Source organism: Nocardia sp. NPDC051570, assembly GCF_044454005.1.
Taxonomy (GTDB): Bacteria; Actinomycetota; Actinomycetes; order Mycobacteriales; family Mycobacteriaceae; genus Nocardia.
The window spans coordinates 1-54,875 of sequence record NZ_JBITDI010000020.1; the positions used below are offsets into that span (position 1 = coordinate 1).

Consider the following 54,875-nt stretch of genomic DNA (forward strand, 5'->3'; position numbering starts at 1 on the left):
CACCCAGCTCCTCACCGGCACAACTCTTCACTTCGGCTTGGAGGTGGATTGGGATTGGAGCCTCAAGGAATCTGATCGATCGTGAGGCGGGTGATGCCGGCATAGCGGTCGCCACGCGCAGTGACAAGGGGCCACTGGCGGATGCGTGCGGACCAGGCAGCTTGCCCCTCGTCGACGCCGAGGTCGGTACCCGCTGTAAGTAGGCCGACCTGCTGGGCGATCACGTCATCAAGATCGTCGACATGGAAGACCTCCATGGAACTGACGCGATCGAGCACCTTGCGGGCGGGCTCGGGCACGCTCCGCCATCCAGCGGCGAGCACGGCGGAGGGCACAACGATGGTCCCCTGATCGGCGATAGCAGCGCGAACTGCGGCCCTGGTGTAGATGCCCGCACCAGTTACGAAGTTGACGAGCGCGGTGGTATCGAAAACGTAGCCAGTGATCACGCGGCGTGACCAGCGCTACCCGCGCTACGCATCGACTCAATCAGCGCCTGCTCCTCAAGCCCCGCGGGCCCGAACAGCTCATCCATCATGCGAGCATCACGGTAGTACGCCAGCGCCTTCCGCGCCGCAGTCGCAAGGAAACCACTCACCGACTCAGCGTCACCGTCGTCGGAGAGCGCCTTGATCTCGGCATGAAGGTCATCGGGGATAGAGATATTGATCCGCACCACCACAGAATACACACTCCAGCAGATTCCAGTGTGTATCGCCGGTAAAGCCGCCGCACCTCCCTGGCCGGACTCGCCCGGCGTTGCTCCACCCGCGACCACCAGCGCGTCCACCCTCGCAATTCTTACCGACACCTCCTCGCAGCCGAGGAGTTTCCGACAACAGACACCTTCGCTCCGAATATCGGCATGCGGCATCGGTGGTCGCGGGGCCGACACGGTCGGAAATCGGCAGCCGGGTCCGATTACGAGAGCAGGCAGACCGTGCAGTCGGTTCCAGCGGCTACGCTGACTGCCGTGGAAGTAGGTTCATTGGTTCGGATAACCACGGCGGGCGTCCCCGTGTTCAGGATCGTCGAGATCGACGGCAACACAGCAATGATCGAGACCGTCGAGCTGCCCGACGGTGCGCCCGGCAAGTATCGGTGGCCGACCGAGATCACCCACCTGGTGCCGACTGCCGACGACGCCGCTGACTAGCGGAATCGTTGTCGCTCGGATCCCGAATTACCAGGACAGTTCCGCCCGCACTCTAGAATCCCATCTCGCGTGACCGATGGCCATGAGTGCTCGACACCGTCTACCGGGCGGCCAGATCGGTCGGTCGGCCCGCGCGCAGCCATATGTCGACGATAGCCCGGACATGAGACTTCGACACTACCTCTATCCGCATGACTATTACAAGATTATTTGTCACGCGCGTAAGTGCCTTCGATCCATCACTCTAGCCTGACAATTTTTCTTGTATACGTCACGACTATCGAGCTAGCTGTGTTGTCTCATGAGGTTGGTTCCACGGGCGTGAGGTCGAGGACGAGTTGCTCGGGTTCGGTGACGGGGGCCTGATGGCACGGCTGGGGGTGATCATCAGCTCTGTCGACGCCCCGGCGGGCGATTTCACGGTCAGGCCGGAACTCGACCTCAACCACGACGGCAAGCTCGACGTGAACCTCGAATTCCGTCCTGCGACAGAGGACTACCTCGATCGTGCCCTACAGCCCGGCGGATTCTACGAGATCTACGGGCCGGGGCGCGCCCTTCCCACCGTGCTCGACCAGGCCCCGAAACTGTCCAAACCCGTTCTGGTACTGCAGGGTTCCAACGATGCCAACGTCCCGGCCGCCGGGGCGGTCGCACTGGATACTGCCTTGTTCGTCATCGGAAACCGCGACCACACTCTGCACCAGTTCCCCGGCCTCGGGCATTCTCTGGGCCGTACCGCGACCGTGCTGACCGATGACTTCCAACTCATCGACCAGACGGCCCTCGACACCCTCGGCGAGTGGCTCGACGCTCACGTGCAATCCGGATAACCGCAGGCAATCCCGCACGCCCGACTGGTCCTCCCGGATCAGCGAGAGGACCTCAGGTTCCTACAGGTCGATCTCCACCCGCAACCGGTCCAACACCATCGCGACCGGCCGCTTCTCGCCGAACCGCTTCAGCTCGACGATCACCTCATCCGTGCACACCGGAACCATTCAGCCTACGGCCGGGAGTACCGTTGGCGCGCACGGCTTCTCGAAGCCAGGCCCGTCCCGAGGACCAAACGTCCCGAGAGTCCGTCCCCCGTCGCCAATGTCGCCGCTTGACCGTAGAGTCGGCGGCGGCGCGACACGGAACGGGCTCGGCAAGGCGCGCACGGCTCGGCACGGCACGGCACCGACTCACGAGGTCAGCCTGGATCATATGCCACCGTCACATGCGGGAGTTGCATGAGAATGTCCCGGACGGATCCGGGACATCTCGTCAGCAGATTGCAGTGCTTCGGTTCAGCACTGGTGGCTGTAGGTGGCGACTATGGACACGGTGGAAACGACGCTGATGGAGACGCTGGGAATGACCGTGCTCGGCGTGGGCGGCGAGGTGGCCGGGGCATCGCCGACAGCACTGGTGCCGTATTCGTCGGTGCTGGCATAAGCAGGTAGCCGGCAATCAGGTTAGCTTCCATGGTTTCGATCCTTATCTCATGATATTTCAGTTCATCAGTTCGAGAACGTTCCAGGCATATCGCCAACTACTTGGCCGAACTCATTGGCAGTTGCATGAGCGATAGCCCTGATGTGGACGCTGTGTTTGTCGCAGCGGTGCTCTTCACACCATCATTGACCTAGCAACCTGCGATGCAGGTGCCTGATAAGCACGAGAAGGGGCTGGCGGCACGGTCCGCGGCGGTAGCGACCGCCGCAGCGCCATCGGTAGCAGCGGTGCTGTATCGCGTGCAGAAAGCCCCCGTTTCCTCCGACGCCGCCCGACGCGAACCCGCCACCAGCCGCCATGGAGATGCGTTGACTCGCTTTCGAGCTGATCAGCATGGCCGTAGCGGCGTCGGGTGGGTTGTGATTAGCAGTGGCTTCCTATGGTTTGAGAGACGATCGATACCGACACGATGGTCGTTGTCGGATAGGTTCCTGGGGCGTCGCCAGTGGTCTCGGCACCGAATTCGGCGGCAGTTGTGTAGGCGAGGTAGCCGGAGATGAGGTTCGATTCCATGATTTCTACTTTCCTATGGCCGGGTTCAGCAGCGAACCCGGGATTCCTTTCGGAGCGCGGCTCGCTGCGAGCCGACGTGTTCGCGTGCCGAAGCAACTTGCGCGAAGGCATGATCGATCAAGGAGCGTTTTCCTTTCCGCAACGAGTGCGGGCCATGAATCAGGAAGCCAACGGATTGTCGACACTGCTTGCTACGCCACCGAGCCGACGGCTCCTGTATCCAGCGTCTGCTGTAATACAAGTCTCTGATACAGCCGATTGGTTTCCATCAGGTCGGCGTGGGTTCCGATGGCATGTATGCGGCCGGCGTCCATCACGATGATGGTGTCGGCTTCGATGACGGTCGACAGGCGATGCGCGATCATGATCACCGCCCGCTCCTGGGCGACGTGGGAGACCGCGTGCCGGAATCTGGTCTCTGTGTCGGAGTCCAGGTGCGCGGTGGCTTCGTCGAGGAGCAGGATCTTCGGTTTCTGCAGCAGTGTCCTGGCGATCGCGAGACGTTGCTGTTCTCCACCCGACAGTCCGGCGCCTCGGTCACCCAGCGGTGTGGCCAGCCCGTGGGGCATGTCGGCGACGACGTCGGTGAGGCCGACCAGCGCCAGGGTTTGTCCGATCTCGGTGTCGGTTGCGGTGGGTGCGGCGTAGGTGAGATTGTCGTGGATCGTGCCGCGCAGCAACGGGATATCCTGCTCGACGTATCCGACGAGCTTCCTGACTTCGTGCAGCGGCAGGTCGTTGATGTTCTGCCCGAATAGGCGGATGGCGCCGTGGGCAGGCTGGTAGAACCGCTCGAGGAGTTGCAGCAGCGTCGTTTTGCCTGCGCCCGACGGGCCGATCACGGCGACCAGCCCGGTGAGAGGCGTGATGAAGCAGACATTCTGGAGAACAGGGGCACGGTCGTAGCCGAAGGTCACGTTGTCGAACTCCACGGCGGCAGTATCGGTGCTGGCTGGCACGCTGCGCGATCTGCGGGGTCCTTGGTCTTCTTCGGGGAGTGCCGCTAATTCGGTGACCCGTTTGATGGCGGCTCGTCCTTGTTGGAGTTGACCTATCGCGAGGAACAGGGTGACAAGTGGTGTGATGAGGTAGAACAGGTACATCAGGAACGCGGTGAGGTCGGCTGCGGGCATGTGATCGGTTGCTACCCAGGCCATTCCGAGTGCGACGACCAGGGCGATGGAGATCTGTGTCCCAAGGTTCATGGTGGGGACCAGCAGCGCCATCAGCGCGCTCGTGCGTACGCCGGAGTCGCGGGCTGCGCGAGCCTGCTTGCTGATGGCCTCCTCCTCCGCCGACTCCGCGCGCGAGGCCTTGACTGTGGTCAGAGCGCCGAACACCCGGTGCAGATTGGCCGCGAACTGGCCGGTGTCGTCGCGGTTGCGGATCGCGGTCACCCGTATGTTCCGAGCGAGCAGCACACAGACCAGGCTCGATACTCCCAGCGAAATCACGGTGAGAGCGAACAGTTTCAGGTCGATCCACGCCATGAGCGCGAGGGCGCCGGTCACCGACAGGCCTGCGGTAAGTATCTGCGCCAACGACTCCGACAACGCCATTCTGGCAATTGAACTGTCGGTGACCATCCGTGCCTGCAGATCGCCGAGATCCCAGCGGCGGAACGCCGCCAGATCCGCCCGCAGCAGTCGCCCGATCAGGTAGCGGCGTATGTCGAAGACGATGTTCTCCCCCACCCGTCCGAGCAGATACGCATGCACAGCCATCAAGATGGCATCGACACTGAACAGCACTCCCACTGCGGCGATCGGAGCACCGACCGACGCGTGTGAGGCAGCCGCCGCAATCAATTCCCGGATCACCAAGGGCTGAATCAATGCCACCGCAGCACCGATCATCCCTACGGCGATGGCGACGACCAGCAGGCTTCGCTGTCGCCACGCCATACCCCACATATTCATAGGCGCGCCCCCGCTGAGCTCAGCATCCATAGCGGCAGTAGATCATTCACCGATGCGGTGGGCCATCGACAGCTGAGGGAAAGTTGAGCTCGTGTCGGCCCCTGCCGGGACGAATTCACCTGTTCGCCAAAGTTTTTCGCGAAACTTACCCGAGCCGCACGGCGGGAGGGGTTCACTCGCAATGACGTCGCCGGGCTGATCGTGCCGGATAATCGGCGCACGATCAGCCGGGCGTCGGTTGGCGCTCTCAGCCGCGCCGGGGTTGGAGAAGAGCCATCCGCCACGACATTCGGGTGCCGACATGCAGAACCGACCTCTGGTAGACGCGTGCGGCCACCATCGCGATAGCCAGGCAGAACACCAGCATGATCGCGATCGTCCCGAGGATCTGCAGAACGTCGACGCCGCCCGCGGCGATGCGGATCGGCATGAGGATCGCGGAGAACGGCGGGATCCAGCTCGCGACCGCCGCTGTCGCCGAGTCCGGCTGCGCGACCACGAATTGTGCGAGGACCAGCATGGCCACGGCGAGCAGGGTCAGCGGCATGGTGGCGGCGGTTACTTCTTCCTGCCGCGATACCAGGGAGCCGGCCGCGGCGTAGGCGACGGCGAAGAACAGATACCCGAGCACGAACCAACCGAGCCCGGAGACCAGGACTGCGATGGCTGTCCCGGGGAGTGTCAGGACCCCAAAGCCGATACCGGATCCGACGGCGACGACGCCGAGGAGCGCGGTCTGCAGCAGCCCCAGCGCACCGATGCCGAGGATTTTTCCCCAGAGCAGGTGCGCCGGCTTGATGGTTGCCAACAGGATCTCCACGATCCGGCTGGCCTTTTCCTCCACGACGCCTTGCGCCACCAGTACACCGAACAGCAGCAGTGCGCCGTACAGGACGAGCATGGTGGCATAGGCCATGCCGATGCGTTCACCGCGGTGGGGGTCGGGCGGGTCCAGGGCAATGGGGTGGACGCTGGTTGCGGCGACCTGCGTGGCCACTTCCGTCGGGTTAACGCTGTGCTGTTGCAGCGCGTGGTTCGTGGCTTGGGTGCGCACGGCGGTGTCGACCACCTGGGCGAGATCGTTGTCGAGGCCGGAGCGGGAGATCGCGGTGTAGGAGCGGCCGTCCGGAACCAGGGCGACGGCGAGGGTGCCGGCACGGACCTGGGTGCGGGCGGTCTCGATGTCGGGCAGCGGCGTGGGATGGATCGGGGTGTGGGACGCGGCGCCGGTTTCGGTCAACGGCTGTGCCAGATCTTGGGCGCTGGCAACTAGGCCGACGGCGGCGGGTGCTGGGTGGTTGACCTTGCCGGTCACGAACGACAGCACCGCTACCGCGATCACGATGACGGTGAGCACGATGGCGTTGGTAATGACGAAGGCTCGTTTGGTCATCCTGGTGCCGAATTCGCGTTGGGCGACGAGCAGGATCGTTCGGACGGCATGGTAGGTGCCGATGGTGTGGCTCATGCTGCTACCACCTCTCGGAACAGGTCGGCCAGCGGAGGGCGGCGGGTGGTGAATGAATGGACCGGCCCGGTTGTCAGTGCGGCGGCCAGGATGGCTTGGTCGTCGGCGTCGCCGGTCAGTTCGAGCAGGGTGTGCCCATGGTCGTGAGTAACCACCCGGACGCCGGGGATGCCGTCGGCCCATCCTGAGGGAGCCAGGGGTGCGGTCACTTCCACGTGGCGGCCGCTGTGGCTGCTGAGTTCGTCGAGAGTACCGAACGCGTGGATCCGTCCGGCGGCGATGATGGCGATGCGGTCGCACAGTTTCTCGACCAGTTCCAGCTGATGACTGGAGAACAGCACCGATACTCCGGCGGCCGCTTTTTCTTTCAGCACCTCGCTCATCACCTCGACGGCGATCGGGTCCAGCCCGGAGAATGGTTCGTCCAGGACCAGCACGTCGGGGTCGTGGAGGAGGGCGGCGGCCAGTTGGACTCGCTGCCGGTTTCCGAGGCTCAGGGCGTCGACGGTGTCGTCTGCGCGGGTTGCCAGGTCGAGGCGGTGCAGCCACTCGTGCGCAGCCGCGCGTGCTGTGTCGGCCGAAAGTCCGTGAAGGCGGCCGAGGTAGATCAGCTGGGCGGCGACCGGCATTTTGGGATACAGGCCGCGTTCCTCGGGCATGTATCCGATCCTGCGGCGAGTGTCGAAATCGACGGGGTGGGCGCCGATGGTCACCCGACCGGAGTCGGGGGCGGTCACGCCGAGGATGATGCGCATGGTCGTGGACTTGCCGGCGCCGTTGCCGCCGACGAAGCCGACGAGTTCGCCGGCGCGGACTTCAAGGCTGATGTCGTCGAGTGCGGTCACGCCGTTATAACGTTTGCTGACGTGGTCGACCTTCAGGGTCGCCGGCGCCGGCATCAGAGTGCTCCGATCGTGACCGCGACCGTGGCCACGATCGTCACTGCAGCGGCGGTCTGTTCGTCCTCGATGGAGCCATTTGCCGTGCAGTCGTTTTCGGACTGCTCAAGGTGGTCGGCGATGATCGGCGTCTGATCGTCGTGGCCGGTGTGGTGCTGGAACATGTCGTCCCCTCCCTCGTCGATGCGCAGATCATCTCCGACGCTGCGCGTCTTGAACCAACGGAACTACTTGCCATGATGGAAAGAAGTTGCCATGATGGTATGCATGGATCCGAGAGAGGCGCAAGAGCAGTTGGAAAACGCCAGAGCCGCCTACCGTGATGCGGTCCTGCCGCGGCTGCCGACGCATATCGTGGTGACCTGCAGCGTGTTGACCGGAGCCGCGGTGGCGTTGAGCGGGCAGTACTCCCCCAACGGCGTGATCCGATCGCTGTTTCTGGTCGGGGCCGTGGCCCTGGCCGCGGCGTCGGCGGGACTGTTCTTCTGGTCTCGTCGGCGACGCGGGCTGACCGGGTTGCGTGGTTCGGCTCGCGATTCGCTCGGCGCTCATTTGATCTCTGCGGCGGCGATGTTCGTGGCCGCGGTGAGCGCGACAGCCGAAATGCGTTGGTTCTACGTCGGTCTGGGGATCGCGCTGGGGATCGCGGTGGCAGTCATGCTGCGCAGATGGCGATGACGGCGAAATTGGATCCGGCGCTGCAATCGTCTCTCCGCATCCAGCTGGTCAGCTACCTGTCCGGATGTGAGCGAGCCGAATTCCAGGTCGTGCAGGACTACTGCGGGCTGACACCGTCGAATCTATCCAAGCAGGCCACGGTTCTATCGGAGTTGGGATACGTCCAGATCCACAAGGGGTACGTGGGCAAGAGGCCGCGGACGTGGTTGGCGTTGACCACGGACGGGCGCACTGCCCTACAGTCCCACCTGGCGGCGTTGCAGCAGATCGCCGCGGCCGCGGCAACGGCGGCAGCGCGGCCGGATGAGCGATGACGTGGATCCGGGAGGAATGCACGTCTCGCCGTCCGGCCGCGCTTAGGTTGTCAGCACCCGGTGTGCAGGGTGTATGACGTGGTCGCTCAGGTGGTGATCATGACTCGTTGGTCGTGGCATATGCTAGGTAACCAGCGATGAGATCAGCTTCCACGATGTGGCGACCTGTTTTCCGAGCGTGAATCAGCAGCCGAAGTGGGCGGTGGCAGCAACGCTGGCACTAACGGACGCACCGGAGGTGGCCACAGTGATGGTGACGGACACCGACGGGGTGGATGCCATGACCTCACCCGAGGCGCCCGCACCGTACTCGTCGGCGGTGGCGTAGGCCAGATAGCCAGCGATCAAATTGGATTCCATGATTGAACCTCTCTTCGTTTATCGGATCAGCATCCGACGCCGTTGGTGATGCTGTAACTGAGCGAGGCCGATGCCGTGGCGACGGTCACCGTCGTCGGCGAGGTAGCGGGCGCCTCAGTCGTGGCATGGGCCCCGAACTCGACAGCAGTCGTGTAGGCGAGGTAGCCAGCAATGAGATTTTCCTCCATGATTTATTCACCTCCTTTCTCGATGTAGATTGGGAAGAACAACTATGGGCGACTGACGCTGATTATCGAAGTGATGACAGACTGCAGTGGATTGCCTTCAGCCTGCGCACCGTATTCGTCAGCAGTCGCGTACGCCAAATAACCGGCAACGAGATCGGACGCCATAATTTCCGACACCTTTCGTGAACGGACGGGTCAGCAAGAATAGTGGAAGGTGGCGGATGCGCTGTTTATCGACACAAGACCGACGATGGATGCTTGGTGTTGAAGCGAATCATCGTCGATTCGAAGGCAAGTACATCACGAGATGGCCAGGCGGGCGATCGGAGAAGCGACGAAAGTTGGACGGAGATCGCAGGTGACGTGGACTTTCAGGCGATGAAGATCAACCTTTAGGAATTTTTTTATCGGAGGTGTGGCCGCCGTCGTATTGCTCGCGATGCCAGATGCGCGTCGGCCAGGCGACTTCAGCGTCCTCACTTGCCGGTCCAGTTCGCGCAAGCGACGTTGGGTGTCCGGGTCCTTTCTGACCCGGGGCGAACCCGTTCACTCCGGCTTGAGTTTCGGCACCTGGGGTGTCGACGAGATCGTCCAGCAGTTCGGTCGGCATGCGCGCGTAACCCGGTGTAGTGGTCCGGGACGTAGGTCAGGATCACGGCGGATGCCGAGCCAGGCCTCGATTGGGATGCGGATCGACAGGCGCTGGTGTCACCGCCGAGACCGTTGCCGCCGGACAAACGTGCAGCTGTCGCCCTGCAGGAGCATCTGACCACCTGCTGGAGATCGCGAGCCACGCCGCAGCCGCGGCAGCAGACCAGTCGCGATGAGCGGACGGCACACCCGAGGCCGGGCCAACCCGCCTCGTCAACCGGGTGGGGCTGACCTCGGGTGTCCGGATCAGCAGCCGGTGTGCAGCGTGTACGATCCGGTAGCGCAGGTCGTGGTCATGACATTGGTGATGGTCGAGGCCGGAGCGTCACCCGCGGCGCTGGTGCCGAACTCGTCAGCGGTGGTGTACGCCAGGTAGCCAGCGATCAGATTGGATTCCATCACAGTTCCTTTTGGTCTGTCGAAATGATTCTCGCGAATCGTCGGTTCGCGCAGCCAGTACACCACGGGAGACGTTCGCCCGTGATGCCGCTGCCGGGGAAAGTTGCTCCCGCATCCCGGCTGAGCTGGCCGGACTCTCGGCCAGTAGCAACGTTTCGTGGAATATTTTATCGGTGGAGCGTTCGGCGGCGAAATTCTCTCAGTGCGAGGTGGGCATCCGCCAGGGCCAATTTGAGGGATCTGATCTGTCCGTGCAGTTCACGAAGGCGACGTTCGGCCTCGGCATCCTTTCGTGCGGGCGAGAAACTGCGGACGCCTGCTTCGATGAATTGCTTGCGCCAATTCACGACCGCTTGTGTCGAGACCTCGACGTCCCGGGCGGCGTCGGCCAGGGTCCGGCTTCCCCCGATTACTTGCAGTACGAGTTTTCCTTTTTCTTCTGCGGTCAGTGCTGGTTTTCTCGGCATGGGTGTGGTTACGGTCGTGTAGGGTCCGTGGGTACCGTTCTGTCCGGGTCGTCCAACAGTTCTGTGATTATGGCGGCGTAGGTGTCCAGGGCGGTGTGCCAGCCGACGTAGGCGGCGAAGTCGTGGGCGTGGGTGGCCACCCGGACGACGGCGCCGGTGGCTACAGCGGATCGGTCGACTGCCGGTCCGTAGCCGTCGAGCAGAGCGGTGACGGCCGCGTCCACTCCGGCGACGTGGACAGCGTTGCCCGCGTTCTGCGCGTAGTAGCGGAACTCGACCAGTTCACCGAGCAGGCAGGCCAGGTCGACCTCGGCCGCCCCCAGCGCTACCTCAAGGCCGGACAATACCGCGATGCGGGGAAACGCTGTCGGGTCATCGGCCAGCACGAGACTGCCCGTGGAGGGCCATCCGTGCAGCACCACCGGGGTCCTCTGCTGGTGCAGCATGCGGTCGGTCATGTCGAGGAGGGTCTGCCAACGCCGTGGCCCGAGGTGTCGACGCAGTTTGAAGTGCCATGCGGCACCCGCGCGGGGTGCCTGGCCGCTGCGCAGCCAGTCCAGGAACCGGCGTGGCCAGCGGGGCTCCGGGTAGACACCTGCCAGGCTGGGTTCGACGGGCAGCCGGTGCAGTCGTGCCAGGCCTCGTCCGGCCGCGAGCAGGTCGGTGTGCAGCAGTTGCGGTTCGCGGGTTCCGGCCAGCATGTGTGCGGCGAGGGTGCGCGCGCCGGGCACCGACCACGCCGCGTGATCGGCGGTGCTGTGTGTCGGTGTGTGGAAGGCGAAGTCGGTGTCCGAGACGCTGGCGGCGCGGCGTCGGAAGTCCGGATGTGGTGGTGGGTAGCGGTCGGTGCGGTTGAGTCCCGGGCGGCGGGTCCATCGCACTGTTCCGTCGGGTGTGCGGGCGATTTCGGTGAGTTGGTAGCCGCTGCTGAAGGTCTCGATGACCTGGGCGGCCTCGGCGTTCTCGGTGTCGTTGGCGTGGCTGACGGTCACGGTGTGTTGTCCCCCCATTGACGTAGTTGTTCCAGTGCGTGCAGGGCGTCGGTGAGCTGTGCCGGGGTGCCGATTCCGGTCTCGCCGGTGGAGATCGAGGTACCGTAGGTCGGCGGTAGCACGGTGATGTTGTCGCGGGCACTGAGTTCCAGGACGTGGCGCCGGTAGGCCGGATTCAGGTGTCCGTGCGGGGGCAGCGACGGGCAGACCACGATCGGCGCCATCGTGCACTGCAATGCCAGCAGTGCCGGTGTGTCGGCCAGACCGAGGGCGAGACGGCCCATGAAGTGCATGGTGGCCGGGTGCACGAGGATGGTGTCGGGCCATTGGGCCAGCTCGACGTGCAGTGCGGAGCTGGGCTGGTCGGGCCATTCGTCGAGAAGTCCGGGCGTTCCACCGGCGGCGACCGCGGCGATGGTGGGTGTGACGAACCGGGTCGCCGCGCGGGTCAGGATGTGACGGACTTGCAGGTCGGGGTAGCCGGCGCGCAGCCATGTCAGCCAGCTCGGCAAGAACATCGCCTGCACGCCCCCAGTCACCACGTACAACAGGCGCCGTCCCCGGAAATCCGGCGCGGCGGCAGCCGGCTCGAGCTGTGGCCCGGTCACGGGCACACCACCCGTACTGCCGCTGTATCGGGTGAATCGATGCAGCGACACCACCGATCACCTGCTGGTTCGGGTGGAGGTGACGGGTAGAAGAGGCCGGGGGTGCCGATGCCGGTCGGTCGGCGGTGCGTGGTCATGGTTTGTCCTGTTCGGCGGCCGACATGATCGCGGACAGGTCGGCGAGCGCGGCACCGGTGCCGTGGGTCAGTTGCACGCCGAACACGTTGACGATGACGTCGGTGACGCCCGCCTGGTGGTAGCGGTGAATTTCGGCGGCGACATCGTCGGCCGAGCCGGTGACGAACACGCCGGCGTCCAGCAGGGCCTGCGCTCCGGCGCGGGGGTCGGAGCGGTGCACGTCGAGTCCGGCCTGGCGCAGCATGTCGGTGTAGTGCGGGGCCGACAGATGCCGACCGGCGGAATGGAACGCCATCTCGGCCAGGTCGCGGCCGGGTGCGGCGAGCGCGCAGTGCACGACGGCGGCCACGCGGGGCACCGGTCGTCCAGCGTCGTCGGCGGCGGCGGTCATCGCCGGCAGCAGGGTGTCGCGGATGTAGGTGGCCGGGGTCAGCCAAGTGATGGCCCAGTCGGCGTGGCGTCCGGCGAGCTCGGCCATGCCGGTCCGCAGAACACCCAACCCGATCTCGACCGGCGGCCGGTCCAGCGGCGGCAGTTCCATTCCGGCGCAGGCCCATTCGCCGTCGGTGATGTCGAGGACCTCCTCGGTGAGCAGTGCGCGCATGATCGTCAGGTACTGCTCCATCGCCGCGAGTGCCGACGGGTAGGGCGCACCGCGGGTGACGCGTTGGAAGATCTTCGCCCCGGGCCCGTATCCGCTGATGTAGGTGGTGCCCGACAGCGCGGCGACCGAGCGGGCGTGCACGACCGCGTGCGCGGGGTGCAGCAGCGGCGTCAGCGTGACCGAGGATCCGAACTGCAGTCCGAGACCGGAGGCGGCTAGCGCGGCGAAGATCTGATGGGTTTCGATGTTCAGCGATTGTCCGCACCACAGTCGTTGTGACCGGGTGCGTGCCGCCAGTCGCGCATACGGCAGTGTCGAGCCGAGATCGATCGGCTGCAGCGGCATCAGTGTGCTGATGGTGGCCTCGGACGAGGACGACGGGTTGCCCCCCATGACGTGCCTTTCTCGTGCGGGTGGTGACGTTGGGTGTGGCTGGGGCCGGCTACCGGCCCCAGCGGTGTTCGGTGTCGTCTGCGCCGCAGACGACCCCTCCGACCAGCTGCGGTGTGAACGATTCGGCGGCCACCCGGACCTGGGCCGGCGACAGTTGCGCGGCGAGCTGAGGAAGGTCCGACACCGCGGTCAACGGCTGCGCGCTGATCAGATACGACAGCAGGCAACTCGCCCGTGAGGACTGTGCGCCCAGGACCAGGGTGTGCATGCCGGCGATGTATCCAGCCGCGGCCCGCAGTTCGCGGTCGGTGGGGCCGGTGCGGGCCATGTCGGTGAGGATGGCCGCGATCAGCTGCAGCGCCTGGCCGGCATGGGCGGGGTTCACATCGGCGTCGAGGGTGAGCACGGTGTGGCCCAGGTGGGTGTCGAGTCTGGTGGCGATCTGGTAGGCGAGCCCGTGGTCTTCGCGCACCTGGCGGGTCAGCCGGGAGGCGAAGTTGCCGCCGAGGACGAGGCTGGCCACCGTCGCCGCGGCGAAGGCTTCGAGGTCGTCCCCGGACGTGGCGTCGGCGGCCAGGCGGATGTGGGTTTGCTGCCAGTGCGGATAGGCGATGGTGCGCAGGCCCGGTGAGCCGGACGGTGCCGGCCGCTGTTGTGGATCGGTGGCCGGGCCGCGCGCCCACTGCCCCAGGTCGGCGCGGACCGCGTCGAGGACCGCGTCTTCGTCGACGTCGCCGACCACGAGCAGATGAGCGCGCTCGGGGGTCACCTGGCGGTGGTGGATCGCGGTGACGGCGGTGGTGGTGACGGCGTCCAGGGTGGCCGGTGCCGGTGCCGCTTGCAGGACGATCGGCAGGTGACCGTAGCGGGCGATCCAGCGATCCTGCTGCGACCGGGCTGCGGGTGTGGCTTCGATCAGGGTCGCCTGGTGTCGGCAGCGGGCCCGGGCGCGGTCGATTCCCGCGTCGGTGTAGCTGCCGTGCACGATCGCGGCCAGTGTTGCGGTGAGCAGCCGGAGCAGGTGGGCGCGAGCGGTCAACGACACGATCAGCCAGTCGCGTTGCCGGTCGATGCCGACCGATCCGCCGGCCTGCTCGAACGCCCGGCTCGCGTCGGTGTCGGGCCAGTAGGCCGACATGACGTCGATGGCGGCGAGCTGGTCGGCGGTGTCGAGGGTGACCGGAATCGCCAAGCACGCCTGGATCATCGGCACCGTGGGCAGCGACGACACGATCAGCGACAGCCCGTTGCCGAGGCGCTCTGTGACGTGGTCGGGCAGGGGCACGGCCGGGTGTGTGATCATGCTGGGGCTCCCGGCACGAGTGTGAGGTGGGCGCGGCCGGTGGGCGCGAGCAGCCGCTCGGCCGCGGCCCTCACTGCCGGCTCGGACATCTGCTCGATCTCGGTGAGGAACCGTCCGGTGAGTGCGGGGTCGTCGAACAGCAGAACACCGCGCGCCAGCATCCGTGCTCGATAGGCGAGGGAATCCAGGTTCAGGTACAGGTCGCTGGTCATGGCGGCGACCGCCCGCTCGATCTCGCCGGCGGGTATCGCACCGGTAGCCACCTCGGTGAGGGTGTCGAAAACGATTGCCCGGCAGGCGTCTTCGTCTCCCGCGGTGTGGTGTAAGACGAGCACGAAGGTGTCCGGATCGGTCGACATGAGCGGCCCGAACAGGCCGGGTGAGGTGTCGGCCCGGGCGTTGCGCGCCGCGAGTGCCCGGGTGAGGCGGCCGTGGGCGCCGCCGGTGAGCAACCGGGTCAGGACGACGTAGCCCGCGTAGGCGGTCAGGTCGCGGCCCGGGTCGGGAAGCGTCCAACCCATCGCGAAGGCGGGATGCGGTGCGAGGGGGTCGCTGTGTACGGCGAACTGTTCTGCGCGTGGCGATTCCGTCAAGGCCGGCACCGCCGGTGAGGGGCGGGCGGGGAGGTGTTCGAAGTGTGCACGGATGGCGCGCAGTGTGCTGTGTGGGTCGCGGTCGGCACAGACTGCGACCACCGCTTGTCCGGGGGCGTATCGCGCCTGGTAGTAGTCCCGGCAGTCGGCGAGGGTCACCCGATCCAGGTCGGTGAAGTCACCGAACCCGTTGTGGCCGTTGGCCCACCGCTGATACAGCACCGCCGGGAGCACGGTCCACGGGAACCCTCCGTAGGGTTTGCCGTGCACCCGCAGCCGGATCTCTTCTTTGACCACCTCGCGCTGGCGGTCGAGATTGTCCCGGCTCAGCCGCAGATGCGCCATCCGGTCGGCTTCGAGCGCGAGGATCCTGTCGAGCAACCCCACCGGTGCCATCTGGTGGTAGTCGGCGACGTCGGGGAAAGTGTTGCCGTTGACCGCGCCCCCGACCGCGAGCAGCTCTTCGAAGTGCCCACCCGGTGGCACCGATGCGGAACCCTGGAACATCATGTGCTCGAAAAGATGAGCCAACCCTGCCCGGTTCGGCGGGTCGGTACGGAAACCGGCCCGATATTGAACGACAACAGCGCACCCTTGGGTGCCTTTCACCTGTGCTGCCGTGATACATAGCCCATTGGGGAGGCGATCGATCTCCCCCGAATCAACCCCTGACACAGCAACGAAGTAAACCCGACATTCTGCGCAACATCAACCCGCAGCACTTCATTGTGCGTTCAACCAAATCTTCCAGTTAGCGTTACCTTCGGTTTCAGTTGTCACCGAACGGTCGACTACACACTCTCGTGTCATAAAGTTTCAGACGAAACTTTATGACAGATGGTCATCGGACCAGCTCGCGGACCCGACGCATTCAACTTTCGCGGTCCCGCACAGTCGCATCCGAGCTGATAACCGTGATGTAGTGAGCCGGGGGTCACGCCGATCGTTTTTCCACTCGCCGATCCGGTCGAAAGCGTAAAAATAGGGGGATAACACCGTGACAGTCGACTACGTCAGTTCCGCAGAGTCACAGCCGATGGTCGACCGGCACGAGAACGTCGGTCTGGATCGAACGCGATGCGAGAACGCAGCAGCCGTCAGTCATCGCGTACTCGATACCTGCTCTTCGTCGATTTCGGGAGGAGTCGTGGAGATACGTCCCCATTGCCGGATATCCGATGCGCGGCGGGGCGATCGAATTCGCGGCGAACGTCATCGACGGCACCCACCATCCCCTGCTTGTCAGCGTGACCGTGTGGGTGGCCGACGCCGCCTACATCTTGTACCACCCATTGCCGAGTGAGATCAAGAAGGGCATCGATCACTATGGAAGTCGATCTGGTCGCCGGATACCTTGCCTACGCCACGACCAGCGAGTTCGGCGCTGCGGGGGCCGCCGACACCCCTATCCCCGGGGTCAGCCCGGTATCGGTCACCCCCACGATTCGAACACTGCCGGTGCAGTGCTGATTCGAATTCGAACGAGAGGACACATTCATGGCGATCGAGCTGATCTCCGGTTACCGCACCTATATCGCCTCAGGCGAACTGGAAGTGAACGGTTCCCACGCAGCGCTCGGCTATACCCCTATTCCACCGAGCGCCATCAGCTTCCAGTCGTACACCGGCGGCTCGTACGCCGCCGAATAGCGGCGAGTAAATCTCGACCATCTGATCTCGTCTCCCACACGCACGCGATAGAAGTCACAGGATAATTGACTCGATATGACTCAGTCGGACACACGGAAACAAACCTCCTACCATTCGGTCGATCTCGGTGAGGCACCGCATGTGGGACGGTTCTTGAACAGGTTGGGTCTCGGTGACCTCGACGCCGAGTCGGTGGTCAGCACCCTCGGCCGGAATCCGAACTGGATAGGGCAGACCACGCGCGGCGGCAAAGTATTCGTGAAGGAACTGGTGCTCGACGACGAACGCCGCGCGAAAATCGCCCGGACCGTCCACGTGGCGGCGACCGGCGAAGGCCTGGTCAATATGCCGCGGCTGGTCGGTGTGGACGAGGACGAGGCGCTGATCGCCACCGACTATGTGAACGAGTCACGCAACGGCCTGGAATTGGCAGGCGATTCCGTATTCGACGACCAATTGTGCGAGGCCGTCGCGGAACAGTTGGCGAATTTCCATCGACTTCCCGCGGAAGGGTTCGACCCCGCGCCCCATCCGATGCCGCCTCTCAAACCGTTCGAAGCCGTCTCGCTGGAGTACTTCGCGCAGGCCTCGGCCGCCGAGATCGCGATGTGGAAACTGCTGCAGCCCGACCAGGAGCTGCGGGCCGCGCTGCGGACGCTGCGCGAGATCGACGACGATCCGCCGACCCCACGCTGCCCCATCCACGGCGACCTGCGGCTGGATCAGTTCCTGATCGCCGACGGCGTGGCGTATCTGTCCGATTTCGAAGAGGCGCGCCTGGGCGACCCCGCGCGCGACATCGGCGCCTTCGCCGGCGAATGGCTGTTCCTCGCTGCCTCGGCGTTGCCGGAAACTCTGGCCGACTCGCTGCCCCTGGGTGCCTCCGCAGCCCACGAGCAGATCGTCGCCACCGGCGTCGGCGAAGTTGCCCAGCGCAGCCCCAAAGTCCGTGCGTTCTACCGCCGTTACCTGGCGTGCCGTCCACAGGCCCGCGACGACCGCGAACTGGCCACGCGAGCGGCTCGGTACGCCGGCTGGCACATGATCGACCGCATGCTCGCCGGAGCCGGACAGTCGGCCCGACTGTCTCCGATCAACCGGGCCGCGGCAGGCATCGGCCGCACCGTGCTGCTGTCCCCGGCGGAATTCGTGTCGATTCTCGGTTTGGAGGAATGATCATGACGATGAGCGTGACCGTCGCGGACAAGATCGTCGCGATGTCGGCCGCGGTGGAGGTGGATCCGGGCGGGCTGCGCGCGCAGGTCGCCGGAGAGACCTACGAGGAAGCCAATCCCTCCGCAGTGGCACGGCAGGTGGGCAACGCCCTGTATCAAACCGCGCACCACGGGCGCGAGCAGCTGGTGGACAAGCGGATGCGCACACTGCGCGATCCCCGCTTCGAGGCGCGGCTGCGCGAGGCCGCCGGCGAGCGGCGAACCACGTTGCGCGCCACGGTCGTCGAACGCCGAGAGGGCCGGATCATCGTCGACACCGGCACCCTGCGCCTGAACGTCCCCGACAGCTCGGTGCGCGCACTCACCGATGAGCAGGTCGACGTCGAAGTCGACGCCGTGCGCCCGGCCCTGTCGCCGGGGTTCGTCTTTGCCGGTCATGGTCACCGCAAACCGGGCCCCCTGCTGCGGCTCTACGCGCGCATCGACGACCCGGACGCCGCTGCTCCGGTGTGGAAGACGCTGCTGGAATTCCTGGACCGCACCGGCGCGGTGTGGGAAGCAAAGATCTTGTCGAACCGTGCCCTGTACCCCCGCAACGATGCGCTGGTGGTCTACTTGGGACGGGACGGGTGGCGCCATGCCCGCGATTGCGCCACGGCGATGCAGAGCACGGGTCTGCTGGGTCAGGGGACCTCGCCGTTCGCCCGCGCGATCACCGAATCCGTGTGCTGCGCGTTCGAGCCGGATGACCGAACGATCACCCGTCAAGGGCTCTCCTTCGGTCAGCACCGTGCACACGTGCTGGCCCAAGCCGTCATTCGGCACGCCGTCGATCAGGTGCCAGAGATGACGCTGGCGGCCACCATCCACGCGGCGTTCCTCGACGCAGGCATCGACCCGAATGAACCGGCACGCAATCTGTCCTCGCCCGTCGTCGATGTACTGGGCCTGAATTGACCAACCGCAGAACCGAATTCGGCCCGCCCCGTGAACCATAGAACGCATCCGATCACGAAAGAGGAAGACTTTTGATGAGGGGCCTGAGCAAGGCTGTGCTGTCTGCGTCGATCATCGGCGCCCTCACCGCGCCCGCCGGCACGGCCGGTGCGACCCCATCGCCACAGCTCGCGCCGCCCGCAGCAGCGGCTGACACCGACTCCGCCGCAATCGGTTACGAGGCAGGCATACTCGGCGAATCGGTGGTCGTGACCTTGGATTCGGGGTCGCTGTCCGTTGTCGACAACCGTCTGCAGGTGACGGCGGCGGACGGGCAGCTGGCGGCGGCGATACCGATGTCGTATCAGCGCGACGGATCGAACTACCCCATCGCGACCGAGATCAGCGGCAGGACCGCCACCCTGACTCCCAGCACCAACCCTGCCGACGCGACACCCACGGGCCAGCCTCCGAACCTATTGCGCGACATCGCGATCGATCCAAACTCCCCCGCCTTCGACGCCGCGGTGGCACGCTTCCAGATGCAGTCGAGCCTAGGCGTGGCGATCGGCGGTCTCGTCGGCACCGTCATCGGCGCAACCATCGGGTGTATCGCCGGGGGCGCCGCGGTCGGCGCGGCGGCCGCGGTCCCCACGATCGGAACGCTGGCGATCCCCGGCTTCCTCGGCGGGTGCCTGATCACCGGCGCCGCGCTGGGAGCGGTCGGCGCAGTGGCCGGAACCATCCTTATCGGAGGACCCATCGCTTTCGCCTCCGCGCTGCTGTTCGCCGGCGCACTCGCGCAACAAGCCGCCAACTGATCCGGTGGGTCCTCGGCCCGGCATCTGCGCCGCCCCCGGGGGGCCCGGCCGGCTCGGCCGTGAAGAACCGCATCAACACGCCTGTCCATCGCTGCCTCTGCCACACGGGTCGGATCGACGCTGGCTGTGCGCCACCGCCCAATGCTCCGCCCGGCCTCGGATGATCTGCGATCGGGCGTGTGTGACCGATGCTGGTCCCAGGAGGGGGTTTTGACGGGGGCTGGCAGTGGTCCCGCTCTTCGCCCGGTGTCGTGTGCCGGTTGATCTGTCGCACTTGCCAAGTACCTGCGGCACGTGCCCCGGCCTGTTCGCGTCGACACGCATGTCGGCTCGCTACTTTCCCGAACTGGTGTCGACGAGGAAGACGCCTGCCGTCGGTTCGAATAGGGTTGTGGCCGTGAGGGTAATGTCCGATCAGCAAGTGCGCTGCGGCTTCCTAGTCCGTGAGCGGTGTCGGTGGCCGGGGCCCGCTCACACGACGAGGTCCGCGACGCCCGCGGCCTCGCCGATACGACCCTTCTGGCTCGAACCGAGAAGCCGACACCTGAGACCGCGGCACCGCGCGGCCCAAGGCATTGAAGCGACTCGCTGCCCGACCCGGTCCGAGCGCCGGGCAGCGCGGGCCTGTGCATTGGCTAGCGGCGGTCCAATCGTACTGGAGGAGATATTGGCACTGCTGATCGCACAACGTGACAAGCGAGTAATGGTTCCGTTCGGGAGTTGACGAAATACATTGAATCCTTTGACTAGCGCCGCAGACCCTGATCGCGTGGTTGCAGAAAGAGCTCTCGAAAGCATGACCCTACGCCGACCATGGTCGATGGAACGGTTTGTGACGGAGTTGAGCCTGCAGCGTGACCGACCGATCGAAATCGCAGAAGGGATCGGCAAATTCGAAGGTAATAATTTCTCCGGCATCTGGATCCCTCTCCCGGAGAAGGACCTCATCCGACACCGGTCGGGTTTAACCCCGGAAGAGCGTGAAGGGATCATCGCTCACGAAATCGGGCACATCGTCCTCGGACACGAGGTTTCGACCGAAGAGCGGCTTCGCTACTACGAGCGCACCACACCGTCGATACCGCCCGCCGTCATCAAACAGCTGATGGACCAGCAAGCCTGCCTACGCTCGAATTTCGACACGGCACTCGAACGTCAAGCCGAGTGGTTCGCATCATTGTTGATGGAGGCCGCGGCCTCTCTCAGCCGTCCACTGTTCCCAGAAAAAAATCTCAACCCGAGGCCGCGCCTCATGCTGGAAAGAGCTGCCGCGATCTTCGGATGGGCGTCGTGAACATCGTCGTCGGCACCCTCATACCGGCAGCGCTGCTCCTGTTGGCGGCACACCGCATTCGATCGAACCGTCCACACTATCGTCTCGGAACCTCAACCGGGCTAACCAACCCGCTGACACAGCTCCTACTCTGTCTAGGACTCGAGAAGCTATGCAGGGTTCCGGTGATCACCGACGACATCATCAATCCTGTGCTTCGAGACTGGACTGGTGTAGCAAACATCATGTCCCTTGCCGGAATGACGTTCGGATCCTTGGCAGCGATACCACTGCTGAATGTGAGTTCGTTTATTACCGGCCGGAACTTCGCGCCACGCATCCAGATCGGCACCGCCGTCGTGATCATCGTGGCGATGACCGGGACCTTTCTGAACACCCCCATGGCACATACCCCGACTTCGTACATGAGCAACCAATTCCCGGTAACAGTGCCTGTCATGACGTACTGGCTCGCGTACCTCGGGCCACCGGCAAGCATGCTGCTCCTCGGCAGCACCTACATTATCCGCGAACTACTGTGGGTTCGCCGAGGCCCGTTCGCGCGCGCACTGGCAGGCATCGCTGTATACGAGGTCATAGGCTTGGTCTACTGCGCTTTCAAGGTCTACAACCTTTATCTGCAGCACGAGCACATCAACAACTACTGGCACCGCAACGCCCTGCACATCTCGGCCACTCTCACCCTGTCAATGCTGGCTGCAGCGGGAGTGTCCGCGGGAATCTACGCCTCCTCCATCTTCAAGGACCGGTTCCACCGCTACCGATTGCTGCGACGTTTCGGTGACCGATGGGTAGAGGCTCGGGCAGCGAATCCGGAGGTCGTCCTGGACAAGTCCTACACGTTCCGCCCCACACGGCGGGCGTGCTGGGCCGCATCCCGCACGGAGGCAACCGCTTACCGGCTGCAGATCGAATTGGCTGACCACTCACATCAGGTGAAGGGAAGGTCTGCCGTCGCCGACCCGGCAATCGCTTGATCGGGTTCTTCCGAATACTTGGCAGCGGGTTGGAACGCTTGTGTTCCAACCCGCAGCCATCAGCACGACCCCCGCGCCCTGGCTGAAAACGCTTCGGCTACCCGCCTTGAGGCGCCGCTTTACACGAGGGCACCGCGCAGCGCCTCGGCCCACGGCAGCCAACGCGGATCGTCCACCCCTTCGTCCCCGACCATGTTGGTGCATGTGTAGCCGACTGCGACGCCCGACTCGGGATAGGCGAAGCTAATCCGCCCCCCGGTGCCTACCTGCCCGAATGATCCATCGCCGAGCAGTCCAGCGGGACGAGTGATCTCGTAACCGTAGGCAAAGCGGGTGGCCACCGGCATCACATCCAGCGGTGCCGGGTGGCTCAGTCGGTCGGTCTGCGGTTGCCGCGCCCGGTCCACAGCCGCCGATGTCAGCAACCGAATCCCGTCGACCTCGCCGATCATCGCCGCATACATCCGCGCCAAGGAGCGGGCATTACCGATCGCATTGGCCGCCGGGATCTCTGCCGCGTGCCCTTCGCGGGTGTTCAGCATCTCGTTCGCCTCCTCTCTCGTGGCAATGGTCGCAAGGGTCGCTCGGACCAACCGGGAGCCGACGTCGATCCCCATACCGGCCAGTCGCGCCTCCACTTCGGCGGGTGTGGCCAAGTGCTTGCGGGTGAACCCGGGAACAACGCGATGCTCCTCACATTCCGGCAGGCCGATCCACAGGCTCAGCCCGAGCGGCTCAGCAATTTCGGCGGCAAGGAAGTCACCGACGCTCTTGCCAGTGACCCGCTGGATGAGCTCACCGACCAGGTAGCCCCAGGTGAAGGGGTGGTAGTAGAAGGCGGTTCCCGGCCGCCACAAGGGAGTCATCGACACAAGCGCGGTCGTGCACGCCGACCAGTCCAGCAAATCCCAAGCCCCGATTTCGGATTCAGGATCGAAGCTGGACAGGCCGGCCCGGTGGGACAGTAGGTCGGCGACGGTGATGCTGGCTTTACCACCGACCGCGAACTCTGGCCAATAGTCATGAATCGGGGCATCAAGCTCGAGCTGTCCGCGTTCAACCAGCATGTGCACGCAGGTCGCGGTCAACCCTTTCGACACCGACCTCAGCACGACCAGTGACTCCGCGTCCCACGACTTGCCGGATATCGCGTCCTGGCCTGTCCAAAGATCAACGATGGTGCGGCCGTGGCGATAGATACACAGCTGCGCGGCACCCTCATCGCCATCGTGCGCGTACGCAAACGCGTCACGAACCGCCTCGAACCCACGCTCGACAAATCCTTCCACCAACGCCTCCTCGACGAGCCCACAAGCGGGCGAAACCCTTCGCAATCAGAACACTATTCGACCGGCCGGATACCCTTCCAAAAGGAACCACCTTGACCGGGTTCGGCCCCGCGGACCATGAGATCACCGATTTCTGGTTCGGCTATGACTCGGTCCACCGAGGGTTCCCGTGCTACCGCGGCCAAGTGCGGGAACTCGGAGCGGGCAACGGCACACGGGTGGCACGCACACACCGGTGGATCGCCCGTGACGACACGACCGGCCGCCCGGTGGCGTTCGTCGTACCGGGTCGGCGGTCGGCTTTGATTCGGTGCGCCGCCAGTACGAGCAGCAGGATGGAAATGAGTGTGTATATCGTGAATTTCACGTTGCCCATCCGAAGATCGCGGCAGCCCGTTCGAGCATGAGCCGCTGCCTCTGGTTGAGGTTCTTGTCCGGGAACAGTGGACGACTCAGAGCCGCCGCAGCCTCCATCAGCAGGGTTGCGAACCACTCGGCTTGGCGTTCCAGTGGCAGGTCGAAGTTGGAGCGCAGGCACGCCTGCTGATCCATCAGCCGTTTGATCACGGCGGTGGGGATCGAGGGTGCGGTCCGCTCGTAATACAGGATCCGTTCCTCGGGCGGCACTTCATGTCCGAGGACGATGTGTCCGAGTTCGTGCGCGATGATTCCGTCGCGTTCGATCTGGCTGAAGCCTGATCGGTGCCGGATGAGGTCTTTCTCCGGGAGGGGGATCCAGATGCCGGAGAAGTCGATGCTCTCGAACTCGGCGAGTCCGTCGACGATCTCGATCGGCCGGTCGCGCTGCAGGCTCAGTTCCTCCACGAAACGTTGCATCGACCAGGGACGCCGCAGGGTCAGCTTCGAAAGGGCCTTTTCCGCGATCATACGATCCTGGCCCGTGTTGTCACTAACCGAGGGATTCAAGGTAGTTCTTCAACTCCTGTAATGCGTTGTCGCCCAGGTGATCTGAGCTCGAACGCAGGGCTACGAAGGGAATGCGCTTGTCGCGCTGCACGATCAGCAGACTCAGTTGCCGAAACGGGCCGTAGTACTTGTCGGGGTCGTCGGACAAGAAGCTCCCCGGCATGTCGAAGTAGCCGGCCAGCGCATCCAGAAGGTCGTCACCAGGACGTTGTGCACCGGGCCGCCGAAGGGCCACCATATCCTTGGCTGCCACCGGGCGGCCGAGGGATTTCGAAAGTGCTTGCGCGACCACAGTTCCGGCGACCGCGACCCCGTCGTTGTCGATGACGGTGGCGAACAGCATGTTCACCCGCTCCTCTAACGGCACGGCTCGGCTACTGGGGCTCAAAGACCTTCTCCCTCACTCCATCAGACTGATCCGGTCCAGCTTGGACCGCCACCGCCTGGCAAAGTTGTCCGACAGGGCGGGGTCCAGATCCGCTGCGCTGCCCGCGAGCCATCGCCGGTACTGCTGGTTCTCCCGTTCGATTCCCGTGGCCATCGGCGGCGTCGCCAGCAGCGCACCGATGAGTCTTTCGATGCTCTTGGGTATTTCGTTACCGGGACCCCCCGCGCGTTCGAGCACCTCCGTTGCCTGCGCGGCGGCAAGTCTGGCCACGGCGACTGCGAGCTGTTCTTTCGCCGCGTGTGCGGCGTCGCGGGCTGCCTCGGGGAGATCGCTTCGGTCGCAGAGCTGGAAACAGCGGTCGGCAGCGGCCACGAGCTCATCGACGACGTCGATGTCGAGCTCGACCAACCGGAAGCCCAAGGGGTCGCGACCGCTGCCCCCTGAAGAAGACGAGACGTTGGCATTGGCGCTGAGGGCCTGTTCCTCCAGCTTGGTCGGATCACCGCCTTGGAGCGCTCTGGTGGCGCTGCCTGCGGCCCATTTGAGCGCGTGATCGAGCAGTCTCAGCGTCATGGTGCTCGGCGGCGCTGTGTCGGCTCGCGGATTTTCGATCCGTGCCATCGTCGCCACGGACGGCCCTCCGGCTGCGTGCACGCCTGGCCGCGTCAACCCGCACTCGTCGCGTCGTTCGGCCACGATCCGGCCGAAGCGCTCCTGCAGATCCCGCGTCACCACGGACCAAACCCTATGCGACCCACGCTCGCTGCACTTCCTCTCCATCGACAACGTCACCTCAGAACGATCACATGACCCCTACTTTAAACTCATGAGCAACTCATAGCCCCCAAAAGGGATGTCATGATACTTTGGCGTCGCTTAAATCCGGGCAGGTGGGTGAGTAGCGCCGCGACGGGCTGCTCCGTGATGTGAAGGCAGCGGAGGGAAGTGCGCAGTTCGCCGGCCACGCGAGGAGTGTCGTCCGGAGGGGTGACGATAATCAGCGTGACCGGTGAGCGCTCCAGCGGAGATGTAGTCAGTAGCCATCATCGTTGGGGCAGTGGCCATTTCGCACGGGCGCACGTTCCACCGGCCACGCCGGATCCCGGCGCGAGGGGGCAATCGCGCTGTTACACACCGAAGTTCGGCCGCGTTCAAAGGGGGTTACCACGCCACAACGGCGATTCGCCAGTGACAGCTGAATAGAACGAACTCTCGGCAAAGAGTTCGTTACGCGAGGGCGTTGTCGAACAACCAACCCTCAGACACCCCAGAAGTCGGAGAAGCCCGGCCAGGCGCGACTTCTGGATGTTGTTGTCCAGAAAGGACTGCTTCCAGATGAGCAGATCTGAGGGTACCGCATGCCCTCATACCGTGCATACCCCGACCACCGGTCGACCCGCAGGCGGAGCCCCCGCCGCCACGACCGCACCGGAGACGATCGGATCCTTCACGCGGACAAGCACATTCCTTCACCGCGACGCCGACTCGACCGCTCGCGCTGAACACCACCGCACGTATCGCCGCCGGATTCGATTCGCCGACGCCGACCTCGTCCGTGACCGAGTGCTCGGGTCCGCCGAGGATGTCATCCCGGCCGGAGCGCGACGCAACGTCCTGGCCGCGACGTTGGCGCTCCTATGCGGGTGGGCACGCCTCAGCGACGATCGGATCCGTATCCGGCAACTCATCGGCCTATGCGGACCGCGTCGATACGACCCGAAAACCATCGGTCGCGCGCTGGCCGCGCTGCACCGTGACGAGTTCATCCGTTACATCCCTGCCCGCGGTCGGGGCGCCTACGCCACCATCGCCATCCATCCCCGATTCCTCGACGGCATCACCGAGCTGCAACGCGACCCTGGTGGACGTGTCATCACCTTTTCCCACCCGCCTCCTTACTCTTCCAAAAGAAACCACCTCCCTACCCTCCGCCCGCGCTCCGGCGCGGCGCGGCCCGCGTCGGTGACGGTCGACGCCGAGGAGGTGCGTGAGGTGCTGGCCAACGCTCCGGAGCCCTTCCGGTCCTTGCGTGCCCGGCTCCGGTGGTGCCTGGGCCGGGAGATTCGGACCTACCTCACTCGCGGGTGGCGCCCAGACCAACTGCTCGCCACGCTCGCTGCCACGCTCCCCGACCAGGTTCGAAGGCCCCTGTTGCTGGCTCGATACCGGTTCCAGCGCAATCTGATCGGTGCCGGGCCTCGGCTGGCCCCGGCTCAACGAGCCTGGGACCGGCGACACCGCGCCGACGGCCGTGCCCGTCACGACGAACAGCAGCGCCGCCACGCGGCCGCGGTGTTCGCCGCGACCACCGCGACGATGCGCGCACGGATGCTCACCGCCCTGTGCGCCCGGCTGCGCCTGACCGCTCCCCTACCGGACCCCACGACCGCCGTGATCCACGCTGCTCGACTCGCTCTGCGAGCCTTTCCTGACACATCACTGGGGCAGGCGATCGACCGCTGGGTCGCGCAGTTCGAGCCCTCCCCCAGCGACGTGTCCGACAGTCCCACGCCCACCGCAGAGGAGCGGGACGAGTGCGTGGTGTGCGGCGCGAAAGGCCAACCACGAGAGGAACTTCCGCTGCGGTCAGTGGTGTGTGAGCGATGTTGGCGTCAGGAAGGAATGTGACGCGCTGCTGGTCGCCCCCCAGAAAAGGGGGATGCGCCGAGATGGCGTCGGGACCTGCGCACCAGTACTGTCATCGGCCGGATGCTCCGGATACCGAGCCTGGTTGCCGCGAACAGGATCCGACCCTCGTGCACTTCCTCACGCGGGCCAGCACGAGGCAAGTGCAGGCCGCGCTTGTCCATCCGAGCGAGCATCCCATCGCCAGCGCTGCCGAGACCGCCCATGCTCACCGCCGACCCGAACCGAGGCAATGACTTCTCCCCAGCACCGATCGCTCAGCCCTGACCAAAGCGCGCACCTGATCCGCTATGACCGCTGTATCGCCCACGGGCTGCGACAGCTACGTCAAAGCGTCGGGCTGACCGCGGCACAGGTCGCCGACCGCACCGGTTACGAACAGGACTGGCTGGACAACATCGAATCCGGTACCCAGTCGCCGACGATCGAACAGCTGCGCGACCTGGCCTTGCTGTACGGCCATAGCGAACGCGGACTCCTCGAACAAGCGTGGGCCGAAGCATCAACCGGACGCGCAATCTAAGAACGCGCCCAACCGAAACGGCCAGGTTCTACTCGGCCAATGGGAAGGGCCCGGCACGAAGGGGATCGGTGCCGGGACCTTCACCGACAGGAGTTTACTGGGTCGCGCAGTTCGACACCCTGACCCCCGCCCGGGTGCCCGAGAGCAACAAGCCCTGCACCGCAGCCGTTCGTGACGAGTGTGTCGCATGCGGCGCGGAAAGTGTGCCGCGGCAAGAGCTTCCGATGCAACCAGTCGCATGCGGCCGATATTGGCTCCGGGAGGGACCGTGACAGGGCCTCGTCCGGACGGGACCAACGGTTCGGCGGCCGCGGCATGAGTGGCACTGCAGCGTGGGTCACGGCGAGGAAGACGCCTCACCTTCACGGTCGACAGCTCTGCCGATCCGGGCGAGTGTGGATCAGCTGGTGGTGGTCGCGGCGACGGTGGCGCTGACGATGACGACCGCGGTGGTCGCCTGGATCTCCTGGACGGCCTTGCGTACCGCGGGGCCACCCCATCCACTGTCGCTGATCTCCTTACCGCGGCGTTCGACGGTTCGTTTGTCGATGTCCGGAACCACTTTGGGGAGAAGGCCGACCGCGTAGAGGATCGAGGTCAGTGCTGCGGTGCGATCATCGAGCCGCTGCCCTGCGACCGCAGCGCGAACGCGCGCCACGATTTCGGCTTCCCCTGCAGGGTTCGCCGATTTCCACACCGTCGTCGGGAACACACCGAGCAACTTGCCGCGCTGCTCGGTGAGGTAGCCAGCGTCGACGAGGTCGGCCAGCAATGCCTGTTTGAAGTCCTTCGACCGATCGCGCCAGCTACCGAACCCGGCAACCTTGGCGACCGCGTCCTTCGGTTTGCGGCCATCGACGACATCCAGCAAGCCCGCCAATCGCGCGTCATCCGGACGTCGATCGGTCACCACCAGCCGACCCGGCTTGTGACCGGGGTCGTCAGGGCCGGTCAACCGCAACACACCCTCCGACGTCAGTTCCACCAGCGCCGCGCCGGCGAGGGCAGCTCCCAGCCGGGTGTTGTCCACCAGCCTCTTGCCGTTGTTGTCGTCGAGAGCGAGCAGCAGGAATTCTTCCGCGACTGTCAACATGTCAACCCCCTCCGAGCGGAGCGATGCTCCCACTCGCTTCTCCTGGCACTGGATATGTCGCCGAGTCTAGTTGCGGCAGACGATGATCCGCCCAGCAGGCTGAAACGGAGAAGACCCCGACACGGGGGGGAGGTGCCGGGACCTTCGTTCCGACAAGAAGCTTCGTCGGCATCTCGGATGCTACGCCAGGGTGCCGCTTCACCGCCGTCTTCTCCTCGCCAGTCGAGCCTGAACGGGACTCCCGGATCGGTGACGAACCCCTATCGAACGCGAAAACCGAACGTGCCGAGCAACACCGGCGGTACGAGGAAGAAGACGACCGACACTACGAAGAGCGCAACCGGCGGGGTTGGCTGGAAAGCTGAGGCGGTTCAAGGTGGAACCACGGCCGACCGCCGCACGTCAGCCTTGCTCATTAGGTGGGTCTCGCCAAGAACAAGCCCGCACTAGGCCCATGGCCCGGCACCTTCGGCGACCCCGGCACCCCGCTCACCTGAAGCGCTCCGAAACAAGGAGACCAGCGCACTGTCAGAAGAACAACCGTTACATCTGCCCGGTGCGTGCCGCGTCCAGTTCGGCGCGAGTAAAGGTCGTGCCGTCGGGCCAGGCGGTCTGCAGCAACTTCTCCAACCCCGCGGGGCCGCGGGACACATCGTCGGCGGCAGGGGCGGTGATGTCGTCCAGCAGCCGCGTGATGAGCAGGACCAGAATGCTGGTTCCACCACCCGCATAGCCCCAGCTGATCCCGGGGGCATCCCGCCGGGGGTCTTCCGACAACCCTCGCAGCACCGGATACCGTGCCGCCCATGATTCATTCGGAAACTCCGCCGGAATCCGTCAGGAAAGCCAGTTGTCGATCCATGTGCGAAGATGTATGCGTTTTGCATAGACTCCTATCATGGAGTCAATGTTGGAAGCAGCCATCAACGAGTGGCACGCAAGCGTGAACGAGGGCGACCTGGAGCGGTCGGCGAGGGCGGTCGGTGATCCGATCGTCGTTCTGGGCCCGAAAGGTGAAGGCCCGATCACACCCGAGCAGTTCGCCAAATGGGTGGAACGCTCGGGCATCAAGCTGATCCCGCGATCGTGGCATCCGGTCAGCGAGCGCCTCATGGTCGTGGAAGAGGACGCAACCTGGCCCGAGAGCAAGGCGCCGACTCGGGTCGCGACGGTGTTCCGGGTAGCCGGTGAGAAGGTGACCGCGTCCCTGCGACTACCGAATCTGAAGTCAGCGCTCAAGTTGGCCTACATCTGCCGCGAGATGGCCGCGACCGAATGACTGTTTCGAGGCCGGGTCAGGTTCTGTTCGCGTTCGTCCGGCACTGGTCGCGCAGGTCATCGGCTGGCGACCGACTTGCCGACCAAGGCCGACTGGTACTCGTCACCGAAACCGTCCACTGCCTGACTCGGCGAGGAATCGCAGTAACGATCAATGCGATCGCCCACGAGATCGGCATCGACCAGAGCGGAGCGTCGCGGCTGGTCAAGAGCGCGATATCAGCCGGGTACCTAGCGATGCAGACATCGCAAGCAGACCGCCGCCAACGCCAGGCGACGGTCACCACATCCGGCCACGCTCTCCTGGACCAAGCTCACAACTGGCAAGAGCAGGTCTTCGACCGGCTGACGAAAGGCTGGAGCCCGCAGCAACGCCACGAGTTCGAGCAAGCGATGACGGATCTGATCAACCAGTCCTATGCGTTGTTGGACTAACCCCAAGCTACGGGTTCGCGAGCCGTCCCGCCGCAGCCATATGGAGCGAATTCCGGCTCGACGAATCCGCGTAGAAGCCCTGGTTCCGCCGGTCAGACGTAGGACCACCAGAACTTAGCGCACCCGATAGCTACATCTGCCCGATGCAGGCTGCGGCGAGTTCGGCGCGAGTAAAAAGTTGTGCCGTCAGGCCAGGGGTCGCAACAGCTCCTCCAGCCCAGCGCGACACGGATCGACAGCAGGGGGTGATGTCTGTCAAGGCCGTTCGAAGGATCTCACCGGAATCGACAATGTGTCGAACAGCCGCGTGAGGAGCCGGGCTGTCAACATCCCCAGCCATGCTCTGCTGTCGACACTCCACCCGAAACGGAACCGACCAGCCGTGAAACCTGATGGTGCGCAAGGCCGAGATGCGATCAGCATCGAACCACCTGGATGATCATCACCTTGGTCTGATCTACGGCGCGCCACGCCTGATCGTCGAATCACCTTTTGGCGGAACTGCATTGCCGACGCGGTACACCCTGCTGGCGTTCGTAGGATGGCCATTATGGCGAAGACACCTTCACAGGGTGGCGGGGAATCAGGTTCGGCGCGAAGAATGTTCGCCGACCGGCTGAGCGAGCTGTTCGAGGTGGCGGGGAAACCGACACTAGAGCAAGTGGTGCGACCGACCGCGCAACGCAAACGAAGCACGCGGGCACCCGGCGGGAAAGAAGCCCTAACGACGCAGCGAATAAGTGATTGGCGCGCCGGGCGCAACCTACCTCACACGTTCGAGTCGGTGGCACCGCTGCTGGTGACCTGCCACGAATCGAGTTCGCATTCGACGTCGCCGGAAAACTGATCGAGGACCTCGTAACAAATCAACACGACTTGATTGTATCCACGATAGCGATTGGCGGATCGGCCGCAACGTACCTCACAGTTCGAAACGTTCGAACCAGTGCTGACGACACTGATTCGCCTGGCCACAGCGGAGTCCGGTCCGATTCCATCTACCTTGTCGAACCGATCTGCCTGGCAACGTTTATGGAAGGCTGCCACCGCAGAACCCTTGCCACGTCCGATGGTGACGACCTCCCTGCGCCGCGACATCGACACCTTCGTCGGGCGTGACAGCGAGTTGCAGCGGATCCTCGAGACGGCCGGACCGGGCCGAGTGGTCTGCATCCACACCATCGACGGCATGCCCGGTGTCGGCAAGACCGCCCTGGTCACCCACGCCGCGCACCTGCTGGCCGAGCGTTTCCCCGACAGCCGCTTCTTCGTCGAATTACACGCCCACACACCAGGTCAGAATCCCGCCGACCCCGTGGCTCAAAGGATCCGATTGCGGATATTGCGCCCACCATCGCGCCCACCAGAGACGGGCGCGTCCGGGCGACACCTCGACGGTCGCCGAGATCGTCCAATGGTGCGGCTACCTGCCGCTGGCGATCGTGCTGCTGGCCGGGCGCCTGGCCCACCATCCCCACCTGAACAATCACCGGCCTCGCCACCACCCACAATCGGCTCGGCGAACTCGATACCGGCCACCGCGCAGTCCACGCCGCCTTCACCACCTCCTATACCAATGTATGCGTCTGCAATGTCGCGAGATATGCGGCTTCGGGCACGCCGAGGCGCCGGTAGATATCGGCAGCGGCACGCAGGTCTATCACGGCCGCGGGGATATCACCGATGCCCGCGCGACAGCGAGCGGCACCGTCGAGAGCGTGGGCCTGTTCGAGGGGGTGTCCGATCTCGCGAGCCAGCTCGAGCGCATCAGTGAAGGCTGTCAACGCCTCACCAGGTTCGCCGGTGGCCAGCAATACTCGCCCGATGCTGTTGAGCTCCTTGGCTTGGCCGAGCCGACTGCCGAGGTCGCGATAGACGGTCAGGGCCTGCTCATGCAGGTCGGCGGCCTGCTTCTGGTCCCCAGTTCTCTCGCACAGTATGCCGAGGCTGCCGAGCGTGTCGGCCTGATTGCGGCGATTGCCGATGTCCCGGTTCAGGGCCAAGGCCCGCTGCAGAAGGTCGGCGGCCCGTGCGTAGTCCCCGGTTTCGCGGCGCACTTGCCCGAGTGCAGTGAGGGCGGTGGCTTCCCCGTAGCGGTTGCCGAGATCGCGGTAGCAGGTCAGGGCCTGCTCATGCAGGTCGGCGGCCTGCTCGTAATCTCCGGTTTCCCCGCGCACCAAGCCGAGCGCGGTGAGCGCGTGGGCCTCCCCGTAGCGGTTGCCGAGATCGCGGCAGCAGGTCAGGGCCCGCTCATGCAGGTCGGCGGCCTGCTCGTAATCTCCGGTTTCCCGATGCACGTATCCGAGTGCGGTGAGCGCGTAGGCCTCCCCGTAGCGGTTGCCGAGGTCGCGGTAGCAGGTCAGGGCCTGATGCAGCACGCCGGCGGCCTGCCCGTAATCGTCCGTGAGCAGGCGAACGAAGCCGAGTGCGGCCAGCACGTGGGCTTCCTCGTGGCGGTTGCCGAGGTCGCGGTAGCAGGTCAGGGCCTGATGCAGCACGCCGGCGGCCTGCCCGTAATCGTCCGTGTGCAAGCAGATGACGCCGAGTTCGGCCAGCACGTGGGCTTCCTCGTGGCGGTTGCCGAGGTCGCGGTAGCAGGTCAGGGCCTGATGCAGCACGCCGGCGGCCTGCCGGTAATCGTCCGTGAGCCGGCGCACGAGGCCGAGGTTGGTCAGGGCATTGGCTTCCGCGTGACGGTTGCCGAGGCGGGCAGCGGTCTCGGCTGCGCGCTGGTGCAGTCGCGCAGCCAGTGGCCACGGCCCTTCCAGGTTCAGCAGCCCGGCCATCACCCCGGTCAACACGACCATCCGCGCAGGATCACAGTCGGCGGTGTATTCCAGGCAGGCGAGCAGATTGGCCCGCTCGATACGCATCCACGCCAACGCCGGTGCCTGGTCGCTGAATTCGCGCACCGCGACACCACTCGCCCCGGCGGGGGGCGTGGTGTGGTCGTCGGTAGGTCGGGAGCGGTGCGCCACCCACCGGTCGGCCCGGGCGAAGGTGTGCTGGTAGTAGTCCAGCAAGCGCTCCACCGCCGCAGTGTTGTCGGCGGTCGCGGCGAGGGTGCCGGCATATTCGCGCAGCAAGTCGTGGAGCCGGTAACGGCCGGGACGGGTCTCGTCGAGCAGATGGTCGGTGTAGAGGGCCTCCAAGTGTCGCCGCGCGGTCTCAAGCGGAATGTCGGCCAGCGCCGCCACCGCCCAGAGGTCGAACTCGGTGCCGGGATGCAAACCCAACAACCCGAACACGACCTGCTGCTCGACCGGGAGACTCTGGTAGGACAGATCGAACGCGGCACGCACCGCCCGATCCGGGGTGTCGAGTTCGGCGAGCCGGTCGGTCGTGGCAGTGAAATTCTCGGCGAGATCGGTGATGCTCCAGGTGTCGTGGTGAGCCAGCCGCCCGGCCAGCAGCACGATCGCCAGCGGCAGAAACCCGCACAGCTCCACGATGCGCTCTGCCGCCGCCCGATCCACGGCGCCCTGATCGGCGTCGCCAGCGATGCTGCGGTGAGCGAGGGTAGCGATCAGGCGAACAGCGCAGTCGGCGTCGAGCACCTTGAGGGCCAATGGCATGGCCCCGTCGAGGGCCACCAGGCGGCGGCGACTGGTCACGATCGTCACGCATCCGCCGCCTGGCGGCAGCAGCGGTTCGATCTGATCAGGACCGCGGGCGTCGTCGAGCACCAGCAGCACCCGTTTGTCGGCGAGCCATGCCCGCCACAGATTCCGACGCGCCGCCAGGGTGTCGGGCAGGCTGCGGGGGTCGATACCCAGATCGGTCAGCAGTCCAGCCAACACCTCCGACGGGTCCGCGACCGGTTGCCCCAGAGTGTGGGCATGCAGCTCGACGAAAAACTGCCCATCAGGAAAGCGCCCTGCAAGCTCATGGGCGGCGCGGATCGCCAACGCGGTCTTACCGACACCCGGCATGCCGTCGATCGCATGGATCGACACCACCCGCTCCGAATCCGCCGCCTGCACGATGCGCCGCAACTGGTCCTCGCGGCCCACCAGCGTGTCCAGATCGCGGGGCAGCGCCCTGGCCGCCAGCGGCCGCGACGATGACCCCACCGCGGGCTCGGTGACCGCCGCGGTCCACAATCGCTTCCATGCTCGGTGATCGACCAGATCCTCACGAATGCGACCCCGCTGGGCTTTGGCCAACACGAACAATGTCACCAGCACCGGCGCCGCTGCCTCAAACGTGTGGGGCAGGTTGCGGCCGGACCGCCAATCACTGATGCGCTGCGTCGTCACGGTCTGGTTCCTGCCGGGGCCTCGTGCAGCACATGTGCGTTGCGTGGTCACTCTCACCACCTGCTCCAGGGTTGGTTTCCCGGCTGCCTCGAACAACTCACCCAGCCTGTCGGCGAAAACCCTTCGTGCCGAACCTGATCCGCCACCACCCTGCAGGGGCGCCATCTCCATAACGCCCATCCTACGAACACAGCCAGCCGCCACGGACCGATCGACACCAACCAGCACGTACCCCGCCGTGCTCTCCTACGCGATCCTGGGCTGCCCACGATGGCGGTGCTGCGCATACAGACCCGGGCCGTCCAGATAAGCCACCACACCCACCCCCGACGATATGCCGCTCTTCAGCCACCTCGAGCTGGTACACCCGGACGATCCGCTGCAGCGTGGGATGGCGCGGACAAGGCCGAGAATCGGCGCCGACTTCATCAGCTCGCCGTCACCAACGTTCTTCCGAGCGGCGTAATCGGAATCGACAATGTGTCGAACAGCCGCGTGATAAGCCGGACCAAAGTACTGGTTCCGCCACACCCGGTATCTGGATCAGATAGCTGCGGTGGCCCCCTAATTCATCTTGCTGACGCCTTCGGATATCGGAAAAACAAATACGGTGAATCGAGTGCCGGACCAGCGGCACCATGCACTGAACAGCGGCAGATACACCCATTTTCAGTGCAGCAGTCTCATATCGGCCAGGCGCGGGGCTGCGGCGTCCTTCCCCGATCGGATATAGGTCAACGGTTCGCCGTTGCGGTCGATCGTCGGCCAGTTGATGGCCAGTTCCGGGTCGAACGCGTCGAGGTCCCGGTTCAGCTCAGGGGAGTACTCCAGCGAGCACAAGTAGCTGACGGTGGAGTTGTCCTCCAGCGAGACCAGCGCGTGGCCCAGCCCTTCGGACAGGAACACCGACTTGCGGGCGACATCGTCGATGACGACCGAATCCCATCGGCCGAACGTGGGGTAGTCGCGCCGCAGATCCACCACGACATCCAAAAACGCCCCACGCACGCAGGTCACGTATTTGGCCTGCCCGGGCGGATTCTCGGTGTAGTGGATGCCGCGCAGCACCCCCGCGGCCGAGGTCGAGATGTTGACCTGACGCAGGTCAAAACGACGGCCCACTGCCTCCTCGAATGCGGCGGCCCTGAATGACTCGTGAAAGACTCCGCGGTCGTCGGCGTGCAGCTGAGGGGTCACCTCCCAGGCACCCGGTATTGTCAGTTCTCGAATCCGCATGTCGTTCACTTCCTTGCCTGCCCATTGAAGGGCCTCGAGCAGTAGCCGATGCACGGTGACTCATTCGTGGGAGTTCAACCGGCGAACAGGTTTACCTGTGCGGCGGCGAGCTGGTTGTCGACTTGTTTGCGCGTAGGCGCCGGGCTTCGGTGATCGTCAGCCGATACTTGCGCCGGTCGGCGTCATCGCGATTGCGAGCGACCAGGTCTGCCCTTTCGAGGCGGTCGATCAGCCAAACCGATCTCGCTGCGGTCGATGGCGAGCGCGGCCGCCAACTTCCTGCTGAGTGACCTGTTCACCACAGTCCTGAAGCCGGGTCCACGGCCGCTGTGGTGGTCATGATTTGGTGCGGGCGACGAGTGATGCCGCGGCTGTCGCAGCCCGTCTCGGGACAGCTTTGTTGGCTCCGGACTCGCGAACGAAGTCGTTCACTCGGTAGTAGGCGTCGATGCTTTCACCAGCGTCGCCCCACCAGCCTTCTGCGACATCGAAGTCGAGGGCGCCCTGACGGATGTAGTGGTTGTTGACATCGGTGATCTCGAGCTCACCGCGCTGAGACGGCACCAGGGTGCGGATAATATCGAACACCGTGCTGTCGTAGACATAGATTCCGGTTGCGGCGTATCGCGAAGGTGGATCCTGCGGCTTTTCGACGATTCGGACGATCCTATCGCCGGCGAATGCGGGGACCCCGAGGTGGCGTAGGTGTGTTTCGTCGTCGAGCTCGGCCAGCAGGAGCCGGGCCCGCCTCGGATTGCGGTGTGCGTTCTCGATCAGGGGTGCGATCGAATACTCGAAGATGTTGTCCGCCAGCATGACTACGACCTGATCGCCGTCGGCGAACTGCTCGGCCAGGGCGAGGGCGTGCGCGATGCCGCCAGGGCGCTCTTGGTAGGCGTAGCAGAGCCGGTCCACGCCATGGTCGTGCCCGCTACCCAGTAGCCGGACGAACTCACCGGCATGAGTGCCGCCAGTGACGATCATCAGCTCAGTAACCCCCGCCTCGACCACGGCTTGCACTGCGAAGGAGATCATGGGCCGGTCGTAGATCGGCAGTAGGTGCTTGTTGGTGATCACTGTCAGCGGCGACAACCGCGACCCGGTTCCGCCAGCGAGAATGATGCCCTTAAGCATGGCTTTCGACCTTCCTGTGTTTGCGCCATCACGATCGCCCTCTAGTGACGAGAATAGGAAATCGGACCAGGATCGAGAGTTCATCCATCGCTGAGCGCTTTCTCCAACGCGTGCCAGGTGCGCCGCTCGTCAGCGGTGAGGCGACCATCGAGTCGGCTGTGCCCGAGGAAGATCACTTCGTCGGGCCCGGTCTTCTGCACAAACATCGACGGGTCAAGGTAGGCGTGTCCCAGGCCCACCCCGCCCAGCCATCGGCCGGCGTAGTCCGCGACCACACAGATGATTGCCCACAGGCGATGGAGTCGTCTGATCTGGCTACGTCGGAGAGTCATATCGGTTTCCTCAAGCGCGACATCACCGGATAGCCGGAATCGTCGCTGGGTCCGGCCGCCCGGTAGCGACTGTAAAGCTTCTCAGGTCCCGGATGGGCCCTGCCCTGTGACTTCCCAGCGTCGCAGGATCTCCGCGAATGGAGCGCCCTCCGCGTTCGGACCTTTTTCCAGAAAACACAGGTTGTGATAAAAGTGCATCCCCCGGATCCAGCGGTCGGTCGGCTGCGGCCGCCGCGCGTCCGCATGCAGGAATTCCTCATGGTGCAGGCCGTCGAGCAGCGTCTTGAGGAATCCCATGGTGTGCCGCGGATTGGTCAGGTCGCGGTCGTCGCCACCGAACATCGGCTGCCAGTAGGACGTCTGCAGATCCTCTATCACGTACAGCCCCTCAGGGCAAAGGTGGTCGAACAGGACCCGGAACGACGCAAGCACGTCAGCGCTGACGTGGCTGCCATCGTCGATCATGATGTCGAATGGCCCGGCCCGCTCCGCCAGAGCCGTCAGCACCGCCCAATCGGACTGATCGCCGCGCACGGTCACAACCCGCGGTTCGTCGAGGACCCGTTTGTCCTCCACGTCGAGTCCATACACGATGGCGCGTGGGAAGTAGTGTTTCCACATCCGCAACGACGCCGCGCCCAGCTTCGGATCAGTGAACCCGCCGACCCCGATCTCCAGCACTTTCAACCGCCGTTCGCGCAGCGGTGCGAAGTGTCGGTCATAGTGCTCGGGGTAGCGATGCAGCGCGCTCCACTTGTCTGTGCCACATTCGACCGCCAGCTCCGCGAGTTCAGTCTGCCCGCCCCGCGTCAGCGAACGAAACACTCGCTGCACGACCGGGTAGAACGCCGAAGGCAGATCCGCACCCGGTTGCCCCGCAGACGCCATCACCGCGGTCTGTGGCCACCGCACGGACGGAGTCGGCCTCGCGGCCAGGTCGTACGGTCCGTAGACCGCGCGGACCGCCTCGTCGAGGTCTTGGGCCAGCACCGCCACCGCCTGCCCTTCGGCCTCCTCTTCGACGATACGAACACCTGAGGGTTCCACGACGACTGTGGCATCGAAAGACCGCCCCGCACACCTGAAATCGAGGCTCACGCCCACTGGAGCGCTCAGGCGCGGTGCCAGCTCGCCGAGCCGGGCGCGGAAGACGATCTCCCGCGTGAGCAGGTTCGCCACATGCCCCGGGCCGAGCTCGTCGATCGTCGATCGCAGCGTCGCCTCGGAACCCTCCGCGGCGACGAGCAGCCGCAGCACATCGTCGGTGTCCATGGTGGCTCCTATTCACTGGGAGACGGGCGACAACTCGGATGGGATCCGACACGACACCCCGGCCCGACGGAACTGTTCACGGCACCGTTTACGTACGGGTTCGATCTCCCCCAGCGGGGACAACGGGGGCTCCAACAGATCCAGCACCATCAAGTCGATCTCGTAGGAGGCCGCGACCGCCGACACCGAGTCGACTGCGCCCGTGCCAGACCCGTTGTCTGGGATCGTCCCGATGACAAGTCCCAGGACCAGACACGCGGTCATGACGCCGCGCCCGTTCCTGTGGCAACGCTCGCCCTGACGTGCGGGGCTGAACCAGCCTTGCACCACCACACCGCGTCGTCGTCGATCGAGTAGATCGGGTCGGTGATCCCGCGGGCGTCCCGGAATGTCCGGACCGCGGCGCTACACATCGGCAGTGAGTAGTCGTCGACCACGATGATCCCACCGGGCGACACCTTGTCGTACAGGTTCTCAAGGATCGCCGTGGTGGACGAGCGCAAGTCCGCGTCCATGCGCAGCAGCGCGATCCGCTCGATCGGCGCCGCAGGCAACGTATCCTCGAACCAGCCGGCGAGGAACACCACACGATCGTCGAGCAGACCGTAACGGCGGAAGTTCTCCTCGACCTCCTCCTGCGACACCGCGAGCACATCGTTGAACTGGTGCAGCGCGAGTTCGCTGTCTCCGGCCGCGTCCGATTCGGGCATGCCGCTGAACGAATCAGCGACCCAAACGCGCCGGGACGGATCCCCGTACACCTCCAGCAGCGCGCGCATGAGGATGCACACCCCGCCGCGCCATACTCCGGTCTCCACCAGGTCTCCGGCAACCCCATTGCCGAGGACGTGCTCGACGGTCGCCCGCACCTGCCGCAGGCAGCGCGAGCCCGCCATGGTGTGCGCGACTGAGGGCCAGTCCTTGCCTGCCTCCCGCAGTCGCTGGTCGTACCCCCTGCCCAGGAGGTAATGCGGGCCTGCCGGCGGATCGCGGTAGATCTCGTTGGTCAGCACACGCACGAGCAGATCGAGATAGCGGGCGTTTCCGTTCATCGAACCTCCCATCCAGACTGGGTACCCCCACCCTCCTGCCCGGTTCTCCGGTATCGCTCCGCTGCGCCTTGACCGGCGCCGTTCGACCGACACGGGGGTCGGCTGACGGTGTACTCGGCACATGACTCCTTCCCACCGTGAGGAACAGAGGCGCGCGCTCGCGATCGTCGCTCACCCCGACGACATCGAGTTCGCAGCAGGCGGCACCGTCGCGGGCTGGGTGACGCGTGGTTGGGAGGTGAGCCTGTGCGTGGTCACCGACGGGCAGCGTGGCACCGACGGCGCGCTGTCGGCGGATCGCAGAGCGGAGCAGACCGCCGCCGCGAAGGCGCTGGGCGTCGATCGGCCGCGCTTCCTCGGCTATATGGACGCCGAGGTGTCCCCCACGTTGGAACTGCGGGCGGCACTGGCAGATCTGTTACGGCTGTTGCGGCCACACCGCGTCCTCACGCACAGTCCGCGCTATGCGTGGGCCTTCCCGACCACCAGCCACCCCGACCACCGTGCGGTGGGCACCGCCACGCTCGACGCGGTCTACCCAGGAGCTAGTATCCCGAGCTCCGTAGGGAGCCCAGCAGGCCTTCCGTGGCAGGTGCCCGAGGTATGGCTGTTCGGCGATCCTGAGGCCAATCACTTCGAGGATGTCACCGACCATCTGGCGCGCAAACTCGCGGCCCTGCGCTGCCACGATTCACAACTGTCGGCTCGCGCAGGCGACGAAGCTCAGCTGCGCTCCCGCATGGCGGGAGCCGCCCGCGCGGCAGGGCTTCCGGATGGACGGCTTGCTGAAAGATTTCAGATCTTGAGGTACGTGTGATGGCAGTACCTGGGGGCTGGCTTAGAGAGGGGGGGAAAGCCGGCCCCCAGGGTTCACCAGCCCGCGCCGTTGTTCTTCAGCTGCGGGACATCGCGGGGACGGCTGAGGAACGCCATCATGAGAAGCACGGCCGCGATCCCCAGCGTCACCGCCGGCGCGGTCGCACCCTGCGGGGCGAGCAGCATGATCCAGCCGAAACCGGCGGCGCCGACCGCGCCGCCGAACTGGCGGGTAAAGGTGATCGTGCCCATCACCTGGCCGATCTGCCCCGGTGCCGCAGTCGCCTGGCCGATCAGCGTGAGTACCTGCAGCGACAGCCCGAGTGCTGCGCCAGCCAGCGCCAGACCGATGATCGCGACGGTGACCGCCGTGCCGTGCGGCAGCAACGGCAGCACCGTGAGCAGTACCAGCCCGGCGACGCCCATCACCAGCGACAGCACCGTCCACATGGCGAGGTTGCGGTTGCGGCGCACCAGCACCGAGAAAAACGTGACAATCACCAACTGCCCGATCGTCAGCGCCAGCAGCATGGCCCCGATCGCCTGTGTGCTCACCTCGGCGCCGGCGTGCAACGCGAGCGGGACGAACGTGAACGTGCCAAACAGCGTGATCCCTATCAGCAGTGTGGTCACCAGTGTCTGCCGCAGCGTCTTGATGTGGAACAGCGCCGGCGGGATCAACGGCTCGGGTGCACGGCGCTCCCGCCAGACCAGGAGCCCCACAGCGAGCAGCGTGATCATCACGAGCGGCACAGCGTAGACCGGGTTTCGCGCGAGCGTCTCGCTCGACCCGACACTAACCAACGCGCTGCCCGCGATGGCGAGCAGAAGCACGCCGGGATAGTCGAACCGCTTCAAGGTGCCGCGGCTCGGCTCTTTCGGCAGACCCCACAGCCCCAGCAGCAACGCCAGCACGCAGATGGGCAGGTTGACGTAGAAGATCGAACGCCAACCCCATGCCGAGGCCATGAACCCGCCCGCGGGCGGGCCGGCGAGCGAGGAGATACCGAACACGGCTGTCATCCAGATCTGGCGGCGGACAAGCTCTTCCTTGTCGAAGATGACCGCAACCCCACTCACCGCAGTGACGATGAGCCCGCCCGCACCGACACCCTGCAGTGCGCGGCCCGCGATGAGGACCATGGTCGTGGGCGCGATGGCACACATTAGCGACGCCAGCCCGAACACCAGCACCGAGACGACCAAGGTGAATCGCCGCCCGAAGGCGTCCCCGAGCTTGCCCCACACGGGCGTAAAGACCGTAACGGTCAGCAGCGTGCTCGCCGTTATGCCGGCCACCGCCGCCCCGAGGTGCAGGTCCTGGCTGATCACCGGCAGCGCCGCCACCACGATGTTCGTGTCGAGCTGCGCCATGAGCAGGCCCAGCAGCAACGCGGCGAAGCTCAGGTTCACCGCGAGCCGCGGGGGCCGTTTGACCGACTCTTCAGTGGTAGTGTCCACGGCGCCAACTATATGCATGTACGACCGATATATCAAGCGGAGTTTCCGCAGCTCCCAATAAGAAAATTCGAGGAGTAGGTTCGATGGATTTCCGGTGCATCAAGGTGCGGCTGCACGAGGGGCAGCGCGAGCGCGCGATCGGGTGGATGCGGGGATTCGGTTCCCGGGCCGATGAAGCCATGGAGGCGATGCGCCACAACGGGCTGCGGCACGAGGCTGTATTCCTCGGCTCCGACGACCGCGGCGACTACCTGCTGATGGTGCAGGCGAGCGACGACTTCGCAGCCACCACACGAGCGTTCCTGCAGTCCGAGTTGCCGATCGACCGCGAGGCGCTCGCCGCGCTGGGCGAGATCGGCCAACGCGGGCAAGAGCTGGAGCTTCTTGTGCAACTGGACGCCGACAGGTGAGAGCCCTGCCGGTCAGACCGGGTCGATGAGGCGGTTGCAGAAGTCCACCAGCAGCCGCCCAAAGAGCTCCTTGGCCTCGGGCGACCAGCCTTCGATCGCCTGCTCATAGACCTTGGTCTGGTACTCGACCGAACTACGCATCAACTGGCGGCCGCTCGCCGTGAGGCGTAGTGCCGCCGCACGCCGGTCCGACTTGGACGGTTCGGTGGCGACGTACCCGGCCTCCACCGCGTCGGAGACGAGCCTGCTGGCCGTCGAGGGGGCGACGTGCATGTAGTCGGCGACCGAGCGCACGGTCACCTCGCCGGACTCGGTGCGCTCACGACACGCTCGCACAGCTTGGACGACGAGAATCCCCGAGAACCGGCGCTGGTCCTGTTGCTCCGGCGCCCTCGCCAGGAGACGGACGGCACGGAACAGCATCGGTCCGGGGAGGGCATCCAGCGGTTTCACGGAGCGTCCCATGGGCGGGCAGTTTAGCGGGTGTCCGGAGCAAGACCGGACGTCGCGCGTCCCCTATCGCGGTCCGGTAATTCTCGACAACCGGGCGACGAGCCATAGTCAAGAGTTCCTGTACGGGCGCTGGGCATGCTGAGGTCACCAGGAAACAGGAGGGTGCCATGACAAAAATAACCGAGACCTCACTCGCCGCCGCGATGACCGCGATCTCCGGCGCCGAGCTCGAGGCCGCCGGAGCCGGCGATCCACTCGACCTGACTTTCGAGGAAATGGGATTCGATTCGCTGGCACGACAGGAACTCATGGGACGGGTCGAGCGGACGCACGGGATCCGATTCCCCGCCGACCTCGTGTTCAGCGACACCTCCACCCCGCGTGAGCTGCTGGCCGCAGCAGACGAGCAGGAAGACGCGACGGCATGAGCGCCGCCGCAGCGCCAGGCTGGCGCATTATGCTGGAACTCGACATCGATCCGGACCGGACCGCAGAGTTCGAAAAGGTCTGGTCCGAGGTAGGCATCAGCGTTTCCGCCGATCCCGCTAACCTAGGCCAGTGGCTGCTGCGCGACGCGGACCGGCCCCACGTCTACTACGTCGTGAGCGACTGGACGAGCCAGGAGGAGTTCCGCCGGTTCGAGCGCTCTGAGCGCCACGTGCGCCACCGCGAGCTGCTCCACCCCTACCGGCGGGCCGGTTCCATGAAAAGCATGTCCTTGGTGGCACACCTGCCCGGCGAGCACGCGTGAGCGGGTGGGACCGGCGCTTCGATAGCGCCGGTCCCACCCTCACCGGCAGAAACGGGCTAGCATGCCGTGTAGCAGATCCTCGGCACAGCGCAGCTCGTCGACCCGCACGCGCTCGTCGGCGCCGTGCATGGCCGTAAGGGTGCCGTCGTCCACGAAGTACGGATAGATCCCGAACACCGGGATCCCCTTCTCCCGCCATGGTTTCGCGCTCGTGCCACCTTCGAAGACGACAGGGGCGGTCACGACGCCGGGGTGGACCTCGGCAATGGCGTGCTGCCAGGCGGCGAACACCTCGTGTCCGGTCGACGAGTGCGGGGCCGTCCATTCGCGCTGCCACCGCGCGAGGGTCTCCGCTTCGTTTTCCCACGGCGGGCCGACCACCGCAACGTCGGCGTCGGGCCTCACACACTCGCGCACCAGATCGATCACCTCCGCCGGCGAACTGCCGCCCGGGGTGAACCTCAGCTGCAGCAGCACCGACGCCGCCGACGGCACGACGTTGGCACGCTTGCCGCCTTCGGTCGCAACGAATGCGAGAGTGCTGCGCAGCAAAGCATTGTGCAGGGCTGGGTAGCCCGAAGCCGTTACAACCCGCCTCCCGGCCGCGTCGAGCTCCGGCTGGGTCCCCGCAGCCAGCAGCTCCGTCACCGCATCCGCGAGCTCCGGATCGGCCGTGGCCTCACCCAGGCACTCGAAGTACTTCCGGTTCAGCGGCGCGAGCCGGACCGGTAGCTCCAACCGTTCCAGCCGCGTGATGATCGAGGCCAGTGCGCCGATGGCCGACCGTGGCATCGGCCGGGACGAATGCGTGGCCATCGCCACGGTACTCACCCGTAAGGCACCGAAAGTCCGCTCTGCGCAACTCATCGAGGCGAGCATCGGTGTCCTGCCGTCGGAGCCGCATAACGCCCAGCCGCCCTCGGTCACGACGGCGCCGACGTTAGCGAGTTCCGGGTGCTGCTCCAGCAGCCACGATGTACCGTGCCAGCCGCCCTCCTCGTCACAGTCGTACAGCAGGACAAGGTCGCGGTCAGGCACGGCACCGTCGTCGACGAGGCGCAGGCACGCGGTCGTCACTGCCGCGACCATGCCCTTCATATCCAGCGCACCGCGGCCGCGTAGATACCCCTCGCGCACCTCACCGGCGAACGGGTCCTCCGTCCATCCGGGCTGCACGCCGACCACGTCGGTGTGGCAGAGGAACATCAGCGGCGGCGCGGCACCTCGCCCGGCGATCCGGACCCATAGGTGTGTGTTGCCCTCCTTAGGGGTGGGAAACTGCCGCGTCTCGACTCCGCGGGAGGACCACAGCGCCTCCAGTCGCTCGACGACGGGCAGCGTCAGTCCACCCTCGCCCTGGTGCGAGGTGTCCATCCGCACCAGTTCGGCGGCCAAGTCGACGACATCGACGGTCTCACCCACCACGGTCACTCCCCCGTCTCGCACAGTACGTACCGCACGCGGACCGGAAGCGCGAGCCTGCCGCGCGCGTCGCGCCTGCGCTCGATGACCCGCGCTGTGCGCGCTCGCACCTCACCGAGCTCGCCAACGGGGATGTTCGCCCAGGCCTGTCGCAGTCCCGTCGACATTGTCCAGGCGTTCCACCGACTGCCGCTGACGATGTCCACTTCGGATGTTTCGTCGATGACGGTGACACGGGCGAAACCGCGTTCCCGCAGCACGGCGACCGTCGACTGCGGCGTCCGGTTCCAGGTGGCGGCACCTCGTTCGCGCGGATTCGGCAGGTCGCGGGGAAAAAAGGGTTCCAGTTCCGCAAACGCGTCCCGGGGTACCAGATCAGGGAGACCGTCGTCGTCGACCAGCTCGCTGTAGCAGAACCGTCCGCCGGGGCGGAGCAGCCGCGGATAGCGGGCGAGGCAGTCCGGCGCCGAGGAGAAGTGCATCACGCTGAACCCGGCCTGCACCACCTCGAAGGAGCACTCGGGGAATTCTGGCCGCGTACCGTCCATCTGCAACACGCGCGCGTTGGTCACGCCACGCCTGGCCAGGAGCTCACTGAGCCGTCGCACCATGGCCGGGGAGAGGTCGATGCCGGTGACGAAGCCGCCTGGGCCCACACGTGCGGCGGCAGGCAGCAGGGATGAGCCCATCCCGCAGCCGACGTCGAGGACCCGATCCCCGTCGCGGCCGTCGGCAAGATCCGCCAGCCGTTCGCCGAACGGGGTGAAGAAGTCGATGCCGGATGCGTCGAACTCGCTGGCGGCCTCGTCGAAAACGCGCGTGATGACCTGTACATGCCGGTCCTCTGCGGACATGGCATCGGTCCTTTCTGTTGGGTCGCCTGCGCTTTAGGAGGCGTGGCATTCGATGCAGAGCGCTTCCCGCTGCGCGCCCTGCAGAGCGACCGATGGCTCGATTCCGACCTCGTCGATCAGCCTGCGGCGGATGTCTTGGTAGATCTTGAGCGATTCGCTGCGTCGTCCCGAGCGGCTCAGCGCGCGAATCATCTGTACGTGCAGCCCTTCGTGGAGCGGGTGACGGACCGTCAATGGCGACAGATCGGAGATCGCCTCGGAGAATCGCCCGATGAGGAGCAGGTGGCGCACGCGCGCCTCGTGCACCGAGAGCAGTAGTTCCTCCAGCTGACGGGCGTGTGCCTGGAGCACGGGCCCGGTGTGCAACCCGATGAGCGCGGGCCCGCGGAACATCCGGATGCACGCGCTGTAGTACTCGATGGCCTTGGTGTGCCGGCCCGCCTCACCCGCTTCGGAAGCGCGGGAGATGCGGGCCTTGAATTCGGAGACGTCGAACTCGTCGTCACCGAGCCGCAATTGGTAACCGAACGGTTTAGTGATGAGGCGCTCTCGGGCCTTGCCGCGGTCGCCCGCACAACCGGGCGTGTAGGTCAAGCCCATTCGCAGTTGGAAGATGTAGGTCTGCAGCGTAGCGATCGCACTCTGTGGCACTGCGGCGTCGTGCCACAACTCTTCGATTAATATTTCATTGCTGACTACACGATTTGCATTCAGAGCGAGAAGTGCAATTAGCTGCCTAGGCTTCGTGGCGTGAGGCGTGAATATACACTCACCATCTTCAGCTTTCAGCTCTCCCAGTACGCTGATTCTCATGAGATCCCCCTCAAGGCCGAGCCACAGCTTTTGGAACGCATTCCTTAGCAGGAGCCTATGTGACATTGGCGGCGATGACAACCCCTTGTTCGTCATCTGTAGGGCGGTGATCGGACCTGTCTCAGCGGAAATGACCATCGTGCCGGAGGGGTGTCGCTGGCCGGTCCGGATGGTTTGCTGCCGCAGATTGCGAAAACCGTTCCGGAAGCGGCGCTGAACGCCGAGGACGAATACCTCGAATATCCCAAGGGTGACCGGCCTGTCCGCGAGGATTGAAATCACCGCAACGGGCGGTCACAGAAGACAGCGCACACCGATATCGGTCCGGTACGTATTGATGTGCCGAAGGACCGGAAATCTGAATTCAAGCCTCGAATGGTTTCGAACAATTCTCAGATGAGCTGATAAGCGGAAACTAACGAGAAGGTTCCCTGTTGCGCCCACAAAAATTCTAACACTCTCCATTTGTGGTAGCGTTGTGCGCACGCGATACCAACAGAAGGTCGAAAACCTGGTTACGCTGCCGATCGTGAAATGGGCGCATTGCCGCGGTTTGCCCACGATGATCGTTCCCCCGCTCCCACGCGTCGAATTCTGCGTGGCTCGCCCACTCACTGAGCACGACGCAGACACCCTGCGCACTGAGCGAAACTAGCAGTTCACTACCCAGCAGGCCTGGCGTGCCGTGCAGGATCTCACCGATCCGATCGAACTGCCGCTCGATCTCCGCGAGCTCCTCGGCGTCTTCGTATCGGCACCACAGCAGCACTTTCACTCGTCCGACAGCACCGGGCTCACATTCCCCCGTCGACATTGATCACCTCGCCTGTCACGTAGGAGGCCCGCGCGCTCAGCAGGAATGCGACGACCTCGCCGATTTCGCTGGGGCGGCCGAGCCGACCGAGGGCGGCCATGTGCTCGTAGCGGGCGCGGGCCTCAGGCGGCAGCGCATCGACGGCCGGGGACTCGATCACGCCCGGGGCGACGAGGTTGACCCGCCACCCGGCGGGGCCGCGTTCTTTGCAGACGCCACGCATGAGGCCGACCAACCCGGCCTTGGCGGCCGTGTAGTGGGCGCGCAAGGGCACGCCGACGGTTGCGACCTTGGATCCGATGTAGACGATGGCACCGCCGGAAGGCAGCAGCGGGACCACGGCCTGGGTGAGAGCGAACGCGGCGGTGAGATTGGTGTCCAGGACGCGCTGCCACTCCTGCTCGGACAACTCTTCCAGCTTGACGTGGCTGATCGCACCGGCGCAGGTGACCATGCCGTCGAGCATGCCGTCGCAGGCCGCCAGCAGATCGGCACGACCGGCCGGGGAAGTGAGGTCTCCTCGGGCCACACGGTGCTCGGCCGCCGGGTTCGCGGCCGACAGTTCGGTGAGGGTGGCCTCCGCCTCGCCCTCGTCCTGGTGGTACCCCGCCACGACAGTGGCGCCGTGGCGGGCCAGCGTCACCGACACGCCCCGTCCGATACCCCGGGTGCCTCCGGTGACCATGATCCGCTTGCCCGCCAGATCCGTCATCGTGTCGCTCCTTCGTCTTCTGCAGCCAGTTGCTCTAGCCGTTTCTTGATCCGGTCCATCTGCACGCGGGTGTTCGCATCGATCCGGGCACGCATCGCCTCGTCGTCCAGTGGCGCGTCGTCACGGAGGTGGAAGTGCTGGCGCCACAGCATTTCCGTGCCACCGTGGCGTTCGGTGTAGCTCCAGAAGATTTCCATGTGCTCGAACGGGCCAGGGTCGATCCGCTTCGCCCGCACAGTGCGGGTTGCGCGGTCGGGGCGCCGTTCCGAGACCCAGCTCCAGGTCCGGTGGTGTTCGTCGGGCACCGTCGTCAACCGGAACACGATCCGTTCCGGTGTCTGTTCGAGAACCTCGGCCGCGGCGTACTCGGAATAGAGGGAGGGCCAGTTCGCGACGTCGTTAGTCACCTCCCAGACCAGGTCGAGCGGTGCCTTGATGAACACGGTGTTCTCGGTGGAAGCAGCCATTACTCCTCATTCTGTCGGCGCTAGTGTCGCGTTCGGCGCCTTGAGCACCAGGGCAGAGTTGAACCCGCCGTACCCGCGCGCCACCACGAGCGCAGTGGATAGGCGGGCTTCCCGCGCTTCGTTCACGAGGTCCAGCGCCGGGTGCGCGGGCGGGCGGTGCGGCGCCGGCGGAATCACCCCGTGTCGCATGGCGAGCAGCGCGGTCGCCACGTCTACGGCGCCACCGCCGGAATAGAGCCGACCGTAGCCGGATTTCGGAGCTGTCACGGGGACCTTGCGCGGGCCGAAGACCGTAGCGAGTGCCTCGCTTTCGGTGCTGTCCCAGCCGGCCACCGCGGCGGCGTCCGCGAAGACCACGTCGATCTCGTCGGGTCGGACCCGTGCTTGCGCAAGCGCCTGGCGTATTGCCACGCGCAGGGAGGACGGCCGCTCACTGCCCGGCGACGGGTCGATCGAAGCGCCGTAGCCCGCGATGCTGCCGTAGGGCTCGGCTGAGCGTAGCCGTGCGGCATCGAGGGTTTCGGCGACGAGGACCGCTCCGCCCTCACCGGGGACCCAGCCGTCGGCCTCGTCCTGGAAGGGTAGATAGGCTCGCCCGGATAGCAGCCCGCTGGACCACTGGCACACCATGCCGTAGGGGCTGAGCGCGGAATCGGTGCCGCCGCAAAGCATGATCGACGAGGTGCCGTCGTCCAGTGCCTGGCCAGCCACTGCGAGGGCGTCGAGGCCGCCCGCACCCTCGGCCACGACCGCGTCGCACTGACCGCGGATGCGGTGGTGGATCGACGTCTGGCCGGTGGTGGCCGCGTAGAACCAGGCGATGGACTGGTAGGCGCTGACGTGGTGCGGGCCGGCGGCCCACAGTGCGTTGATTTCACGCTGGCCGAATTCGACCCCGCCCGCAGAGCTGGCGAGGGAGACCCCGGCGCCGTACTCGGCGACGGTCTCCAGGTCCAGTCCTGCATCCGCCAGTGCGAGAGCGCCTTCTTCGAGGCCCTGCCTTGTCCACACGTCCGTCTGCGCGAGCAGCCGCGGCGGGATGTCGGTGGCCTCATGGTCACGCAGTTGGCCGGCGCGGGTGAACGGGTAGTAGCTGCGATCGAAGCGAGTCAATTCGCTCAGGGTCACGGTGCCGGCGCACACGGTCTCCCAGAACTCCTTGTGCCCTTTCCCCGACGAGGTCCACACGCCGATGCCGGTGATGACCGCCGTCATGCCGACCAGCCCTCGTCAGTCAGCGCCACGGCACTCTGGAATCCGCCGAATCCGGAACCGACGCTGACCAGGGCGCGGACCCGCGCAGCGCGGCCGGTGCCCGGCACATAGTCGAGGTCGCACTCGGGGTCGGGGGTCCGGTAGTTGGCGGTAGGGACGATGAACTGGTGGCGCAGCATCAACGCGCACGCGGCGAGCTCGAGGGTGCCGATGGCGCCAAGGGAGTGACCGATCATGCTCTTGATGGAGCTCATCGGGATCGAGCGTGCCCGTGGGCCCAGCGCAGCCTTGACCGCCGCAGTCTCGTGCCGGTCGTTCTGCTTGGTACCGGAACCGTGCGCATTGACGTAGTCGATGTCGGCCGCGTCGAGGCCGCTCACCTCCAGCGCGGCACGAATGGCCTCGGCCAGCTCGCGGCCGTCGGTGCGCAACCCGGTCATGTGGTAGGCGTTGGCACGGCTCTCGGCCGCCAGCAGGCGGGCGTAGACATCGGCGCCTCGGTTTTCGGCGTCACGCGGTTTCTCCAGGACCAACGCTGCCGCCCCCTCCCCCAGCACAAACCCGTCACGATCGCGGTCGAAGGGGCGGCTGGCGTGCACCGGGTCGTCGTTGTTGGGGCTGGTGGCCTTGATCGCGTCGAAACAGGCCACGGTGATCGGCGAGATGGGGGCGTCGGCTCCGACCACAACCACGGCGTCGAGATCGCAGGCGTGCAGCATTCGCAGGCCATGCCGCGCGACGTCGAGGCCCGAGGTGCAGCCGTTGGACACCATCCGACAAGGTCCCTCGGCTCCGACCGTCCATGCGATGTCGCGGAGGATGCTGCTGGGCACGAGGTGATCGTGCAACCGGGTATCGGCGCGGTCGACGTCGACCAGCCAACGCGCACCACGGCCGCTGAGGCGCACATACTCGCGTTCCAGCGCGATAGTGCAGCCGACCGCACTACCCGCCACAACGCCGATCCGCTCAGGCGCGGCGTGGATCCCCGCGTCCTGCCACGCCTCGGCGGCCGCGGCGACGGCGAGCTGGTTGGCCCGGTCGGCACCGTGCAGCCGCGTGTCGGTCACCGCACCGTCGTCGAACTCGCATTCCGCAGCGATCTGCGAGCGGAACGGCGCGGGGTCGAAGCTGCTGATCCTGCGAGTAGCCGTGCGACCCGAAGAGATCAGCTCCCAGAACGCATCCCGGCCCGCGCGCCCGGGCGCGATCGCCCCGACCCCGGTAATCGCTGCGGTGGGTCTAGTCCTGTGCATACCCGGTTCCCTTGTGCCCAGGTCCGTCCCCGGGCGTCCGTTCCATACCCACCGTGTCCGTCTCACTGTTGACGACACCCGCCACCTCGGTCTCCACGTGCCCCAGTTCGGGCGAGGGCGCGATACCGTAAAGGCCGAACACCACTCGTGCGGGTGCGGCGGACTCGTTGAGCACGCGGTGCCGCACATGGCGCGGGATACGGATCGCGCCGCCGGTATCCAGCGGTGTGTAGTCGCCGTCGAGGCCGACCACGACGGAGCCAGAGACAACGAACAGGCACTCCTCGGAGAACGGGTGGTAGTGCTCGCGAAACACCTCGCCAGGGCCGAGGTCAAGCACGCCGAACAGGCCGTCCGCGCAGCCGGAGGCCGGTCCGAACAACAACCGCATCGAGCCGCCGCGGTGGGTGCGGGCAGGGACGTCGTCAAGGGACTTCTGGCGGGCAGTGAGATCTTCCGTGGTCACTGCTTTCCTTCCTCGGCGGACCAGCTGTAGAACTCCTTGGCCATGGCGTCGCCGGGTCCACGCCACTCCGGCGAGTACGGGGTGACGAAGGCCGACAGTCGCTCGTTCACCGAGCGGAAGTCCGGGTCGTCCCGCATCTGCTCGAGCGGGCCGAGGACCGGGGAGTCGGCGTCGATAAGGTGGAAGTAGAGGTCCCGGTAGTAGAACAGGGACCGCCTGCGCACGCCGAGCCGGTGCGGCAAGCCAGTGTTGTCGGAGTCGGCGAAAATCCGTCCGATGTCGGCGAGCGAACGCCTGTCCGCGCGGGCGACGATGAGCGTCCGGTGTTGTCCGGTCACCGGGTACCTCCTTCGGTTGGCGTACTACGGGGATCGTGGCGGCTGAGGCCTCCAGCAGCGGTCCAGGCGTGATCCTCAAGAGCGGCGCGCTTCGGTGCCATCACCATGGGCCGCATGCGAGAACTGCTGACTGTCCTGGTACTCCTGGGCTCTGGGGTGACCGCAGGCGTGATGTCCTGCGTCGCACTGAGCCTCATCCCCGCATTTCGTGCCCTGCCGTACGAGGAGTACGTCACGTCCCACATCCTGTTCGGCAGGCACTTCGACAAGGTGATGCCACCGATCGTCGTGGGAACAGTGCTGGGCATGACCGCCCTGCTGGTCGTGGCGGGCCCGGCCCCGCTGAACGTCGGCGCGCTGGCGTGCCAGTGCACCGTGTCGTTGGTGTCCCAGTTCGGGAACGTGCCCATCAACCGCTGGGTCAAGTCGGGCCGGTGCCCGGCGGAGAAGGACCCGCGCGCCGCGTGGCGTCGCTGGCACTTCGCGCGACTCGCAGCGTCGCTGGCGGCACTGCTGCTCTTCAGCATCTGGGTGGTCATCGGCTGATCGGCCAGCGCACCGGCAGGCTGTCAAGGATCACATGCAGCCCGGGCAGGTACTCCGGCTCGTGCCCGGGAACCAGTTCTAGCCCGGGCAGCCGCTGCGCGAGCCTGCGCAATGTGAGCGTGAGCAGCTGCCTGCCCAATGCCTCGCCGACACAGGCGCGCGGACCATGGCCGAAGCCGAAGTGCTCGACGTGGCCACGGTCCAGCCGGATCTCATCCGGGTCAGAGAACACAGCACCGTCGCGATCGGCCGACTGATAGCTGATCATGAGCTCGGTTTTCGGCGGCATCGTCACGGCCCCGACCCTTACCGTCTTGGTGGTGCGTCGCATGAGGCCACGCAGCGGGCTTCGGTAGCGGACCAATTCGTCGGCCGCGGTGGCGGCCAGGTCCGGGTCGGTCACCAGCCGTTGCCACAGCGGTGGCCGACGCAGCAGTTCCAGCAAGCTGGTGCCGAGTGCGGCGGTGGTGGTGAAGTGGCCGGCCGCGATGAGACCCGTCATACCGTCGACGACCGCTTTCCGCTCAGCCACGGTGAGCGCGCCCGTACCCGAGGCGATCGCCGCGACGAGGTCGCTGAACAGATCGTCGCGTGGGACTTCGCGGCGCGCCTGGGCGTAGCGGTCGAGCAGCCGCTGGTAGCCGACGACCTCGCGGGCGAGCGAGATCTGTTCGTCGGCGGACAGCTGGGCGGCGACGGAGTGCAGTTTCATGAACCGGTAGGTGCCGTCGACGAATTCGTCGACGTCCGCGGGGTCGATCCCGAGCACCGGTGCCTTGACCCGCACGGGCAGCTGCCGGGCGAATTCGGCCATCAGCTCGGCCTCTCCGCGGTCGGCGAACTGGTCGATCAGGAAGTCGATCTCGGCTAGCGTCCGTTTCTCGCGCTCCGCGATCCGCTTCGGATCGAAGGCGTTCATCAGCGGCATGCGGACGCGTTTGCGGGCCTCGTCGACAGCCTCCTCGCGGATAGCCACCGGGACTTCGGAGAAGGTCTTGGCCAGCTCGGCGTAGGCGGCGTCGGTGAGGCGGGCGAGCCTGTCGGGGACCGTGGCGAGGCTGAACGCCTTGGTGTTGCCGAGGATCGCCTTCACGTCGTCGTAGCGGGTCACGATCCAGGCGTCCAGCTCGGGCGAGTGGAACACCGGTTCTGTTTCGCGGGCCTCGGCCAGGAGTTCGTCCTGCGGATCGACGGCGAACGGCCGGAAGCGAGTGCCGATGGGCTCGTCCTCAAACCGTTCGGCCGTGTCCAGTGCCCGCCCGATGTCCGCACGGGACGGCGGCTGCGGCCAGCTCGCGGCGATGAACCCATCGGGGCGGATCAGCACGGCACCGCCCTCGCCCAGGCCGTAGACTCGGCGCCATTCGCTCTCAGGATCGGTGTGCTTGCCGCCGGGGCCGATCAGGACCGCGTCCAGCGGGTGCTGCCAGGCGGCGAGTCCAGCAGCGAGGTCGGCGGAAGCACTGTGGTGCCCGTCGACCAAGATCGTGAAGCGACCGTAGCGGCACAGGTTGTGGAGCGAGGCCGGACCGTCGGGGCCGGCCAGCATGACGTGCGGCGCCCGGCAGCCCGGTTCGGCGATCCGCTCGCGGGGGTCGTCGACCCGCACCTCCCCTTTCGTGGACTCTCCGTCCATGGAGTAGCGGTAACCGAACGACACGGCGAGCTCGTCGAGCATACGGTCCGAGACATCCCCCAGCGCGCTGCCCTGGCGGATGGTGAACCGCAGCATCGACTGCGAGACAACGAGATGGGCGACCGGCAGCCGTTCGGTCTCGTAGGTGTCGAGCAGGCCGGGCGAGGCGTGACCGTGCTGCACGTGTGCGATCTTCCAGCACAGGTTGTGCACGTCCTGGATTCCGGTACTGGCGCCGAAGGCGCCGGTGGGCGGCATGACGTGGGCGGCGTCTCCCGCGAGGAACACGCGCCCAGAGCGCATGCGGTCGGCGGTACGGCCGGCGATCTCCCACGGCAGCAGCTCGTCGCTGAGCACCTCAACTTCGAGGTCGGGCACACCGATGCCGTCGCGGGTCTTCTGCACGCACCATTCGCGATCGAACTCGGCGGCGTCCTCGCCCTTCTCCGGGTAGTAGGAGACGTTGAAGACCCAGCGGTCGACGTTGTCCAGGGGCATGAGGGTGCCCTTGAACCGATCGTTGAGCACATAGGCGGCGATGATGCGACGGCCGCGCAGGTAGGGCTTGAGATCCGCGCGGAAGAA

At 65.6% G+C, this 54,875-nt stretch carries 64 protein-coding genes and 1 pseudogene (1 of these 65 running past the window's edge); 22 read left to right on the forward strand and 43 right to left on the reverse strand.

Annotation, left to right across the window (positions count from 1 at the left end; translation table 11 throughout):
* Positions 1-62: 62 nt before the first annotated feature.
* Together ACIA76_RS35820 and ACIA76_RS35825 are read right to left on the reverse strand one after the other, a co-directional pair.
* Entirely contained in the window at positions 63-449 is a 387-nt protein-coding gene (locus ACIA76_RS35820; RefSeq protein WP_397158577.1) for a hypothetical protein, read from the reverse strand.
* The gene (locus tag ACIA76_RS35825) at positions 446-790 is read right to left on the reverse strand and encodes a ribbon-helix-helix domain-containing protein (RefSeq protein WP_397158578.1); all 345 of its coding nucleotides are present in this window, start codon (positions 788-790) and stop codon (positions 446-448) included. Before ACIA76_RS35825 ends, ACIA76_RS35820 begins: the two co-directional genes overlap by 4 nt.
* A 183-nt stretch (positions 791-973) precedes the next feature.
* Here ACIA76_RS35825 and ACIA76_RS35830 point away from each other — a divergent pair, with 183 nt between their 5' ends.
* Positions 974-1,156 (forward strand): hypothetical protein, encoded by a 183-nt coding sequence (locus tag ACIA76_RS35830; RefSeq protein ID WP_397158580.1) that lies wholly within the window; start codon positions 974-976, stop codon positions 1,154-1,156.
* Between the two features lie 365 nt (positions 1,157-1,521).
* Positions 1,522-1,989, forward strand: coding sequence for an alpha/beta hydrolase family protein (locus ACIA76_RS35835; RefSeq protein ID WP_397158581.1), 468 nt, complete (start codon positions 1,522-1,524; stop codon positions 1,987-1,989).
* A 1,030-nt stretch (positions 1,990-3,019) separates the two neighbouring features.
* Here the strand turns inward: ACIA76_RS35835 and ACIA76_RS35840 are convergent.
* The 5 genes from ACIA76_RS35840 to ACIA76_RS35860 form a co-directional block, all read right to left on the reverse strand.
* Positions 3,020-3,169, reverse strand: a complete 150-nt coding sequence (locus ACIA76_RS35840; protein ID WP_397158583.1) for an LxmA leader domain family RiPP — start codon at positions 3,167-3,169, stop codon at positions 3,020-3,022.
* A 191-nt stretch (positions 3,170-3,360) separates the two neighbouring features.
* A complete protein-coding gene (locus ACIA76_RS35845) occupies positions 3,361-5,118 on the reverse strand; it encodes an ABC transporter ATP-binding protein (RefSeq protein WP_397158585.1) in 1,758 nt (585 codons plus the stop codon).
* A gap of 217 nt (positions 5,119-5,335) precedes the next feature.
* Positions 5,336-6,445: an ABC transporter permease gene (locus ACIA76_RS35850; RefSeq protein ID WP_397158587.1), complete on the reverse strand. Its 1,110-nt coding sequence runs from the start codon at positions 6,443-6,445 to the stop codon at positions 5,336-5,338.
* A gap of 107 nt (positions 6,446-6,552) precedes the next feature.
* On the reverse strand, positions 6,553-7,455 hold the full coding sequence (locus ACIA76_RS35855; RefSeq protein ID WP_397158589.1) for an ABC transporter ATP-binding protein: 903 nt from the start codon (positions 7,453-7,455) through the stop codon (positions 6,553-6,555).
* Positions 7,455-7,619, reverse strand: coding sequence for a hypothetical protein (locus tag ACIA76_RS35860; protein ID WP_397158591.1), 165 nt, complete (start codon positions 7,617-7,619; stop codon positions 7,455-7,457). The genes ACIA76_RS35855 and ACIA76_RS35860 overlap by 1 nt, the downstream gene beginning before the upstream one ends.
* Before the next feature lie 103 nt (positions 7,620-7,722).
* Between ACIA76_RS35860 and ACIA76_RS35865 the strand changes: the two genes are divergently transcribed.
* Positions 7,723-8,133 (forward strand): hypothetical protein, encoded by a 411-nt coding sequence (locus ACIA76_RS35865; RefSeq protein ID WP_397158592.1) that lies wholly within the window; start codon positions 7,723-7,725, stop codon positions 8,131-8,133.
* Positions 8,130-8,447: a transcriptional regulator gene (locus ACIA76_RS35870; protein WP_397158594.1), complete on the forward strand. Its 318-nt coding sequence runs from the start codon at positions 8,130-8,132 to the stop codon at positions 8,445-8,447. Before ACIA76_RS35865 ends, ACIA76_RS35870 begins: the two co-directional genes overlap by 4 nt.
* 183 nt (positions 8,448-8,630) lie before the next feature.
* On the opposite strand, the gene ACIA76_RS35875 is transcribed toward ACIA76_RS35870, so the two are convergent.
* The 10 genes from ACIA76_RS35875 to ACIA76_RS35920 form a co-directional block, all read right to left on the reverse strand.
* Positions 8,631-8,807 carry a hypothetical protein gene (locus ACIA76_RS35875; protein ID WP_397158596.1) on the reverse strand — a complete coding sequence of 59 codons (177 nt, stop codon included), beginning with the start codon at positions 8,805-8,807 and terminating at the stop codon, positions 8,631-8,633.
* Between the two features lie 26 nt (positions 8,808-8,833).
* A complete protein-coding gene (locus ACIA76_RS35880; RefSeq protein ID WP_397158598.1) occupies positions 8,834-8,995 on the reverse strand; it encodes an LxmA leader domain family RiPP in 162 nt (53 codons plus the stop codon).
* A 385-nt stretch (positions 8,996-9,380) separates the two neighbouring features.
* On the reverse strand, positions 9,381-9,605 hold the full coding sequence (locus ACIA76_RS35885; RefSeq protein WP_397158600.1) for a hypothetical protein: 225 nt from the start codon (positions 9,603-9,605) through the stop codon (positions 9,381-9,383).
* A gap of 287 nt (positions 9,606-9,892) precedes the next feature.
* A complete protein-coding gene (locus tag ACIA76_RS35890) occupies positions 9,893-10,045 on the reverse strand; it encodes an LxmA leader domain family RiPP (protein WP_397158602.1) in 153 nt (50 codons plus the stop codon).
* A 167-nt stretch (positions 10,046-10,212) separates the two neighbouring features.
* The gene (locus ACIA76_RS35895; protein WP_397158604.1) at positions 10,213-10,512 is read right to left on the reverse strand and encodes a transposase; all 300 of its coding nucleotides are present in this window, start codon (positions 10,510-10,512) and stop codon (positions 10,213-10,215) included.
* 8 nt (positions 10,513-10,520) lie between these two features.
* The gene (locus tag ACIA76_RS35900) at positions 10,521-11,504 is read right to left on the reverse strand and encodes a hypothetical protein (protein ID WP_397158606.1); all 984 of its coding nucleotides are present in this window, start codon (positions 11,502-11,504) and stop codon (positions 10,521-10,523) included.
* On the reverse strand, positions 11,501-12,163 hold the full coding sequence (locus tag ACIA76_RS35905; protein WP_397158608.1) for a flavoprotein: 663 nt from the start codon (positions 12,161-12,163) through the stop codon (positions 11,501-11,503). Before ACIA76_RS35905 ends, ACIA76_RS35900 begins: the two co-directional genes overlap by 4 nt.
* Positions 12,164-12,245: 82 nt before the next feature.
* A complete protein-coding gene (locus tag ACIA76_RS35910) occupies positions 12,246-13,247 on the reverse strand; it encodes an LLM class flavin-dependent oxidoreductase (protein WP_397158610.1) in 1,002 nt (333 codons plus the stop codon).
* Positions 13,248-13,296: 49 nt separating this feature from the next.
* Complete coding sequence (locus ACIA76_RS35915) at positions 13,297-14,550, reverse strand: M16 family metallopeptidase (protein ID WP_397158612.1); 1,254 nt, start codon at positions 14,548-14,550, stop codon at positions 13,297-13,299.
* Positions 14,547-15,818: a M16 family metallopeptidase gene (locus ACIA76_RS35920; protein ID WP_397158614.1), complete on the reverse strand. Its 1,272-nt coding sequence runs from the start codon at positions 15,816-15,818 to the stop codon at positions 14,547-14,549. Before ACIA76_RS35920 ends, ACIA76_RS35915 begins: the two co-directional genes overlap by 4 nt.
* A 651-nt stretch (positions 15,819-16,469) precedes the next feature.
* Here ACIA76_RS35920 and ACIA76_RS35925 point away from each other — a divergent pair.
* The 7 genes from ACIA76_RS35925 (at position 16,470) to ACIA76_RS35955 (ending at position 21,996) form a co-directional block, all read left to right on the forward strand.
* The gene (locus ACIA76_RS35925; RefSeq protein ID WP_397158616.1) at positions 16,470-16,613 is read left to right on the forward strand and encodes a hypothetical protein; all 144 of its coding nucleotides are present in this window, start codon (positions 16,470-16,472) and stop codon (positions 16,611-16,613) included.
* Between the two features lie 27 nt (positions 16,614-16,640).
* Positions 16,641-16,793 (forward strand): hypothetical protein, encoded by a 153-nt coding sequence (locus tag ACIA76_RS35930; protein WP_397158618.1) that lies wholly within the window; start codon positions 16,641-16,643, stop codon positions 16,791-16,793.
* 141 nt (positions 16,794-16,934) lie between these two features.
* Complete coding sequence (lxmK, locus tag ACIA76_RS35935; RefSeq protein ID WP_397158620.1) at positions 16,935-17,969, forward strand: class V lanthionine synthetase subunit LxmK; 1,035 nt, start codon at positions 16,935-16,937, stop codon at positions 17,967-17,969.
* Between the two features lie 14 nt (positions 17,970-17,983).
* Positions 17,984-18,925 (forward strand): T3SS effector HopA1 family protein, encoded by a 942-nt coding sequence (locus ACIA76_RS35940; RefSeq protein ID WP_397158622.1) that lies wholly within the window; start codon positions 17,984-17,986, stop codon positions 18,923-18,925.
* 74 nt (positions 18,926-18,999) lie between these two features.
* Positions 19,000-19,725: a hypothetical protein gene (locus tag ACIA76_RS35945; protein ID WP_397158624.1), complete on the forward strand. Its 726-nt coding sequence runs from the start codon at positions 19,000-19,002 to the stop codon at positions 19,723-19,725.
* 820 nt (positions 19,726-20,545) lie between these two features.
* The gene (locus ACIA76_RS35950) at positions 20,546-21,019 is read left to right on the forward strand and encodes an ImmA/IrrE family metallo-endopeptidase (protein WP_397158626.1); all 474 of its coding nucleotides are present in this window, start codon (positions 20,546-20,548) and stop codon (positions 21,017-21,019) included.
* A gap of 164 nt (positions 21,020-21,183) precedes the next feature.
* On the forward strand, positions 21,184-21,996 hold the full coding sequence (locus ACIA76_RS35955) for a hypothetical protein (protein ID WP_397158628.1): 813 nt from the start codon (positions 21,184-21,186) through the stop codon (positions 21,994-21,996).
* 119 nt (positions 21,997-22,115) lie between these two features.
* Here the strand turns inward: ACIA76_RS35955 and ACIA76_RS35960 are convergent, their stop codons facing one another.
* The 4 genes from ACIA76_RS35960 to ACIA76_RS35975 form a co-directional block, all read right to left on the reverse strand.
* Entirely contained in the window at positions 22,116-23,285 is a 1,170-nt protein-coding gene (locus tag ACIA76_RS35960) for a serine hydrolase domain-containing protein (RefSeq protein WP_397158630.1), read from the reverse strand.
* Between the two features lie 363 nt (positions 23,286-23,648).
* Positions 23,649-24,173: a hypothetical protein gene (locus ACIA76_RS35965; RefSeq protein ID WP_397158631.1), complete on the reverse strand. Its 525-nt coding sequence runs from the start codon at positions 24,171-24,173 to the stop codon at positions 23,649-23,651.
* A 22-nt stretch (positions 24,174-24,195) separates the two neighbouring features.
* Positions 24,196-24,555: a hypothetical protein gene (locus ACIA76_RS35970; protein ID WP_397158633.1), complete on the reverse strand. Its 360-nt coding sequence runs from the start codon at positions 24,553-24,555 to the stop codon at positions 24,196-24,198.
* A 57-nt stretch (positions 24,556-24,612) separates the two neighbouring features.
* Positions 24,613-25,335 (reverse strand): hypothetical protein, encoded by a 723-nt coding sequence (locus tag ACIA76_RS35975; RefSeq protein WP_397158635.1) that lies wholly within the window; start codon positions 25,333-25,335, stop codon positions 24,613-24,615.
* Between the two features lie 600 nt (positions 25,336-25,935).
* On the opposite strand from ACIA76_RS35975, the gene ACIA76_RS35980 reads away from it, so the two are divergent.
* Positions 25,936-27,228 carry a hypothetical protein gene (locus ACIA76_RS35980; RefSeq protein ID WP_397158637.1) on the forward strand — a complete coding sequence of 431 codons (1,293 nt, stop codon included), beginning with the start codon at positions 25,936-25,938 and terminating at the stop codon, positions 27,226-27,228.
* Between the two features lie 250 nt (positions 27,229-27,478).
* Entirely contained in the window at positions 27,479-27,769 is a 291-nt protein-coding gene (locus ACIA76_RS35985; protein WP_397158639.1) for a helix-turn-helix domain-containing protein, read from the forward strand.
* Between the two features lie 400 nt (positions 27,770-28,169).
* Here ACIA76_RS35985 and ACIA76_RS35990 read toward each other — a convergent pair whose 3' ends face one another.
* Positions 28,170-28,862 carry a GPP34 family phosphoprotein gene (locus ACIA76_RS35990; RefSeq protein WP_397158641.1) on the reverse strand — a complete coding sequence of 231 codons (693 nt, stop codon included), beginning with the start codon at positions 28,860-28,862 and terminating at the stop codon, positions 28,170-28,172.
* A gap of 543 nt (positions 28,863-29,405) precedes the next feature.
* The gene (locus tag ACIA76_RS35995) at positions 29,406-29,639 is read right to left on the reverse strand and encodes a hypothetical protein (RefSeq protein WP_397158643.1); all 234 of its coding nucleotides are present in this window, start codon (positions 29,637-29,639) and stop codon (positions 29,406-29,408) included.
* Between the two features lie 121 nt (positions 29,640-29,760).
* On the opposite strand from ACIA76_RS35995, the gene ACIA76_RS36000 reads away from it, so the two are divergent.
* Both ACIA76_RS36000 and ACIA76_RS36005 read left to right on the forward strand, forming a co-directional pair.
* Entirely contained in the window at positions 29,761-30,141 is a 381-nt protein-coding gene (locus ACIA76_RS36000; protein ID WP_397158645.1) for a hypothetical protein, read from the forward strand.
* A 236-nt stretch (positions 30,142-30,377) separates the two neighbouring features.
* Positions 30,378-30,575 carry a hypothetical protein gene (locus tag ACIA76_RS36005; protein ID WP_397158647.1) on the forward strand — a complete coding sequence of 66 codons (198 nt, stop codon included), beginning with the start codon at positions 30,378-30,380 and terminating at the stop codon, positions 30,573-30,575.
* Between the two features lie 768 nt (positions 30,576-31,343).
* Here the strand turns inward: ACIA76_RS36005 and ACIA76_RS36010 are convergent.
* From ACIA76_RS36010 to ACIA76_RS36040, 7 genes are all read right to left on the reverse strand, one after another.
* Entirely contained in the window at positions 31,344-31,796 is a 453-nt protein-coding gene (locus ACIA76_RS36010) for a hypothetical protein (protein WP_397158649.1), read from the reverse strand.
* A gap of 347 nt (positions 31,797-32,143) precedes the next feature.
* Positions 32,144-34,834 (reverse strand): ATP-binding protein, encoded by a 2,691-nt coding sequence (locus ACIA76_RS36015; protein WP_397158651.1) that lies wholly within the window; start codon positions 34,832-34,834, stop codon positions 32,144-32,146.
* A gap of 669 nt (positions 34,835-35,503) precedes the next feature.
* Positions 35,504-36,070: a dTDP-4-dehydrorhamnose 3,5-epimerase family protein gene (locus ACIA76_RS36020; protein ID WP_397158653.1), complete on the reverse strand. Its 567-nt coding sequence runs from the start codon at positions 36,068-36,070 to the stop codon at positions 35,504-35,506.
* Between the two features lie 336 nt (positions 36,071-36,406).
* Complete coding sequence (locus ACIA76_RS36025; RefSeq protein ID WP_397158655.1) at positions 36,407-37,204, reverse strand: sugar phosphate nucleotidyltransferase; 798 nt, start codon at positions 37,202-37,204, stop codon at positions 36,407-36,409.
* Between the two features lie 80 nt (positions 37,205-37,284).
* Positions 37,285-37,536 carry a hypothetical protein gene (locus ACIA76_RS36030; protein WP_397158656.1) on the reverse strand — a complete coding sequence of 84 codons (252 nt, stop codon included), beginning with the start codon at positions 37,534-37,536 and terminating at the stop codon, positions 37,285-37,287.
* An 81-nt stretch (positions 37,537-37,617) separates the two neighbouring features.
* Complete coding sequence (locus ACIA76_RS36035; protein ID WP_397158658.1) at positions 37,618-38,808, reverse strand: hypothetical protein; 1,191 nt, start codon at positions 38,806-38,808, stop codon at positions 37,618-37,620.
* 260 nt (positions 38,809-39,068) lie between these two features.
* The gene (locus ACIA76_RS36040) at positions 39,069-39,872 is read right to left on the reverse strand and encodes a TylF/MycF/NovP-related O-methyltransferase (RefSeq protein WP_397158660.1); all 804 of its coding nucleotides are present in this window, start codon (positions 39,870-39,872) and stop codon (positions 39,069-39,071) included.
* 109 nt (positions 39,873-39,981) lie between these two features.
* On the opposite strand from ACIA76_RS36040, the gene ACIA76_RS36045 reads away from it, so the two are divergent.
* The gene (locus tag ACIA76_RS36045) at positions 39,982-40,677 is read left to right on the forward strand and encodes a PIG-L deacetylase family protein (RefSeq protein ID WP_397158662.1); all 696 of its coding nucleotides are present in this window, start codon (positions 39,982-39,984) and stop codon (positions 40,675-40,677) included.
* A 53-nt stretch (positions 40,678-40,730) separates the two neighbouring features.
* Here the strand turns inward: ACIA76_RS36045 and ACIA76_RS36050 are convergent, their stop codons facing one another.
* Positions 40,731-42,137: an MFS transporter gene (locus ACIA76_RS36050; protein WP_397158664.1), complete on the reverse strand. Its 1,407-nt coding sequence runs from the start codon at positions 42,135-42,137 to the stop codon at positions 40,731-40,733.
* An 83-nt stretch (positions 42,138-42,220) separates the two neighbouring features.
* Here ACIA76_RS36050 and ACIA76_RS36055 point away from each other — a divergent pair, with 83 nt between their 5' ends.
* Positions 42,221-42,547 (forward strand): DUF6176 family protein, encoded by a 327-nt coding sequence (locus ACIA76_RS36055; RefSeq protein ID WP_397158666.1) that lies wholly within the window; start codon positions 42,221-42,223, stop codon positions 42,545-42,547.
* A gap of 12 nt (positions 42,548-42,559) precedes the next feature.
* On the opposite strand, the gene ACIA76_RS36060 is transcribed toward ACIA76_RS36055, so the two are convergent.
* On the reverse strand, positions 42,560-43,012 hold the full coding sequence (locus ACIA76_RS36060; protein ID WP_397158668.1) for a MarR family winged helix-turn-helix transcriptional regulator: 453 nt from the start codon (positions 43,010-43,012) through the stop codon (positions 42,560-42,562).
* Between the two features lie 155 nt (positions 43,013-43,167).
* On the opposite strand from ACIA76_RS36060, the gene ACIA76_RS36065 reads away from it, so the two are divergent.
* Together ACIA76_RS36065 and ACIA76_RS36070 are read left to right on the forward strand one after the other, a co-directional pair.
* Entirely contained in the window at positions 43,168-43,428 is a 261-nt protein-coding gene (locus ACIA76_RS36065; RefSeq protein ID WP_397158670.1) for an acyl carrier protein, read from the forward strand.
* On the forward strand, positions 43,425-43,751 hold the full coding sequence (locus ACIA76_RS36070; RefSeq protein WP_397158672.1) for an antibiotic biosynthesis monooxygenase family protein: 327 nt from the start codon (positions 43,425-43,427) through the stop codon (positions 43,749-43,751). Before ACIA76_RS36065 ends, ACIA76_RS36070 begins: the two co-directional genes overlap by 4 nt.
* Positions 43,752-43,790: 39 nt before the next feature.
* Here ACIA76_RS36070 and ACIA76_RS36075 read toward each other — a convergent pair whose 3' ends face one another.
* From ACIA76_RS36075 to ACIA76_RS36085, 3 genes are read right to left on the reverse strand one after another with little or no spacing between them, the layout of a single operon-like run.
* Entirely contained in the window at positions 43,791-45,173 is a 1,383-nt protein-coding gene (locus ACIA76_RS36075) for a M20/M25/M40 family metallo-hydrolase (RefSeq protein WP_397158674.1), read from the reverse strand.
* Between the two features lie 5 nt (positions 45,174-45,178).
* The gene (locus ACIA76_RS36080; RefSeq protein WP_397158676.1) at positions 45,179-46,027 is read right to left on the reverse strand and encodes a class I SAM-dependent methyltransferase; all 849 of its coding nucleotides are present in this window, start codon (positions 46,025-46,027) and stop codon (positions 45,179-45,181) included.
* Between the two features lie 33 nt (positions 46,028-46,060).
* Positions 46,061-46,840 carry a BTAD domain-containing putative transcriptional regulator gene (locus tag ACIA76_RS36085; protein WP_397158677.1) on the reverse strand — a complete coding sequence of 260 codons (780 nt, stop codon included), beginning with the start codon at positions 46,838-46,840 and terminating at the stop codon, positions 46,061-46,063.
* Between the two features lie 150 nt (positions 46,841-46,990).
* On the opposite strand from ACIA76_RS36085, the gene ACIA76_RS36090 reads away from it, so the two are divergent.
* Entirely contained in the window at positions 46,991-47,116 is a 126-nt protein-coding gene (locus ACIA76_RS36090; RefSeq protein ID WP_397158678.1) for a hypothetical protein, read from the forward strand.
* A 12-nt stretch (positions 47,117-47,128) separates the two neighbouring features.
* Positions 47,129-47,245: pseudogene (locus tag ACIA76_RS36095) on the forward strand (hypothetical protein); the annotation flags it as partial.
* A gap of 46 nt (positions 47,246-47,291) precedes the next feature.
* Here ACIA76_RS36095 and ACIA76_RS36100 read toward each other — a convergent pair.
* Genes ACIA76_RS36100 through ACIA76_RS36130 form a run of 7 tightly spaced genes read right to left on the reverse strand, consistent with a single transcriptional unit; the run spans position 47,292 to position 52,108 of the window.
* Positions 47,292-47,615 (reverse strand): antibiotic biosynthesis monooxygenase family protein, encoded by a 324-nt coding sequence (locus ACIA76_RS36100; RefSeq protein ID WP_397158680.1) that lies wholly within the window; start codon positions 47,613-47,615, stop codon positions 47,292-47,294.
* A gap of 19 nt (positions 47,616-47,634) precedes the next feature.
* Positions 47,635-48,366, reverse strand: a complete 732-nt coding sequence (locus ACIA76_RS36105) for an SDR family NAD(P)-dependent oxidoreductase (protein WP_397158681.1) — start codon at positions 48,364-48,366, stop codon at positions 47,635-47,637.
* Complete coding sequence (locus ACIA76_RS36110) at positions 48,363-48,833, reverse strand: SRPBCC family protein (protein WP_397158683.1); 471 nt, start codon at positions 48,831-48,833, stop codon at positions 48,363-48,365. Before ACIA76_RS36110 ends, ACIA76_RS36105 begins: the two co-directional genes overlap by 4 nt.
* Before the next feature lie 6 nt (positions 48,834-48,839).
* On the reverse strand, positions 48,840-50,048 hold the full coding sequence (locus tag ACIA76_RS36115; RefSeq protein WP_397158685.1) for a beta-ketoacyl synthase N-terminal-like domain-containing protein: 1,209 nt from the start codon (positions 50,046-50,048) through the stop codon (positions 48,840-48,842).
* Positions 50,045-51,304 (reverse strand): beta-ketoacyl-[acyl-carrier-protein] synthase family protein, encoded by a 1,260-nt coding sequence (locus ACIA76_RS36120; protein WP_397158686.1) that lies wholly within the window; start codon positions 51,302-51,304, stop codon positions 50,045-50,047. Before ACIA76_RS36120 ends, ACIA76_RS36115 begins: the two co-directional genes overlap by 4 nt.
* The gene (locus tag ACIA76_RS36125) at positions 51,291-51,770 is read right to left on the reverse strand and encodes a cupin domain-containing protein (protein WP_397158688.1); all 480 of its coding nucleotides are present in this window, start codon (positions 51,768-51,770) and stop codon (positions 51,291-51,293) included. Before ACIA76_RS36125 ends, ACIA76_RS36120 begins: the two co-directional genes overlap by 14 nt.
* Positions 51,767-52,108, reverse strand: a complete 342-nt coding sequence (locus ACIA76_RS36130) for a TcmI family type II polyketide cyclase (RefSeq protein WP_397158690.1) — start codon at positions 52,106-52,108, stop codon at positions 51,767-51,769. The genes ACIA76_RS36125 and ACIA76_RS36130 overlap by 4 nt, the downstream gene beginning before the upstream one ends.
* A gap of 114 nt (positions 52,109-52,222) precedes the next feature.
* Here ACIA76_RS36130 and ACIA76_RS36135 point away from each other — a divergent pair, with 114 nt between their 5' ends.
* Positions 52,223-52,654, forward strand: coding sequence for an anthrone oxygenase family protein (locus ACIA76_RS36135; RefSeq protein ID WP_397158691.1), 432 nt, complete (start codon positions 52,223-52,225; stop codon positions 52,652-52,654).
* On the opposite strand, the gene ACIA76_RS36140 is transcribed toward ACIA76_RS36135, so the two are convergent.
* On the reverse strand, positions 52,644-54,875 hold the 3' portion of the coding sequence (locus ACIA76_RS36140) for a cytochrome P450 (protein ID WP_397158693.1). Its footprint extends 594 nt past the window's final position; the window shows 2,232 of its 2,826 coding nt (coding positions 595-2,826); its start codon lies off the right edge, out of view; its stop codon occupies positions 52,644-52,646. The two genes, ACIA76_RS36135 and ACIA76_RS36140, sit on opposite strands and share 11 nt — an antisense overlap.

Excerpts from the sequence above, each read along its gene's own strand:
- ACIA76_RS35835 (WP_397158581.1), top strand. The coding sequence starts at position 1,522 with ATGGCACGGCTGGGGGTGATCATCAGCTCTGTCGACGCCCCGGCGGGC.
- ACIA76_RS35840 (WP_397158583.1), bottom strand. The coding sequence starts at position 3,169 with ATGGAATCGAACCTCATCTCCGGCTACCTCGCCTACACAACTGCCGCC.
- ACIA76_RS35845 (WP_397158585.1), bottom strand. The coding sequence starts at position 5,118 with ATGGATGCTGAGCTCAGCGGGGGCGCGCCTATGAATATGTGGGGTATG.
- ACIA76_RS35855 (WP_397158589.1), bottom strand. The coding sequence starts at position 7,455 with ATGCCGGCGCCGGCGACCCTGAAGGTCGACCACGTCAGCAAACGTTAT.
- ACIA76_RS35860 (WP_397158591.1), bottom strand. The coding sequence starts at position 7,619 with ATGTTCCAGCACCACACCGGCCACGACGATCAGACGCCGATCATCGCC.
- ACIA76_RS35865 (WP_397158592.1), top strand. The coding sequence starts at position 7,723 with ATGGATCCGAGAGAGGCGCAAGAGCAGTTGGAAAACGCCAGAGCCGCC.
- ACIA76_RS35870 (WP_397158594.1), top strand. The coding sequence starts at position 8,130 with ATGACGGCGAAATTGGATCCGGCGCTGCAATCGTCTCTCCGCATCCAG.
- ACIA76_RS35875 (WP_397158596.1), bottom strand. The coding sequence starts at position 8,807 with ATGGAATCCAATTTGATCGCTGGCTATCTGGCCTACGCCACCGCCGAC.
- ACIA76_RS35880 (WP_397158598.1), bottom strand. The coding sequence starts at position 8,995 with ATGGAGGAAAATCTCATTGCTGGCTACCTCGCCTACACGACTGCTGTC.
- ACIA76_RS35885 (WP_397158600.1), bottom strand. The coding sequence starts at position 9,605 with ATGCCGACCGAACTGCTGGACGATCTCGTCGACACCCCAGGTGCCGAA.
- ACIA76_RS35890 (WP_397158602.1), bottom strand. The coding sequence starts at position 10,045 with ATGGAATCCAATCTGATCGCTGGCTACCTGGCGTACACCACCGCTGAC.
- ACIA76_RS35895 (WP_397158604.1), bottom strand. The coding sequence starts at position 10,512 with ATGCCGAGAAAACCAGCACTGACCGCAGAAGAAAAAGGAAAACTCGTA.
- ACIA76_RS35910 (WP_397158610.1), bottom strand. The coding sequence starts at position 13,247 with ATGGGGGGCAACCCGTCGTCCTCGTCCGAGGCCACCATCAGCACACTG.
- ACIA76_RS35915 (WP_397158612.1), bottom strand. The coding sequence starts at position 14,550 with ATGATCACACACCCGGCCGTGCCCCTGCCCGACCACGTCACAGAGCGC.
- ACIA76_RS35925 (WP_397158616.1), top strand. The coding sequence starts at position 16,470 with ATGGAAGTCGATCTGGTCGCCGGATACCTTGCCTACGCCACGACCAGC.
- ACIA76_RS35930 (WP_397158618.1), top strand. The coding sequence starts at position 16,641 with ATGGCGATCGAGCTGATCTCCGGTTACCGCACCTATATCGCCTCAGGC.
- ACIA76_RS35945 (WP_397158624.1), top strand. The coding sequence starts at position 19,000 with ATGAGGGGCCTGAGCAAGGCTGTGCTGTCTGCGTCGATCATCGGCGCC.
- ACIA76_RS35950 (WP_397158626.1), top strand. The coding sequence starts at position 20,546 with ATGGAACGGTTTGTGACGGAGTTGAGCCTGCAGCGTGACCGACCGATC.
- ACIA76_RS35965 (WP_397158631.1), bottom strand. The coding sequence starts at position 24,173 with ATGATCGCGGAAAAGGCCCTTTCGAAGCTGACCCTGCGGCGTCCCTGG.
- ACIA76_RS35970 (WP_397158633.1), bottom strand. The coding sequence starts at position 24,555 with ATGCTGTTCGCCACCGTCATCGACAACGACGGGGTCGCGGTCGCCGGA.
- ACIA76_RS35980 (WP_397158637.1), top strand. The coding sequence starts at position 25,936 with ATGAGCAGATCTGAGGGTACCGCATGCCCTCATACCGTGCATACCCCG.
- ACIA76_RS35985 (WP_397158639.1), top strand. The coding sequence starts at position 27,479 with ATGACTTCTCCCCAGCACCGATCGCTCAGCCCTGACCAAAGCGCGCAC.
- ACIA76_RS35990 (WP_397158641.1), bottom strand. The coding sequence starts at position 28,862 with ATGTTGACAGTCGCGGAAGAATTCCTGCTGCTCGCTCTCGACGACAAC.
- ACIA76_RS36000 (WP_397158645.1), top strand. The coding sequence starts at position 29,761 with ATGGAGTCAATGTTGGAAGCAGCCATCAACGAGTGGCACGCAAGCGTG.
- ACIA76_RS36005 (WP_397158647.1), top strand. The coding sequence starts at position 30,378 with ATGCAGACATCGCAAGCAGACCGCCGCCAACGCCAGGCGACGGTCACC.
- ACIA76_RS36020 (WP_397158653.1), bottom strand. The coding sequence starts at position 36,070 with ATGCGGATTCGAGAACTGACAATACCGGGTGCCTGGGAGGTGACCCCT.
- ACIA76_RS36025 (WP_397158655.1), bottom strand. The coding sequence starts at position 37,204 with ATGCTTAAGGGCATCATTCTCGCTGGCGGAACCGGGTCGCGGTTGTCG.
- ACIA76_RS36030 (WP_397158656.1), bottom strand. The coding sequence starts at position 37,536 with ATGACTCTCCGACGTAGCCAGATCAGACGACTCCATCGCCTGTGGGCA.
- ACIA76_RS36035 (WP_397158658.1), bottom strand. The coding sequence starts at position 38,808 with ATGGACACCGACGATGTGCTGCGGCTGCTCGTCGCCGCGGAGGGTTCC.
- ACIA76_RS36040 (WP_397158660.1), bottom strand. The coding sequence starts at position 39,872 with ATGGGAGGTTCGATGAACGGAAACGCCCGCTATCTCGATCTGCTCGTG.
- ACIA76_RS36045 (WP_397158662.1), top strand. The coding sequence starts at position 39,982 with ATGACTCCTTCCCACCGTGAGGAACAGAGGCGCGCGCTCGCGATCGTC.
- ACIA76_RS36055 (WP_397158666.1), top strand. The coding sequence starts at position 42,221 with ATGGATTTCCGGTGCATCAAGGTGCGGCTGCACGAGGGGCAGCGCGAG.
- ACIA76_RS36060 (WP_397158668.1), bottom strand. The coding sequence starts at position 43,012 with ATGGGACGCTCCGTGAAACCGCTGGATGCCCTCCCCGGACCGATGCTG.
- ACIA76_RS36065 (WP_397158670.1), top strand. The coding sequence starts at position 43,168 with ATGACAAAAATAACCGAGACCTCACTCGCCGCCGCGATGACCGCGATC.
- ACIA76_RS36070 (WP_397158672.1), top strand. The coding sequence starts at position 43,425 with ATGAGCGCCGCCGCAGCGCCAGGCTGGCGCATTATGCTGGAACTCGAC.
- ACIA76_RS36080 (WP_397158676.1), bottom strand. The coding sequence starts at position 46,027 with ATGTCCGCAGAGGACCGGCATGTACAGGTCATCACGCGCGTTTTCGAC.
- ACIA76_RS36085 (WP_397158677.1), bottom strand. The coding sequence starts at position 46,840 with ATGAGAATCAGCGTACTGGGAGAGCTGAAAGCTGAAGATGGTGAGTGT.
- ACIA76_RS36105 (WP_397158681.1), bottom strand. The coding sequence starts at position 48,366 with ATGACGGATCTGGCGGGCAAGCGGATCATGGTCACCGGAGGCACCCGG.
- ACIA76_RS36110 (WP_397158683.1), bottom strand. The coding sequence starts at position 48,833 with ATGGCTGCTTCCACCGAGAACACCGTGTTCATCAAGGCACCGCTCGAC.
- ACIA76_RS36115 (WP_397158685.1), bottom strand. The coding sequence starts at position 50,048 with ATGACGGCGGTCATCACCGGCATCGGCGTGTGGACCTCGTCGGGGAAA.
- ACIA76_RS36120 (WP_397158686.1), bottom strand. The coding sequence starts at position 51,304 with ATGCACAGGACTAGACCCACCGCAGCGATTACCGGGGTCGGGGCGATC.
- ACIA76_RS36135 (WP_397158691.1), top strand. The coding sequence starts at position 52,223 with ATGCGAGAACTGCTGACTGTCCTGGTACTCCTGGGCTCTGGGGTGACC.